This is a genomic window from Pantoea sp., assembly GCF_028283705.1.
Taxonomy (GTDB): Bacteria; Pseudomonadota; Gammaproteobacteria; order Enterobacterales; family Enterobacteriaceae; genus Pantoea.
Genome location: NZ_JAPWKD010000032.1, coordinates 1 through 55,274, shown reverse-complemented (window position 1 = coordinate 55,274; position 55,274 = coordinate 1). Strand labels below are relative to the sequence as shown.

Genomic DNA, 55,274 nt, shown 5'->3' with positions numbered 1-55,274 from the left:
CCCCTTTTTTTATGCGTCACGCTGGCGCATTACCCCTTCCTGCACCGTGGTTGCCACCAGCCGGCCATCCTGAGTAAAGAACTCTCCGCGCACAAAGCCACGCGCACCCGAAGCCGAGGTGCTGACAACGCTATACAGCAGCCATTCCGACAGATCAAACGGGCGGTGGAACCACATCGAGTGGTCGATAGTCGCTACCTGCATATCGGGCTCGAGAAAACCTTTGCCGTGCGGCTGAAGGGCGACAGGCAGGAAATTGAGGTCTGATGCATAGCCGAGCAGGTATTGATGAATCCGGCGATCCTGCGGCAACTGCCCGTTGGCGCGAACCCATACCTGACGTACCGGCTCATCGACGCGCCCTTTTAGCGGGTTGTGGATTTGTACCGGCCGGATATCCAGTGGCCGTTCGGCAAGAAATTTTTCCCGCAGCTTGCCAGGCAGATGTGCTGCCAGCTTATGTGCCAGATCCTGTTCCGATGGTAGATTATCCGGCGGCGGCACCTGCGGCATGACATTTTGATGCTCAAAACCGCTTTCCGGAGCCTGAAATGAGGCCGTCATATAGAAGATAGGTTGTCCGTTTTGCACCGCACTGACGCGGCGCGCGCTAAAGCTCTTACCATCACGCAGGGTTTCGACATCATAGATGATGGCTTTCTGGCTATCGCCCGGGCGCAGGAAGTAGCTGTGAAACGAATGGATGATACGTGCTTCCGGCACTGTCTGTTTCGCCGCATACAGGGCCTGACCAACCACCTGGCCACCAAACACCTGTCGCAGGCCGAGGTCTTCGCTCTGGCCGCGAAATAATCCCTCTTCCAGTTTTTCCAGATTCAACAAATTAAGCAGGTTGTGCAGGGCCTGGCTCATAACGGATTCCTCAGTGATACCGGTCGGGCAAGTGTGAAAGATCCGACCAGTTGTCGTCAATCTTTTTGCCGTGGTTTCAGCGATCTAAGACCAGTCTCAGGCGCAACGCGGATTTTTGTGCCAGAATTAATGACATTCGGCGGTTGAAAAGCTGCACATTATTTTTACCACCGATAATCATAGTGTTCATAAGGAGACGACATCGATGAAACTCTGGCAAATCATTAGCGGTATGACGCTGGCCGTGGCGGTTGCAGGGTGCGCGGACCACAGCAAGCCGGTAGCAACACCGACCTTAGGTGCAAGCGTCGCAGGGCAGCAATCAACCATTGCGCAGCCGAATGTGAGTGGGACCATTTATATTCGCCAGCGCATTGCATTGCCACCCGATGCAGTCCTGACGGTAACGCTGTCGGATGCTTCGATATCCGATGCGCCATCCCGAGTGCTGGCGCAGCATGTGGTACGCACCGAGGGCAAACAGGCACCGTTCCAGTTTGTGCTGCCGTTTAATCCGGCTGACATCCAGCCGAACGCCCGTATTCTGTTAAGCGCGGCGATTGCCATTGATGGCAGACTGGCGTTTATCACCGATACCGTGAAACCTGTGATTAATCAGGGGGGCACGAAGGCGGAACTGCTGTTGGTACCGACCACCAATATGGCGATGCCGACGCAGCCGGGAGCCGCGACTACGGTACCATCGACCTCACCGACGCAGATAACGCCATCTTCTTCGGTACCTGCGCCAACCAGTATGTAACATCGAAAGCGGCTTTAAGGATAAAGCCGCTCATTCAATCCTGATCCCAGCGATAACGCGCCAGTTCGATTTCCCCGGCGTCACTGACTTCAATGCCTTCGGCTTCCAGCGCGTCACGCTGACGAAACAAATCATCACCCTGGAGTGAAATACGACCATGACGGTTAAGAACGCGATGCCAGGGGAGCTGGCTACCAGGCGGCAAGCGTTTCAATACGCCGCCCACCTGACGTGCCGCACGCGGCGAACCTGCTAAGCGGGCGACATCGCCATATGTCATCACTTTCCCTGGCGGGATGGCGGCGATAATCTGCCATACGCGCTGTGGAAAGCTATCGTGCTCGCTCATTGAGGCAACTCTGAGTCATTGTAAAGGCCAGACTTTAGCATGAGTGTGGTGAATGAAGCAGCATCCGGTGGCTTGGCTGTTCAAGAAACCAACGGTCATCCGGGGTTTGCTTGCAATTGCCAGGGGCTTACCTGATAATGCCTGCGCTCTCGTAATGAGGGCTTGTCAATGGGGGCCCTGTTGGTTCTCCCGCAATGCTAACTTGTGAACTCGGTCAGGTCCGGAAGGAAGCAGCCGCAGCAGGCGACGCGTGTGCCGGGATGTAGCTGGCAGGGCCTCCACCATTCAGCCTTCCGAAAAAATCCCCATAATTCAACCCAATAGCGCAATGCTGGCACTCCTTTGCCAGTGGCATGGTCAATCCCTGAAATTCGGTTGCTATGGCAGGCCGTAGATGAGAAGGGGAAAACTTAGCGGACAAACTTCCAGACAGAACCGGGCACTTTATCGTAGAGCTTATTCATCGTCAGCTCTGCAAGGCGGTGATCGGCAGCAGAATAGAATACCGCTAACTCGTCATCGGACAATTCATACTTGTTTTTCTCAATCACCCGCTCAAGGGTGTCGATTGAGCGACAGCGGCGCAGTCGCATCAAATAATCGGTTTTGGTTAAGGCTTGGTTGCTCATAAATAAGTCGTTCTCACTCTGATGCTAAAAGGAATGGCTGGGTTGCTGTAGAAAAGCGCACTCTTCGGCAAACAGGTTAAATAGGCGTCGGGCTGAACGTTGCCAACGTTGAAGATCCTGAGTATTGATTCCGTAGCTGCTAAACAACATAAAGGTATCGTCAAGATATTCATCGATTTGCGTTATCAGTGCTTCATCTTCAACATGCTTAATTTTGTAATTCATCGTGAAAGACGCGATATGCTCAATCAAATCGTTGAGCTGTAAATTGCTTTCCGAAGTTGGATCATTAACCCAGCCATGATGACTGTCAGTTAATGTTGCCATACTTTCGTCAAACAGGTTCTCACACAGGAATTTAAGCTGGGCAATATCATGCCGTTTCGGTGAGTATTCGTCCATCTTTTTCCCCTCCATAGCTAGCACAGTTACCGCAGCGCGGCGAGATTAGGAAAAGCTACCTGGAAGCGATCACGAATAAAATGAATTCAGCGACTCCTTAAAGATAATCCACAATCATTAGTTTTGCTCACCTCCATTACCAAATATTACAATTCATCGGCAGGAGAAGGGCGTGTATTGTCGATCACTTCAAACACCAGCGCACCGGGGACGATATGAAACAGAACATCTTCCTGGCGTGTAAAGGTTTCATTTAAATCCTGACAGGGACTAAATAAATTCCACATGAAATCGTAAAGCATTTTAAATCGATTATTAGGACCGGGCGTAATGGATATAATGCGAAAACTCTCGGGAACTAATCGCGCATTTTGTGAATACCATTGCAAATCACCCGCAAGTGCTTCCGCTATTTTGAGAATATTCCCCTGAATTATTGCCTGCAACTTAGTGCAGTCATCCTCACCTTCAGCAATATCACAATGAATAATGGCCTGCATCGTTAATCCGGTAAAAAAGAGGATGTTTATATCATTGGGGTTTCATGCGGATATTGCAAGCATGCCTTAAGCAGAAATAGCTATTGTTGTGATGGATTCCAGTACCTGTTGAGGAAGAAAAGGATGCAAACCGCACCGTAACCCCTTTGATCGGCGGTGCTGGTTAACTTTTGAAACACTTTCCTGCGCGGCAGCCTGGGGCATAATCTGATAGTGTATTTGTTATGTTATAACATTTTGGTTGTGTCGTATGAATCATAGTGGATTACTTCTGTCTCTGGGCGGACGCTTGCTGGTCGCCCTGTTGCTGGTGGCGCTGCTGGGGATGGCGATTGTCTGGGGTATGCAGAAATGATGCGGTTTCACCATCTGCAAGCCGGTTATCAGGGACAAACCGTTACGCCGACAATTAATGGCGAGTTGCCCGCAGGGAGTATGACGGCGCTGATTGGCGCAAACGGCAGCGGCAAATCCACCTTACTGAAAACTATCGCCGGTTTGCTGACCCCGATTGCAGGACGTTGCGATCTTGCGGTTTCCCGTAAAGAACTCGGCTGGCTGCCACAACGCACCGAGCTGGAGACGCGTTTTCCGATCACCGCTTATGAGCTGGTGGCGATGGGATGCTGGCCGCGTTGTGGTTGGTTCGGTGCGATTAACCGTGCTTTACGCAAAGAAATTGATGCGGCGCTGGATGCAGTACAGATGCGAGATTTTGCCGATGCCCAGCCTGCCACATTGTCCGGCGGCCAGTTACAGCGGGTACTGTTTGCGCGCCTGATGCTGCAACGCAGCAAGCTGTGGCTGCTGGATGAACCTTTTAATGGTATCGACAGCCAGACGGTGACCTTGCTGATGTCAATCCTCGAACAGCAGCAGCAGTCGGGCACCACGTTACTGGTGGTGCTGCACGATCGCCCGCTGGTGGCTCGTTATTTTCAGGATGTGCTGTCGCTGGATGAACCCGAATCCGCCCATGCGCCATTGCTGCGGAGGGTGGCATCGTGACCCTGCTGCAACCTTTTATTGAGTTCGGCTTTATGCGCCGCGCGTTGGTGGCCTGTGTTGCGCTGGCGCTCAGTGCAACGCCGCTGGGCGTTTTCCTGTCGCTGCGCCGTATGAGCCTGATCGGTGACGCGCTTTCTCACGCAGTGCTGCCAGGTGCGGCTATCGGTTATCTCATTTCCGGGCTATCGCTGGTGGCGATGGGGATCGGCGGTTTGATCGCTGGTCTGGCGGTGGCGTTGCTCTCCGGCGCGGTCAGTCGCTATACCCCGTTGAAAGAAGACGCCAGCTTTGCCGGTTTCTATCTTGGCTCTCTGGCGCTTGGTGTCACCCTGGTTTCCCTGCGTGGTTCCAGTGTCGATCTGCTGCATGTGCTGTTTGGATCGCTGCTGGCAGTGGATAACGCCGCCATCATGCTGGTGGGGGGCATCGCCGCGTTCACCCTGCTGATGCTGGCTCTTATCTATCGCCCATTAGTCATCGATGCTTTTGACCCCGATTTCCTGCGCGCGCAGGGCAAATGGAGTGCGCCGCTGGTACACGGCATTTTTCTCACCCTGGTGGTACTCAACCTGGTGGCGGGATTCCAGGTGCTGGGCACACTGATGTCCGTGGGATTAATGATGCTGCCTGCCGCCAGCGCCCGTTTCTGGAGCCGTCATCTCGCCTGCATGCTGGCGATTGCCATGTTGCTGGCAGTCATTGCCGCGCTGATCGGCCTGATTTTATCGTGGCACTACTCGCTGCCAGCCGGACCCGCAGTGGTGCTGAGTGCCGCCGGACTCTTTCTGCTTTCTATTTTGACAGGACCATGTGGCGGTTTACTGCGCCGCCGATAACGAAACCAATAAGGGGATATGTATGAAGAAGTTACCGATTAGCCTGGCGTTGGGTGCCATGTTGATCAGCCCGCTGGCGCTGGCGAAAACAGTGGATGCGGTGGCGAGTTTTACCGTGCTGGCGGACATCGTTAAACAGGTTGGTGGCGATCACGTCAACGTGAAATCGTTGGTAGGGCCGAATGGTGACCCACACACCTTCGAACCGACGCCGCAGGACAGCCAGGCACTGGCGCAGGCGGATGTGGTGTTTGTCAGCGGTCTGGGCCTGGAAGGCTGGATGGATCGTCTGGTCAGCGCATCGGGCTATAAAGGTTCGCTGGTGGTGGCTTCACAAGGCATCAATACGCGTGAGATGGTGGATGATGGTAAAACCATCACCGATCCGCATGCGTGGAACAGCATGGCAAACGGCGTGATTTATGCCACCAACGTCATGAATGCTTTGATCAAGGCGGATCCGGAAGATGCCGCAGCGATTCGCAAGCAGGGTGAGAACTATATCCAGCAATTACAAAAACTGGATAGCTGGGCGAAAACGTCGTTTGCTGCCGTGCCGCAGAGCAAACGTAAGGTGCTGACCAGCCATGATGCATTTGGTTATTTTGGTCAGCGCTATGGCGTGTCCTTCCTGGCACCGGTGGGCTTCTCCACTGAAGCGGAAGCCAGTGCGAGTGATGTGGCATCGATCATCAAACAGCTCAAGTCTGAGCACATCACTACTTACTTTATGGAGAACCAGACTGACCCACGTTTGGTGAAACAGATTGCCAGCGCGACGGGCGCGAAACCGGGGGGCGAGCTGTATCCGGAAGCCCTGTCGGAAGCCAATGGTCCGGCTGCCAGCTATGAAGCGGCGTTCAAACATAACGTCAATGTCATGCTGAAAAGTATGAAGTAATAAAAAAGGCCGGGGATTAACCCGGCCAATTATCACGACACATCCTAACGTTTCTTCTTCCTTCCCTGTACCGCTTTAAAGCGCGGATTGGTTTTGCAGATCACATAGATACGACCTTTACGACGCACGACTTTGCAATCTTTGTGACGGGTCTTCGCTGACCGCAATGAACTCAATACCTGCATGATATTCTCCGTTATGCCTTACTGCGGCCCAGGAAACGGCCAAAACGCTGGTTGAAGCGTGCAGCGCTGCCTTCTTTGGCAAAGTCTTTCTGCTTACCGGTGTAATACACATGCGATTTCGAAGAGACATCAAGCGTGACGTAGGGCAGCACTTCACCTTCGAACTCGATGGTGCGTTCGGTTTTGATGGTGGAACCCACTTTGAAATATTCGTTCGCCGTGGTGTCGTGGAACACCACCGGACGGTAATGAGGATGGATATCAGGTTTCATAATTTCTCGCCTTATGTAATGTTATAATATAACAATAGTATGAACCTGAGCGCGTAACAATGCAACCGCAGAGGATGCAGGGATTTTGTGGCGGGGGCAGGGGGCATAAAAAAGGCCGCATCAGCGGCCTTTTAAGGAAGAGTCAATCTTAGTGGTTGACAGGATGGCCCTGTTCCAGCTCGCTCTTATTCTTGCTGAAACGACGGCGTACCACGACGAAGAACACCGGTACGAAGAAGATTGCCAGCGCAGTAGCGGTTACCATCCCGCCCATTACGCCAGTACCTACTGCGTTCTGTGCACCCGAACCGGCACCGGTACTGATTGCCAGCGGCAGTACGCCAAGGATGAAGGCCAGTGAGGTCATCAGAATTGGACGCAGACGCATACGGGATGCCTCCAGTGTTGATTCCACCAACCCTTTACCTTCTTTCTCCATCAGATCTTTGGCGAACTCAACGATCAGGATGGCGTTCTTCGCCGACAGACCTATGGTGGTCAGCAGGCCTACCACGAAGTAGACGTCGTTGCTCAGGCCGCGCACGGTGGTGAACAGCAGGGCACCGACGACGCCGAGCGGCACCACCAGCATAACGGAGAACGGAATCGACCAGCTCTCATACAAGGCTGCCAGACACAGGAACACCACGATCAGCGAGATAGCGTACAGTGCCGGAGCCTGGTTGCCGGACAGACGTTCCTGGTAGGACATACCCGTCCAGTCGTAGCCGATACCGGCAGGCAGTTTCGACGCCAGCTGCTCCATCAGGTCCATCGCATCACCCGAACTTTTGCCTGGTGCTGCCTGGCCGAGGATTTCCATCGATGGCAGACCGTTGTAACGCTCCAGACGCGGCGAACCATATTGCCACTTCGCACTGGAGAAGGCCCCGAACGACACCATCTCACCGGCGCTGTTGCGCACATACCATTTGCTGACGTCATCCGGCAGCATACGGGCATTCGCCTGGCCCATCACGTACACCTTCTTCACACGACCACGGTCGATGAAGTCGTTGACGTAAGAACCACCCCAGGCGGCACCCAGTGAGGTGTTGATGTCAGACAGCGACACACCCAGTGCTGAGGCTTTTTCCTGATCGATAATCAGTTTAAACTGTGGCGTATCTTCCAGACCGTTAGGACGCACACCCACCAGGGTATCCGGGTGCTGTGCAATCATGCCGAACAACTGGTTACGCGCTTCAGTCAGTTTTTCATGACCCAGGTTCCCCTGGTCGATCAGCTCAAAGTCAAAGCCGGTGGCGTTACCCAGTTCGATAATCGCTGGCAGGTTGAACGGAATAACCATCGCATCTTTGATGGCACCGAGCGCACGCATGGCACGGCCTGCCAACGCTGGCACTTTCAGGTCTGCGCTGCCACGCTCATCCCACGGCTTAAGGCTGACGAAGGCGATACCGGTGTTCTGTCCACGTCCGGCAAAACCGAAGCCGTTAACGGTAAATACCGAGTTCACACTGTCTTTCTCTTTGGTCAGGAAGTAATCCGTCACCTGATCCAATACTTTCTGGGTGCGTTCCTGCGTCGCACCGGCCGGCAATTGGGCCTGGGCCAGCAGCAGCCCCTGGTCCTCTTCCGGCAGGAACGAGGTGGGTAAGCGCAGGAACAGGTAGGCCATGCCGATCACGATAAGCAGGTAAAGCACCAGATAACGGCCGGTACTGCGCACGATATGGCCGACGCTATCAACGTAGTGATGGGTGCTCTTATCAAACATACGGTTAAACCAGCCAAAGAAGCCGGTGGTTTTGCCGTGGCTGCCTTTCTCAACCGGTTTCAGCATGGTAGAGCACAGTGCTGGCGTCAGAATCAACGCCACCAGCACCGACAACGCCATAGCGGAAACGATGGTGATGGAGAACTGGCGATAGATAACCCCGGTCGATCCGCCGAAGAAGGCCATCGGGATAAATACCGCCGAGAGCACCAGCGCGATACCGACCAGTGCGCCCTGAATCTGCTCCATCGAACGTTTGGTGGCCTCTTTCGGCGGCAGACCTTCTTCTGCCATCACACGCTCAACGTTCTCTACCACCACGATGGCGTCATCCACCAACAGGCCGATAGCAAGCACCATCCCGAACATGGTGAGCGTGTTTATCGAGTAGCCACAAGCGGCAATGATTGCAAAAGTCCCCAGCAGCACCACCGGTACGGCAATGGTCGGGATCAGCGTGGCACGGAAGTTCTGCAGGAACAGATACATCACCAGGAACACCAGCACGATCGCTTCGAACAGGGTTTTCACCACTTCGAAGATGGAGATTTTAACGAACGGTGTGGTGTCATATGGATACACCACTTTCATTCCCGATGGGAAGAAAGGTTGCAGTTTCGCTAATTCGGCTTTTACCGCAGCGGCGGTGTCCAGGGCGTTAGCACCGGTTGCCAGCTTGATACCGATACCAGAGGCCGGTTTGCCGTTATAACGTGCGATGATGTCGTAGTTTTCACCACCCAATTCGATCTTCGCGACGTCACGCAGGCGCACCTGGGAACCGTCGGTGTTCACCTTCAGCAGGATATTGCCGAACTCTTCGGTCGAGGTCAGACGGGTCTGCGCTATGATCGAAGCATTTAATTGCTGGCCCGGAACCGGTGGCGTACCACCTAACTGACCGGCTGCCACCTGGGTGTTCTGCGTGCCAAGCGCGCTGATCACATCCACCGGAGTCAGCTGGAAGTTATTGAGTTTGTGCGGGTCCAGCCAGATACGCATTGCATACTGCGCACCAAACACCTGAGTATCACCAACACCCGGGGTACGGCTGATGGGATCTTTGATATTCGAGGCGACGTAGTCCGAGATATCGTTCTGCGTCATGTTCGGATCGTCACTGACAAAACCGGCCACCATCAGGAAGCTGCTGGAGGATTTTTTAACCTGAATCCCCTGTTGCTGTACTTCCTGTGGCAGCAGCGGCATTGCCAGCTGCAATTTATTCTGTACCTGAACCTGCGCGATATCCGCATCGGTCCCGGACTGAAAGGTAATGGTCAGGGTGAGGGTACCGGACGAGTCACTGCTCGAGGACATATACATCAGCCCGTCGATACCATTCATATTTTGCTCGATGACCTGGGTCACCGAATCCTGCAGCGTTTTCGCATCAGCACCGGGGTAGGTAGCCTGGATCTCAATCGCCGGCGGAGCAACATTGGGGTATTGCTCGATCGGCAGACTGATAATCGATAGCGCACCTGCCAGCATGATGATGATGGCGATTACCCACGCAAAAATGGGGCGATCGATAAAAAACTTAGCCATGTATTAACGGCTCCTGTTTATGAAGACGATTTCTGAGACTGCGCCTGAGATTCGGGTGCTGCTTTGGTATCGTCTGACACTTCTTGTGGTGTTACCTGCGCACCCGGTTTGGCACGTTGCAGGCCGACGGTGATCACGCGATCGCCCGCTTTCAGCCCTTCAGTGACCAGCCACTTATCGCCAATGGCCTGGCTGGCTGTCAGGTTACGCATTTCAACTTTATTGTCGGCACCGACCACCATGGCTGTGGCCTGACCGGTTGGTGTACGCGTTACCGCCTGCTGAGGAACCAGCAGTGCTGACGGGTTAGTCCCTTCATCCAGACGCGCACGGACAAACATACCTGGCAGCAGGCGATGGTCCGGGTTCGGGAAGACGGCACGCAGAGTGATAGAGCCAGTGGTTTCATCAACTGTCACATCAGAGAATTCCAGGGTGCCGGTTTGCGCGTAGGTGCTGCCGTTTTGCATCAGCAGGGCGACATTGGCTTTGCCATCGTTCTGCTTCAGCTGACCGGATTCCAGCTCTGCGCGCAAACGCAGGAAGTCTTCACTGGATTGGGTCACGTCGACATACATCGGATCGAGTTGCTGCACGGTGGCAAGTGCGGTGGTTTGCGCATTGGACACCAATGCCCCTTCCGTCACGGAAGATTTACCAATACGACCGCTGATAGGTGAGGTCACTTTGGTATAGGCGAGGTTAATACGCGCGCTTTCCACATTTGCCTGTGCGGCCTGAACGGCAGCGGCATTCTGTGCGGCGGTAGCAACGGCGGTGTCATAATCCTGCTGGCTGATGTACTTCGTCCCCAGCAGCGGTTTATAACGTTTTACCGTCAAATCGGCGATACGGGCATTGGCCTGGGCCTCAGCCAGCGCGCCTTTGGCGTTATCATAGGTGGCCTGATACGTTGCCGGATCGATCTGGTACAAGGAAACCCCGGCCTTCACGTCACTGCCTTCGACAAAATTACGCTTCAGAATGATTCCCGAGACCTGAGGACGAACTTCCGCGACCCGGAAAGCCGAGGTACGACCTGGCAGTTCTGTAGAGATGGTCAGTGGCTCGTTTTTTAACGTCACAACACCCACTTCTGGGGGCTGCTGCTGGGCGGCTTGTTGGGATTTATTATCATCACATCCTGTTAACACAAAGCTGCCTGAAAGCATCAGGACGGCCGCCAGAGGGGCTAATCCTCTGTTTTTATTCATAAATAAACCTCGAATGTCCGATATCAAATGATCAATGGATCACAAACCGATAAACCCATTGCTGCGTTAAAACACGGGTCGTGCTATGGTACATACATTCACAAATGTATGTAAACTTGCCAGTTTGTAAAAAAAGTCCTCTATGGCACGAAAAACCAAAGCGCAAGCGCTTGAAACACGTAATCAAATTCTCGATGCCGCGTTAGCACACTTCTCTGAACACGGTGTTGCTGCTACTTCACTGACGGATATCGCAACGGCTGCCGGCGTCACGCGGGGAGCCATCTACTGGCATTTCAAGAATAAAGCCGATCTGTTACATGAAATCTGGCTACAGTGTGACGCTGGGCTTGACGATGTGGAACTTGAGTATCAAACAAAATACCCCGGCGATCCACTCTCTGTTGTACGTTCCATGTTGATCTATATCCTTGACGCCACTGCAAAGGATCCACAAAGACGCGCATTGATGGAGATCATTTTTCATAAATGTGAATTTGTGGGCGAAATGGCGACCCTGCAGAAGATGCAGCAAAGCTTATTGTTGGAATGTTACGACAGAATAGAAGATGTACTGCGTTTATGCATTGATGCGGGCCAGTTACCCGCCAGCCTCAATACCCGGCAGGCGGCATTGATTATGCGCGCCAATATCAATGGCCTGATGGAAAGCTGGTTATTCAACCCGGAAAGCTTTGATCTGGCGGCAGAAGCACCGTGTCTGGTGGATGCATTGCTTGATATGCTGCGCTTCAGCCCCACGCTGGCGGGGCTGCGTTAAACGTTATTCGCGCCGTTCTCTGCCGCGCTTTTCTGTTCATAATCGCGCTGGACAATCACCAGCGCCGCCAGCACCGTGGCGGTTGGGATGCGGTTCTCTTCCAGCAGCTGAATTAAATCCACCGCCAGTTTGATCTCGTCTGATGCAGTTTCCAGTGACATCTTTGCTCCTAAATACGTAATTTTGCCACCACCAGCAACATCAGCAAGGCACCCGCCAGCGCCATGCCAGCGGTGGCCAGGCTCAGGGTCACCATATCACCGGCGTTAAAATAACTCGCGATATAACCGCCGATCAGTGCACCGATCACCGTCAGTACCAGCGTAACGAAAAATCCGCCGGGCCGTCCGGGAAAAATCACCCGTTTTATCCAGCCGACAGCAATACCTGTCAGAATCCAGGTGATAAAGGCCATGCGTAACTCCTTCTGTCAGAAGAGAAGAGTATAGAAGAAAGGGCGATGGGCTTACCGTGCGGAAAATTGCAGTTCCAGCTTGTGTATCGCCTGACGGCAGCGGCCGAGGCGAACTTTTAGCTGCTCCACTTCGCGAATCAACTGCTGTTGGATGCTCAGCGTCTCGGCGCGTTGCAGATGCTGCTCGCGTTCGGCAATCATTGCCAGCAAACGGGTTTCATAGCCGCGATACTCTTCGCGTTTTTGCTGTCTGCTATCACCCCGCGGACGTTCACGCGCCACGCGCAGCTGCTGGCTCTGGCACTCGCGTTGCAGGGCGGCAATCTGATCCAACACCTTATCGGCCAGCCACTGGCGACGTGCCACATCGGTATCCACGGCGGTGAGCTGCGCGATATTGTGTTCCAGCTCCCGTAAATAATCGGCCAGTCGCGTTCCCTTGCAGTGAAATAACTGGGCGTCAAAGCGTGGCTGGCGGCAGCTGCCGTCCGGCTGCTGAGCAATTTGCTGACGCAGCAGATCGAGGGTGGATAGCAGGCGTTGCTGGGGTTGCGGTAGGGGCATCACTCTTTTCCCGACTGTGTTAACGTAGCGCGGTATCGATTTTATCAGGCATCGGGCATGCAACGCATTTTATTACTGACGCTTGGCTGGCTGGCGATCGTGCTGGGTACGCTGGGGATTGTATTACCTTTATTACCAACAACGCCATTCGTGCTGCTGGCGGCCTGGTGTTTTGCCCGTTCGTCACCGCGCTTTCATCACTGGCTGCTATGGCGCTCACCTTTTGGCCGTTACCTGCGGCACTGGCAGCAGCATCGTGCCATGCCGCCCGGTGCAAAAGGACGGGCCATGTTGCTGATTATTCTTACCTTTGCTGTGTCTATCTGGCTGGTTCACCTGCTGTGGGTGCGTATCATGCTGGGCGTGATGTTGTGCATTTTGCTGCTGTTTATGTGGCGCATTCCGGTGGTGGCAGAAAGTACAGACGAACGCGAAACGGATTGACAGGGTTGCATTTAGGCGGCCATTTGCTTAGATTTGGGCCTCTTCGTGCGTGGCTTCCCTCTGTGAACTGACTTCGCTTAACCCGGTCCCTGGGTAATGGCGCTATGGGAGCTGCGCGAAATAGAGATTTCATCAGGCGTAACACTATGACCGCAACTGCCCAGCAGCTTGAACTCATCAAAAACAGCATCAAAAGCATTCCTGACTACCCTAAGCCGGGCATTCTGTTCCGTGACGTCACCAGTTTGATGGAAGATCCGCAGGCGTATGCCGCGTCGATCGCCATCCTGGTTGAGCGTTATCGTGACAAAGGCATCACCAAGGTGGTGGGGACGGAAGCGCGTGGTTTCCTGTTTGGTGCGCCAGTCGCACTGGGTTTGGGTGTGGGTTTTGTCCCAGTACGTAAGCCGGGCAAACTGCCGCGTGCCACTTACAGCGAAAGCTATGAACTGGAGTACGGCACCGATACGCTGGAGCTGCATCAGGATGCTATCCAGCCGGGTGATGTGGTGCTGGTGGTGGATGATCTGCTGGCAACCGGCGGCACTATCGAAGCCACCGTGAAACTGATTCGCCGCGCGGGCGGTGAAGTCAAAGACGCCGCCTTCATTATTAATCTGTTTGATCTGAGTGGCGAAGCGCGTCTGCAAGCGATGGGCCTCGACTGCTTCAGCCTGGTCAATTTCCCCGGCCACTAAAGCCAGCGCGCTCCGCTTTCGCGCGGGGCGCGACTTCCGCAAAGTAATAGGCATATCCTGTTGTGGCTGTTAGACTACTGCCAAAATAAACAGGGTTTGCAAAGCAGCATTTTTCCCCTTTTGACATACGGCGGACTGCGGTTCTTCAGCCGTGCCGCTGTGCCAACTCAACCAAATCCAGTGATCGAATCCACATGAGCTATCAGGTACTTGCGCGAAAATGGCGTCCCCAGGCTTTTGCTGACGTAGTCGGTCAGGAACATGTGCTGACTGCGCTGGCCAACGGGTTGTCACTGGGACGAATCCATCATGCTTATCTCTTTTCCGGCACCCGTGGCGTGGGTAAAACCTCGATTGCGCGTTTGCTGGCCAAGGGCCTCAATTGCGAAACTGGCATCACCTCGACGCCCTGCGGCGTGTGTGATAACTGCCGGGAAATTGAGCAGGGACGTTTTGTCGATCTGATTGAGATCGATGCCGCCTCACGAACCAAAGTCGAAGACACGCGTGATCTGCTCGATAACGTGCAGTACGCACCGGCGCGCGGACGCTTCAAGGTTTATCTGATTGATGAAGTGCACATGCTGTCGCGCCACAGCTTCAACGCGTTGTTAAAAACGCTGGAGGAGCCACCGGCGCACGTTAAATTCCTGCTGGCAACTACCGATCCACAAAAACTGCCGGTCACCATTTTGTCGCGCTGTTTGCAGTTCCATCTCAAAGCTCTGGATGTGGAACAGATTCGTCAGCAGCTGGAGCATATTCTGCAACAGGAGCAGATCGCCGCAGAACCGCGAGCACTGCAACTGCTGGCGCGTGCAGCCGAGGGGAGCATGCGTGATGCCCTCAGTCTGACCGACCAGGCGATTGCCATGGGGCAGGGCAGCGTGACACGCGATAGTGTGGCGCAGATGCTCGGTACGCTGGATGATGAGCAGCCGCTGGCGTTAATCGAAGCGCTAAGCGACGGTAACGGCGAACAGGTGATGGCGCTGCTGAATCAGGCGGCGTCACGCGGTGTCGAATGGGAAGCGCTGCTGGTGGAGATGTTACGCCTGCTGCATCGTGTTGCGATGGTGCAGTTACTTCCCAGCTCCCTCAGTGATGATGAGTTCAGCCAGGCGCAGCGCCTGCGTGAACTGGCGCGCGTGCTGCCACCTGCGGACGTGCAGCTGTATTACCAGACGCTGCTGATGGGGCGTAAAGATTTGCCGCTGGCACCGGATCGACGCATGGGCGTGGAGATGACTTTGCTGCGTGCGCTGGCGTTCCACCCGCAGGCGGCGATTGCCGAACCGGTGGCGCGCCCGGTATTAACCCCCCAGGCGGTTCCGGATCAGACCCCGGTCCCGACCCCGGTTGTGGCGGCTCAACCACAAATGGCACCGCCACAGACTGAAGCGCCGCCGATTCCTGCCGATTATCCTGATATGCCCCCTGCGCCGGAAAACCTGCCGGATGCGACCAGCCAGTTATTGCAGGCGCGTACCCAGCTGCTGCGTCAGGGAGCCAGCAAAGCAAAAAAGAGTGAGCCGGCAGCGCGTTCCGCGCGGCCGGCTAATGCGGCGCTGGAACGTCTGGCTAACGTCACGGAACGAGTACAGCAACGCAGCGAGCCGGCGGTAAAAGCGGCGGCGAAGCCGGAAGCGTATCGGTGGAAGGCGCAAACGCCGACTGAGGAAGTGATCGCTGCCCCGGTTGCGACGCCAAAAGCCTTGCGTTCGGCACTGGAGCATGAGAAAACGCCTGAGCTGGCGCTGCGTCTGGCGGAAGAAGCGCAGCAGCGCGATGCCTGGGCGGCTGAAATCGCAGCACTGACGCTGCCGAAGCTGGTGCAGCAACTGGCGCTGAACGCGTGGAAAGAGCAGGGTGATAACAGCGTCTGCCTGCATTTGCGCAGCAGCCAGCGTCATTTGAATTCAGGTTCTGCGCGCCAGGTGTTAGCGGAAGCGCTCAGCACGGCGGCCGGTCAGACAGTTGAACTGACCATTGTTGAAGACGATAATTCCACGGTAATGACGCCACTGGAATGGCGTCAGGCCATTTATGAAGAGAAACTGGCGCAGGCGCGTCAGTCGATCATTAGCGATACCCACATTCAGACGTTGCGTCGTTTTTTTGATGCCGACCTGGATGAAGAGAGTATTCGACCCGTATGAACACGCTGCCGCGCGATGAGCGCGCGACGCAGCCCCAGCAGAGAGAGAAAACTATGTTTGGAAAAGGCGGATTGGGCAACCTAATGAAACAGGCCCAGCAGATGCAGGACAAAATGGCCAAAGTTCAGGAAGAGATCGCCGCGCTGGAAGTGACCGGCGAATCAGGTGCTGGCCTGGTCAAAGTCACCATCAACGGCGCGCATAACTGCCGTCGCGTAGAAGTCGATCCCAGCCTGCTGGAAGATGACAAAGATATGCTGGAAGATCTGATCGCTGCGGCATTCAACGACGCAGCACGCCGCATCGATGAAACCCAGAAAGAGAAAATGGCTTCCGTATCTGCCGGTATGCAGCTGCCGCCAGGCTTCAAGATGCCGTTCTGATGCAAACCAGTCCACTGCTTGAATCTTTGATGGAGTCGCTGCGTTGCCTGCCGGGCGTTGGTCCGAAGTCGGCGCAGCGTATGGCGTTTCATTTGTTGCAGCGCGATCGCAGCGGTGGCATGCGTCTGGCGCAGGCACTGACCCGCGCCATGTCGGAAATCGGCCACTGTGCCGATTGCCGCACCTTCACCGAGCAGGAAATCTGCACCATCTGCGCCAATCCGCGCCGTCAGCAAAACGGTCAGATTTGCGTGGTGGAGAGTCCGGCGGATATCCACGCCATTGAGCAAACCGGCCAGTTTGCCGGACGCTACTTTGTGCTGATGGGGCATCTGTCGCCGCTGGATGGCATTGGTCCGCACGATATCGGGCTGGATCGCCTTGAGCAGCGTCTGGAGCAGGAAAGTTTGCAGGAAGTGATCCTCGCCACCAATCCAACGGTAGAAGGGGAGGCGACGGCAAACTATATCGCCGAGCTGTGTAATCAGTATGGCGTTGATGCCAGCCGCATTGCGCACGGTGTGCCGGTGGGGGGCGAGCTGGAGATGGTCGATGGTACCACTCTGTCGCACTCGTTAGCCGGACGTCATAAGATTAAATTCTGAACACTTGCTGGTGTCGTCACTGACACCGGCTTGAAATTCTCCGCACCATCCCCATCTCTTCCTCAACGTTCGATCAACCCGATTCAGTTGAGGTAGCAATGACCATGAAAGGACAAGAGACGCGTGGCTTCCAGTCAGAGGTAAAACAACTTCTGCACCTGATGATCCATTCCCTCTATTCAAACAAAGAGATTTTCCTGCGTGAACTGATCTCCAACGCCTCTGATGCGGCTGACAAACTGCGCTTCCGCGCGCTGTCGGCACCGGATCTGTATGAAGGCGATGGCGAGCTGCGTGTGCGGATCTCGGTCGACAAGGAAAATCGTACGCTGACGCTGAGCGACAACGGCATCGGCATGCGTCGTGATGAGGTGATTGAGAACCTCGGTACCATCGCGAAATCAGGCACCAAAGCGTTTCTGGAATCGATGGGTTCTGACTCGGCAAAAGACAGCCAGTTGATCGGCCAGTTTGGTGTCGGTTTCTACTCCGCGTTTATCGTTGCCGATAAAGTCACTGTACGCACCCGTGCCGCCGGTGCCAGCGCAGATGAAGGTGTGTTCTGGGAATCTGCTGGCGAAGGTGAATATACCCTCGCAGAAATCGAAAAAGCCGATCGTGGCACCGAAATCACCCTGCATATGCGTGAAGGCGAGGATGAGTTCCTTGATGCCTGGCGCGTGCGCAGCATCATCAGCAAATATTCCGATCACATCGCGCTGCCGGTAGAAATCGAAAGCAAAGATGAAGAAAGCGACGCGACCAGCTGGGAAAAGATCAACAAAGCCCAGGCGCTGTGGACGCGTAACAAAGCGGAAATCAGCGATGAAGAATACAACGAATTCTACAAACATATCGCCCATGACTTCAGCGATCCGGCGATCTGGAGTCACAACCGGGTGGAAGGCAAGCAGGAGTACACCAGCCTGCTGTATATCCCGGCGCGTGCGCCGTTCGACATGTGGAACCGTGACCACAAACATGGCCTGAAACTTTATGTGCAGCGCGTGTTTATCATGGATGATGCTGAGCAGTTTATGCCGAACTATCTGCGTTTCGTGCGTGGTCTGATCGACTCCAACGACCTGCCGCTCAACGTGTCGCGCGAAATCCTGCAGGACAGCCGTGTGACGCAAAGCCTGCGTGGTGCGCTGACCAAACGCAGCCTGCAAATGCTGGAAAAACTGGCGAAAGATGACGCGGAAAAATACCAGCAGTTCTGGAAAGAGTTCGGGCTGGTGCTGAAAGAAGGTCCGGCGGAAGATAACGCCAACCAGCAGCAGATTGCTAAGCTGCTGCGTTTTGCCACCACACAAAGCGAAGGGGCGGAACAAACCATTTCGCTGGACGATTACCTGAGCCGTATGGTGGAAGGTCAGGATAAGATTTACTACATCACCGCCGATAGCTACGCCGCGGCGAAGAGCAGCCCGCATCTGGAGCTGTTCCGCAAAAAAGGTATCGAGGTTCTGCTGTTGTCCGATCGTATCGACGAATGGATGATGAGTTACCTTACCGAGTTCGACGGCAAATCCTTCCAGTCCGTGAGCAAAGCGGATGAATCGCTGAGCAAGCTGGCTGATGAAGAAACCGAAGAACAGAAGGAAGCGGAAAAAGCGCTGGAGCCGTTCGTTGACCGCGTGAAAACCCTGTTGGGCGAGCGTGTCAAAGAAGTGCGTTTAACCCATCGTCTGACCGATACTCCGGCGATTGTCACCACTGACGCCAACGAAATGAGCACCCAGATGGCGAAACTGTTCGCTGCTGCGGGCCAGGAAGTGCCGGATGTGAAGTATATCTTCGAACTGAACCCGGATCATACGCTGGTGAAACGCGTGGCAGATACCCAGGATGAAAGCCGCTTTGGCGAATGGGTGGAGCTGCTGCTGGATCAGGCGCTGTTGGCCGAACGCGGTACGCTGGACGATCCGAACCAGTTTATCCGTCGTATGAACCAGCTGCTGACAGCTTAATCATACGACATCCCAAAGGAGCGCATTTATGCGCTCCTTTTTTAATGCAGCGCCTCATCCCTTAACCAATCGCGAAACAACGTAATCTCCGCATCATGCTGCCGCGAGGCTTTGGTCATCATCCAGGTGGCACGATCTACGCGCACAAAGCCGAGCGGAGCGATCAGCGTGCCGTCGTTTAACTCCTGACGGACCAGCAGGCGCGGTGCCATGATCACCCCCAGCCCATTTCTTGCCGCCTGGATACCCAGCGTAAGATTGTCGAAATGTTTACCCACCCAAAAATTCCCCCGGGTGCCGCTGGTTTTCGACCATTCAGCCCAGGCATGCAGCCGCGTGTCGGCATGCAGCAGCGGAAGCGTGGCCAGGTCCTGTTCATTCTGGAAACGCGCAGCAAACTGCGGAGCGCAGAGCGGGCCGATGTAATCATCGCTGATCAGCGTGGCATCAATATCGTCATCGGGTGACTGTTCATAGCTGAGAATCAGCACATCGGTGTGTTCACTGCGCAGCAGATCGATCTCCACCAGTTGCTGAAACTGGATTTCGATGTCGGGATAGCGCAGATAAAAGCTGCTGATACGCGGGATCAGCCATTGGGAAAGAAAACTGGGGGCGCAGGAGACGCTGAGGTGGTGGCGCATGCCGGTACGAATACTTTCGCAGGTGGTGGACAGTTCGCTAAAGGCTTTCTGGCAACTGACCAGCAAGCGCTCACCATGTGAGGTTAATTTGACGCGTCCATTGGTGCGAACAAACAGCGGCTTGCCCATCCAGCTTTCCAGCTGGCGAATCTGATGGCTGATGGCGCTGTGAGTCACATGCAGGCGTTCAGCGGCGACGCTAAAACTGCTGTGGAGGGCCGCCTGGTGAAAATAATGCAGTGCACGTAACGAAGGTAGCCCGGTCATACTCATCCCCTGTGTAAAAACCTAACAGGGATTGTCAGTTTATATCATTTCAAAGTCCAGCCGCATTGGCCTAACCTTTCCCCCTGATTCTGGCGGGTTGACTGGCAGGCGTCTCTGTGTTTACGCCGGTGATTTTCGCCATGGACCTGAGCATCACCCGCCATCCCACACAGCAAAAAAATAAGAGAATAATCACGCGATGGCTCGACAGAATGCTTCTGCCAGGGCGGCGGCGCGCGATCGGCTTCGCGGCTTGCTTTCCCGTCACTACCGGCTTGAACAGTACGATCTGTTCTTCGTCCCTTCATTACATATTGCGCGGGTGCTGCTCTCGCAGCTGTTCTTACGTCAGGAACAGGCACGCAATCAGTCACGTTACGCCTCGCAATATCGCGCCAGTGAATTAAGCGTGTTACCTGCGGTGCCGGTCATGGCGGGAAATATCGCGCTGGTTGAACATGTGGATCTGTTCTATGGCCGTGTGCGCCCGCTGGATGAATGCCAAAGCCAGGGGGTGACGGATGCGTCAGAGTCTTTTGCCTCGCAGTTGCACCGTCGTCTGATCAGTGATGCGCGACTGTTTGTGGCACGACTGGATCGCCACGCTGAGTTGAGTGCAGATCTGGTGCTGATTGCGCTGCGTACCCAGGATTTCAGCACGCTGGTGCGCAGCGAGTTGCGGTTGTTCGAACAGGGTCTGGCCCTCGGTGATGCACCGGAGCAGGCGTTGGCGCAGATGGCGACAGCGGAGTGGCGGCCCTATAATATCGCCAGTGTTGACACAATCACGCTTGAAGCGCCATTTTCACTGCAATCACTCCAGCAGCCCGGTCTGCCGTTTGCAATTTTGCCGACAGTACCCGGCAAGCCGCCACCGGAGCCGCATCCCGATTTGCAGCTGTGGCCTGCGCAGAAGCGCATGATGTTACGCGCTAATGTGCGCGGTAGTGCAACCAAAAGTCAGAATATGACCAGCAAACTGGCGAAACGTCTGCGCGAGCTGCTGAATAGCGGTCGCGATTCTGAAAAAGTGGAAAAATCCCGCATCGGGCTGGTATCCGCAACAAAAGGCAGTAAAGTAGGACATTAGGCGTAACCGCGCCCCCTTTCCTTGTGGTGCGCGGGGCATAATGGTATGGTCTTCGCCTTCTCAGATTGATCAATGCGATTCGCAAGGGGAATTACGCAATGCGTATTATTCTGCTCGGGGCACCGGGCGCAGGTAAGGGCACTCAGGCTCAATTCATCATGGAGAAATACGGTATTCCGCAAATCTCCACGGGCGACATGCTGCGTGCGGCAGTGAAAGCAGGCACCGAGCTGGGCCAGCAGGCGAAAGCCATTATGGATGCCGGCAAACTGGTGACCGACGAGCTGGTAATTGCGCTGGTTAAAGAGCGTATTACCCAGGAAGACTGCAAAAACGGTTTCCTGCTTGATGGCTTCCCGCGCACCATTCCGCAGGCTGATGCGATGAAAGAGGCGGGTATCAACGTCGATTTCGTGCTTGAGTTTGCCGTGCCGGATGAACTGATTGTGGATCGCATTGTTGGCCGTCGCGTGCATGCGCCGTCTGGTCGTGTTTATCACATCCAATACAATCCACCGAAAGTGGCAGGTAAAGATGATGTGACCGGCGAAGAGCTGACCACGCGTAAAGATGACCAGGAAGAAACCGTGCGTAAACGTCTGGTGGAATACCATCAGCTGACCGCGCCGCTGATTGCTTACTACAGCAAAGAAGCAGAAGCCGGTAACACGCAATACCACAAAATCGACGGCACCCGCCAGGTTGCTGAAGTGAGTGCACAGCTGGCAACCATCCTCGGTTAAGCCATCTCAGGGCCGGTTTACCGGCCCTTTTGCAGCAATTGCTTTCCCCTCAGGCTTTTTCCGCTACAATTTCTCCCGATTTTGACCCATTCGTTTTGACAGCAAGGAAATACAATGAGGCAAGAAAAGCCCGGGGTTTTACTGGTCAATTTAGGCACACCAGAGGCACCCACTACACCCGCAGTTAAACGTTATCTGAAGCAATTCCTTGGTGACCCGCGAGTGGTTGATACACCGCGCTGGCTGTGGTGGCCGATTCTTAACTTCATCATTTTGCCATTCCGATCGCCGCGTGTGTCCAAACTGTATGCGTCGGTATGGATGGATGAAGGTTCACCGTTGATGGTGTTCAGCCAGCGGCAACGCGCTGCGTTGGCGCAGCAGCTGGATATGCCGGTCGAGCTGGGAATGAGCTACGGCCAGCCGAGTCTCGATGGCGCGCTTCAGCGCCTGCTGGCACAGGGCGTGACCAAATTGATCGTGCTGCCTCTCTATCCACAATTCTCCTGCTCAACGGTGGCGGCTGTGTGGGATGGGCTGGCGACCAGCTTCAAACCGCTGCGTTCACTGCCAGAAGTGGCATTTATCCGTGATTATGCCGAGCATCCGGCGTATATCGCCGCCCTGAAAGCGTCAGTCGAGCGTTCGTTTGCACAGCATGGCGAGCCGGATCTGCTGGTCCTTTCTTATCATGGCATCCCGCAGCGCTTTGCTGACGAAGGCGATGATTATCCGCAGCGCTGTAAAGACACCACCGATGCACTGGCGGCTGCGCTGGGGATCGCCCCGCATAAAATTATGATGACCTTCCAGTCGCGCTTTGGCCGGGAGCCGTGGCTGACACCTTATACCGATGAAACCATGCAGGGTTTACCTGCGAAAGGCATCAAACATGTACAGGTGATGAGTCCGGGCTTTGCCGCCGACTGTCTCGAAACGCTGGAGGAGATTAGCGAGCAGAATCGTGAGTTTTTCCTGCACGCCGGCGGTGAAAAATTTGAGTACATCCCTGCGCTCAACGCTGACGATGAACACATCGAAATGATGGTACAGCTGGTCAACGCACGTCGTTAAGGGAGCGGCAGAGAATGTGCTATCATTCTCTGCCTGATTTTCCACACGGCATCCCCCATGAAATTTCCCGGCAAACGTAAATCCAAACACTACTTCCCCGTTAGCGCGCGCGATCCGCTGCTGCAGGTTTCGCAACAGGTTCAGGAGGAGGGGAGCTGGGTGGTCGGTATTGACCAGACGCTGGTGGATATCGAAGCGAAAGTTGATGATGACTTCCTGCAACGCTACGGCCTCAGCGCCGGTCATTCGCTGGTGATTGATGACGCAACGGCCGAAGCGCTCTACAACGAGCTGTTGCGTGACCAGTTGATTAGCCATCAGTTTGCCGGAGGCACCATTGGCAATACGCTGCATAACTACTCAGTGCTGGCCGATGATCGTTCGGTGCTGCTGGGGGTGATGTGCAGCAACATCCAGATTGGCAGCTATGCCTATCGCTACTTGTGCAACACTTCCAGCCGTATGGACCTCAATTATTTGCAGGGAGTCGATGGCGCGATTGGCCGTTGCTTTACCCTGATTAGTGAGCAGGGCGAGCGTACGTTTGCCATCAGCCCGGGGTTGATGAACCAGTTGCAGGTCGCCAGCATCCCGGAAGAAGTGATCGCGGGCGCGTCCGCGCTGGTGCTCACCTCCTATCTGGTGCGTTGCCAGCCGGGTGAACCGATGCCTGAAGCGACGTTGCGCGCGATTGATTACGCCAAAAAACATAATGTGCCGGTGGTCCTCACGCTGGGCACTAAATACGTCATTCAGGATGATCCGCAGTTCTGGCGTGATTTTCTGCGCGATCATGTCTCCATTGTGGCGATGAATGAAGAAGAAGCTCTGGCGCTGACCGGTGAAACGGACCCGCTGCTGGCAGCCAATATGGCGCTGGACTGGGTCGATCTGGTGTTATGTACGGCGGGGCCGACCGGACTCTATATGGCGGGCTTTACCGAACAGGAATACAAACGCAAAACCAACCATCCATTGCTGCCGGGGGCGATTGCGGAATTTAACCAGTTTGAGTTCAGCCGTGCGATGCGTCAGCAGGATTGTCAGCAGCCATTGCGTATCTTCTCGCATATCGCCCCGTATATGGGGGGGCCGGAGAAGATTATGAACACCAACGGCGCAGGTGATGCAGCTCTTGCGGCGCTGCTGCATGACATCACCGCCAACAACTTTCATCGTCAGAAAGTGCCGAACTCCAGCAAGCATGCGCGGGAGTATCTGACCTATTCGTCACTGGCGCAGGTGTGTAAATATGCCAACCGTGTGAGTTATCAGGTGCTGAACCAGCATTCACCGCGTCTGACGCGTGGCCTGCCGGAGCGCGAGGATAGCCTGGAAGAGTCGTACTGGGATCGATAAGCAGTAGCGGCGCGATTTATCGCGCCGCTACGCAGATCATACGAATGAATTAAATTGGGCACTCACGTACTATCGGGTTTTGCGCGATCGCTTCTTCCAGCATATGCAGCATGCTGTTAGCGATCTCGCGTTCACCCATCACCACGCGATTGGCACCACGCTCAAGAATATATTCCACCTCGTCGTCATAATGGGCGCGGGCGATAATCTCAATATTGTCACGTTTTTCGCGGGCGGCAGTAACAATCTCACCGGCTTCATAGCCATTGGGGATGGTCAGCAACAGCCAGCGGGCGCAATCAAGCCGGGCCAGTTCCATGGTATCGCTGCGGGCGGCATTGCCCAGTACCGCTTTGATCCCTTGATCGCGCAGGGCTTCCACGCGCGCTCGTGAGTTTTCCACCACTACCAGCGGGACATCGGCCTCCATCAGTTTCTGCCCCAGCAGGCTGCCGACACGGCCATAACCAACAATCACCGCATGATCGCAGATATCCACCGGAATTTGTTTTTCTTCTTCAATGGCTTCCTCCAGTGTCTGCTCTGCCATGGTCTCGGTTTTTTCGAGATAGCGCTCCAGCAGGGTGAACAGAATCGGGTTGAGCATAATCGAGAGAATAGCGGCGGCCAGCACCAGATTGCGTCCCTCCTGGCTCAGCAATCCCAGCGAAATGCCCAAACCGGCCAGAATAAAGGCGAATTCGCCAATCTGCGCCAGGCTGACGGAGATCGTCATGGCAGTACGGCGTGAGTGGCCCAGTAGCGTCACCAGCAGCCAGGCGGCTACGGATTTACCCACCACGATGATCACCAGCGCACCCAGCACCGCTAGCGGTTGCTCGATCAGGATCATCGGGTCGAACAGCATACCCACGGAGACGAAGAACAGTACGGCAAAGGCATCGCGCAACGGCAATGTATCGTGCGCCGCACGGTGGCTGAGTTCCGATTCATTCAGTACCATCCCGGCGAAGAACGCGCCGAGGGCAAAGGAGACATCAAAAAACTCAACCGCACCAAACGCGATGCCCAGCGCCAGCGCCAGCACCGCAAGGGTGAACAACTCGCGTGAACCGGTGGCCGCACTTTTTGCCAGAATCCACGGTACCACACGACGGCCCACCACCATCATCAGCACCATAAAGGCGACCACTTTACCGATGGTCAGTAACAAATCCCACGCCAGTAGCGTCGGGCTGGCATTGCCTTGTTCCAGCATGCCAGCGATAGCCGGGAGCAGTACCAGCGTCAGGACCATCACCAGGTCTTCCACAATCAGCCAGCCGATAGCGATTTGCCCGCGCTGGCTGTCAATCAGTTGACGCTCCTCCAGCGCACGCAGCAACACCACGGTACTGGCGGTGGAGAGACACAGGCCAAATACCAGACCGGTCATCACTGACCAGCCCAGTGCCCACGACAGCCCCATTCCCAGCAGCGTTGCCACGGCGATTTGCGCCACAGCGCCAGGAATGGCGACAGACTTTACCGACATCAAATCCTTCAGCGAAAAATGCAGCCCCACACCAAACATCAGTAGAATGACGCCTAATTCAGCCAGTTCGGGGGCCAGATTGGTATCGGCGACGAAGCCGGGCGTGAAGGGACCCGCGAGGACGCCAGCCAGTAAATAACCGACCAGTGGGGAAATGCGCAGGCGATTAGCCAGCATACCAAGGAGAAAGGCGAGGACCAGTGCCCCGACAATGGTGGTGATCAACGGTGTGGTGTGATGCATGCCTGTCTCCTTGTGAGCAAATGTATCCGCTTGTAACAACCTAGTTTACTGCACAATGGCTAACGGAGTTTATACATTTGCGCAGAATATGTAGAAAACTGACAAAAAAGCCGCCGAAGCGTCATTTTCATCAGTTATCCCCCTCTATCGGCAGGATTTATGCTGAATAGAGGGGGAAGGGAAAAATAATTCCCCCCGGAAACAGGCTCAGGCGTGACGATTATCAGGCAGGAAAGCAGTCAAAAGGCCAATAAGTGGCAGCCAGGCACAGATTTGGTATACCCATTCGATGCTGGTGTGGTCTGCAACCACGCCCAGTACCGCGGCGCCCAGTCCACCCATACCGAAGGCAAAACCGAAAAACAGCCCGGAAACCATACCGATACGTCCCGGTAACAGCTCCTGTGCATAAACCAGAATGGCGGAAAATGCCGAAGCGAGAATCAGGCCGATAATCACGCTGAGTATACTGGTCCACATTAATGTGGCATGTGGCAATAACAGCGTGAAGGGGGCAACGCCCAGAATTGAACCCCAGATAACATATTTACGGCCAATCTTATCGCCAATTGGCCCGCCAATAATGGTGCCAGCCGCCACTGCGCCCAAAAAGGCAAACAGATGAAACTGCGATGCTTGCACCGAGAGGCCGAATCTCTGCATTAAATAGAAGGTGTAGTAGCTACTCAGGCTGGTGAGATAGAAATACTTGGAAAAAATCAGCAGCAACAAAATGCTGATTGCCAGCGCCACTTTTTTGCGTGGCAGCGGGTTCGCTGGCGTGATGGTGGTTTTGGCTTTAGCGGCGCGCTGCTGATGGCTGTACCAGCGGCTGACCTGCAACAGCACGATAATGCCCAGCAGCGCTGCCAGCACAAACCAGCCGAGGTGGCCTTTGCCATAGGGGGCGACAATCATCGCCGCCAGCAATGGGCCGAGGGCGCTACCAAAGTTGCCACCGACCTGGAACAGCGATTGCGCCAGGCCGTGACGTCCGCCCGATGCCATACGCGCCACGCGCGATGATTCCGGATGAAAGACCGATGATCCGCTACCCACCAGCGCGGCCGCCAGCAGAACCTGGACATAATCGCTGGCAAAGGTCAGCAGCACCAGACCACATAGCGTAAAGCCCATCCCGACCGGGAGTGACCAGGGTTTGGGGTATTTGTCAGTGTAATAACCCACCAACGGTTGCAACAGAGAGGCGGTCACCTGAAAAGTCAGGGTGATCAGGCCAATCTGCACAAAGTTAAGGCTGAAGTCTTTTTGCAACAGCGGGTAAATCGCCAGCAGCAGTGACTGCAACATATCATTCAGCAGATGGGCGAGGCTGATAGCCCCTAAAATGCCAAATGCAGTACGCGCCGGAGCGCGTGTCGGGGAAGTGAGGGTATGATCGCTTGCCATAAAATTCCTGAAATGTGCCAATTTTCGTTATCAAGTTGTTACTTCTCACATGACTCTATAAGCCTTTCATCTTGAGTTAAAGTGCGATCTGTGCGACACAGAAGGGCGATAAAGCACATAAAGTCCACTGGTTAGTGGAAACACGCAGAATAAGGAGATCGGCTTTGTTGTTACTTCCACGCAGAACGCATTGGCTGGCGTTGATCATCTTACTGTTGCCAATGCTGGCACAGGCCTGGCAAACCGATCGCACCTATCGTCTGACTATCCTGCATACCAACGATCAGCACGGCCATTACTGGCCCAACGCGCAGGGTGAGTATGGCCTTGCGGCGCAGAAAACCCTGATGGATTATCAGCGCTACGATGCGCAGTCCAAAGGGAACGGCGTGTTGATTCTGTCGGGTGGCGACGTGAATACCGGTGTGCCGGAGTCTGATTTGCTGGATGCGGAACCCGATATCCGCGGCATGAATCTGGTGGGCTATGATGCGATGGCGCTGGGGAATCATGAGTTTGATAAGCCGCTCAGCGTGTTACAAAAGCAGCAAAAGTGGGCCAAATTCCCTTTCCTTTCCGCCAATATCTACGACAAAAGCACCGGTAAGCGGCTATTCAAGCCGTGGGCGGTCTTCAACCGTATGGGACTGAAAGTGGCGGTGATCGGCCTGACCACCACCGATACGCTGCGCATCGCCAATCCCGCCAGCGTGGCGGGTCTGGAGATTCGCGATCCGGTCACGGAAACCGAAAAGGCGGTGGCGGAACTGCGTGCCAGCGTAAAACCGGATGTGATTATTGCGCTGACCCATATGGGTCACTATGACGATGGCAGGCACGGCAGCAATGCGCCGGGGGATGTGGAGCTGGCACGCAGCCTGCCGCCCGGTACCATCAACCTGATTGTCGGCGGCCACTCGCATGATGCGGTCTGTATGGAAAAAGAGAATGTCAGCGTCAAAAATTATCAGCCAGGCCAGCCCTGTCAGCCGGATCGCCAGAATGGTGTGTGGATTGTGCAGGCGAAAGAGTGGGGTAAATATGTCGGGCGCGGCGATTTTACTTTCCGTAACGGCGAGCTGTCGCTGGAGAACTACCAGCTGATCCCGGTTAACCTGAAGCACAAAGTGAAGAATTTCGACGGCAGCGAGTCGTGGCTGACCTGGCAGGAAGAGATTCCGCAGAACCCGGCGATGATGAAATTGCTGACCTCGTTCAAGAAACGTGCCGAAGCAAAACTGGATGTGAAGGTTGGCAGCAGCGATGGTGTTTTTGTTGGCGATCGTGACCAGGTGCGTTTTGTGCAAACCAATCTGGGGCAGCTGATTTTACGCGCCCAGATGGCGGCGACCAAAGCGGACTTTGCGGTGATGAGCGGCGGCGGCATTCGCACCTCGCTGGCGCAGGGAGCGATCAGCTGGCGCGATTTATTGCAGGTGCAGCCGTTCAACAATCAGGTGGTTTCCGTGACGCTGACTGGCCGGGAATTGTTGGCTTATCTGGCAAAGGTCGCCAACATCACAACCGATGCGGGCGGCTTTGCGCAGTTTGCCCATATCAGCCTGGTGGCCGATGGCAGCAGTGTCAGTGAGGTGAAAATCAACGGTGTCCCGCTGGATATGGATAAAACCTATCGCATGGCGACCAACAGTTTTAACGCCACCGGCGGTGATGGTTATCCGCGCATCGACAGCCATGCGGGCTATAGCAACACCGGGTTGCGTGATGCTGATGTCTTGCGTGACTGGGTCAGCCATCATTCACCGCTGAAGGTGAGTGATTACGCGCCAGGTGATGACATCGTTCACCTGACGGAAGCACAGAAGCAGCAACGGGATAAAGCGCAGGAGACACCGCAGGAGAAACCAAAGAAGCGCAGCTATCCGCAAACGGTGCTGGCGTGGATTCTGCCCCATGCGGTGGAGAAATAAATCTCAGGCCTGACATGACTTACGCGTCAGCCAGCGCTGGCGCAACTTATCCCATAACCAGTTATACGCCACGGTATAAGGCAGGAAGAACAGGAAAAACGCCACTTCCAGCATAAAGGCTTCCAGCAGGGAAATACTGAGCATCCAGGCGGCGATCGGCAAGCCAATCACGATAAAGCCGCCTTCAAAGCCCAGCGCGTGCAGAATACGCAGCAGCGGACCCCGATGCACTTTACCTGGCGGGCAAAGGCGGTCAAAACCGGTGTTGTAAATCATGTTCCACAGCATGGCGACGGTCGACAGCATAATCGCCAGCGATCCCATCTGAAACAGCGGCTTCTCCATCGCCCAGGCTGCCAGGGGTGCTACAGTCAAAATCGCCAGAATTTCAAAGCATGCGGCGTGATAAAAACGCTCTTTTAATGAACGGGTACGCATAAAAACCTCCTGATTTGTTACGCGGCGCATTTTCTCACTTGCTGATGCTAAGATAAAATGAACACCTATCGATAAAAGCGATGGATAATGATGAAATACTCCCCGGAATCCCTTGAGGCTTTTGTACAGACTGTGGCCAGCGGCTCTTTTTCTGCGGCCGCGCGTGCGCTGGGCAAAAGCCAGTCCACCATTAGTAGTGCGGTGGCGAATCTGGAAGATGATTTAGGTTTTATGCTGTTTGATCGCCAGGGGCGTCAGCCGGTCATAACCGAGCAGGGCCAGCGTGCGCTGGCGCAGGTGCAGCAAATTCTGGCGGCCAGCCAGCGATTGGATGAATTGGCGGTGCGTCTGGCACAGGGCGTGGAGCCACGCCTCAGCCTGGCGATTTCTGACTTCTGGCAGGCGGATCATCATGAAAATCTGCTGACCCGTTTTGAGGCGCGTTATCCGGATATCGAATTTGAATGCATGATTGCGGAAGACGCCGATGTGCTGGATCTGCTGCAGGCCGGGCGGGTACATCTGGGCGTGGTGCGCGCCCAGCCGGCGCTGCCCGCAGATATTGCGGTGACACGGTTGCAGGTGGGGGCGCAGATGGCGATTTATCTGCATCAGGATCACCCGCTGGCGCAACAGGCACAGGTCAATGAGGGGCAATTGGGCGATTTGCGCCAGCTGCGGCTCAATACCTGGGTGGAAACGCGCGAACCGATGCCCGCTGGCCGGGTGTGGTCTGCGCCTTCCTATCTGTTATTGCTGGAGATGGCTGAACAGGGGTTTGGCTGGAGCGTGCTGCCGCGCTGGCTGGTACAGCAGTTTGGTCATCAGGTATTGCAGGAGTTGCCGGTGCCGGGATGGCCGCAGCATATTGCGGTGGAAGCGGTCTGGTCGCGGCGCAATCCGCCCGGACCTGCCGGGCGTTGGATGATCGATCAACTCTGCGCTCAGCAGCCTGCTTAATCACGGCGGGCTACATCCGCCAGCGGCGCATCCAGCAGACGCGACAGATCCTGCGCCGCCAGTTCAATATCCAGCCCACGTTTCCCACCGGAAATAAAAATGGTGGCGAACTCTGCGGCCTGTTGATCTATCACCGTAGGCAGACGTTTTTTCTGCCCCAGCGGGCTAATCCCACCCACCAGATAACCGGTTACGCGCTGCGCCAGCAGCGGATCGGCCATGTCGGCTTTTTTCGCCCCCAGTGCTTTGGCGACCTTCTTTAAATCCAGCTGGGTGGAAACCGGGGTGACGGCCACTGCCAGCTGTTTGGCATCACCGTTTAGTGCTACCAGCAGCGTTTTGAATACCTGACGTGCATCCAGATTCAGCTTACGCACTGCCTCGTCACCAAAATTGGTTTCATGGCTGTCATGTTCGTAAGGATGCAAAGTAAAGCTGACTTTTTGTTTTTCCAGCAGTTTTACGGCGGGAGTCATTTTTTTAATCCTTGCTAAGAAAAATCTTAAACTTATTGTGGCGAATAATGCTGGCGAAATTCTGAACTTTGCGCGAGAATTGGCCCGCGCCAGCCAGTAATGGCTGTGTGATAACCAAAATCATAAACAAATTCTTCTTTGACGGGCCAATAATAATATTGGCCTTCTTTTTTAGCGCGCCTTCAGCAGTCCCGGCAAATTATCATCCCCGTAAAGATGGAGCGCACCGACCGCCACCACATAACGCCCCGGCGGCAGTGCCAGCATCAATTCCCGCCAGTGCTGGTTGCGATTACGCATCAAAGTGTCATTCAGTTCATTGCTAAAGGTGGTGGGTAACGCTACCGGTTGCCGTTTCGGCGGGGCATCAAGCCACCAGCTGATCATGGTTTGCAGCAAACGGGCGTTGGTGTGCCAGTGCTCCAGCGTATCCAGCAGCAGCGGCAGGCCATCGTCTGGCAGTGATTTCAGCAGGGCGATTTGCGTGTCAGGGCCTTCCAGCTCAATCACCGGCTTATTGACGTTTTTGGCAGCCTGCAACAACTGGTAATCAATGCCATATTGTGGTCGCAATCCGAGGCGCTGCGCCTGTTGCGCCTGCAACATCAAGGCAATTTGCCAAAGGGGTAGATGATCAAACATCGCTATCGACAACGTCAGCTCGTCACATAAGCTGTTCAGCCTGCTAAAGGTGGCGCTATCCAGACGCTCCGCCAGCGACGGCAGCTCATCACTGTCGGCGAACGGTGAGCCACCCTGGGTGATATCGGCTTCAACGATCAATGCATCAGCTTTTGCTAACTGCCGCAGCAAACGGGCGGGCAGCGGCTGCATATCGCGTGTGCCCATATGAATGCTGCCGACCAGATGTAACCGGCGATCGCCAAGCTGAATATCCATCGCAGGCCAGGGGTAGCTGGCCGGAAACAGTCGCGCTATTAGCTGTGTTACGCATTGCCACAGGCTGCGTCTCATTCCCTGTCCTTTTTAAGTCAAAAATCCATGCTAGCGATTTCGACGCACAAAAAACAGCGCAGGGCTTGCTATTAGCGCACCGGCGGCTTAAAGCGCAGCAGACGATTCGCGTTACTCACCACGGTAATGGAGGAGAGCGCCATCGCTGCACCGGCCACAATCGGGCTAAGCAGCATCCCGGTAAAGGGATAGAGCACACCTGCTGCAATCGGAATACCTAAGCTGTTGTAAACAAATGCACCCAGCAGGTTTTGTCGCATATTACGCAGTGTGGCGCGGGAAATGGCCAGCGCATCAGCGACACAATGCAGGTCGTTGCGCATCAGCGCCATGGCGGCGGTTTCAACAGCGACATCGCTGCCGCCACTCATAGCAATCCCCACGTCTGCCTGCGCCAGTGCCGGAGCGTCGTTAATCCCATCGCCCACCATCACCACTTTGCGCCCCTGCTGTTGCAACTGCGCAATGGCCTGCGCTTTGCCTTCAGGCAGTACGCCCGCAATAACCTGGTCAATGCCGGCTTCGGCAGCAATAGCCCGCGCGGTTTTTTCATGATCGCCGGTCAGCATGATCAACTGATATCCCTGTTGATGCAGGCGTTGCAGCGCGTCGCGGCTCTCCGGACGCAGGCTGTCACGCAAGGCGATCAGTCCCAGCAGTTGGCGCTCATCCGCCAGCATTACCGGGGTGGCACCCTGCGCTGCCAGCCGCTCGATATCATCACGAGCGACCGCACAATCAACCTGCTGCGCTTCCATCAACGCAAGGTTGCCTAGCAATAACGTTCTGCCTGCGACTTTAGCGCTGACGCCCTTGCCGCGTATTGTACGAAATTGCTCAATGTCAGCGGCAGGCAGCGCTGGTGTAGCCGCAATGATCGCTTTTGCCAGTGGATGGCTGGAGCTTTGCTCCAGCTGTGCCGCCGCCTGCAGCACCTGCTGACGATCCCAGTCGGCATACAACAGCACATCGCTGACCTGAGGTGAGCCCTGCGTCAGGGTGCCGGTTTTATCAAACACCAGCGTGTCTACTTCGCTGGCACGCTGTAGCGCATCAGCATCCCGTACCAGCACACCCAGCTCTGCGGCACGACCCACCCCGGCAATTACCGACATCGGCGTTGCCAGCCCGAGGGCGCAAGGGCAGGCGATAATCAATACGGTGGTGACAATCACCAGCGTGTAAGCCAGCTGCGGTTGCGGGCCAGCCAGATACCAAATCAATCCACTAAGCAGGGCAATTGCCACCACTACGGGCACAAATACCGCGGAGATACGGTCAGCAAGACGTCCGATATCGGGTTTACTGCTCTGTGCCTGGCGCACCAGATTGATGATGCGTGCCAGGGTGGTGTGGCTGCCGGTAGCTCGCGCGGTAAAACGCAGCGTGCCATCCTGTACCAGCGTACCGGCGTAAACTTTGTCTCCGGGCTGTTTGCTTTGCGGTACGGCTTCGCCCGTCAGCATGGCTTCATCGCACCAGGCTTCGCCACTGGCTACTTCGCCATCGACCGGCACGCGGTCACCGGTTACCAGTTTAATCAGCATGCCGGGCTGAACTTCACTCAGCGGCAGCAGGGTTTCACCCTGATCGCTGATAACGCGAGCCTGGGCCGGGGTTAAATCCAGCAAACGTTCCAGCGCCTGGGAAGCCCGTTGCCGTGCTCGCTGCTCAAGCGCATGGCCCAGATTGATCAGACCAATGATCATCACGCTGGCTTCAAAATAGAGATGACGCGCCTGCATCGGGAAAAATTCGGGCCACAGCGCCACGCTCATAGAATAGAGCCAGGCGGCACCGGTACCCAGCGCAACCAGTGTATCCATGGTTGCCGTGCCGTGGCGCAGGCTGCGCCAGGCGCTGCGATAGAAGTGGCCACCCGCTATCACCATCACCAGTAACGTTATGACCCCCAGTGTGCGCCATAAGGTGATGTTGCTGGCGTTGAGCATCATATTGTCGCCCAGCATGCCCCAGATCATCATCGGGACGCCGAGCAACAATGCCAGTGCCGATTGCCAGCCAAAACGGCGCATCGCCTGACGGGCGCTGACCTGCTGGCGTTCACGGCGGGTTTGTTCATCTTCGATAATTTCTGCGGAATAACCGGCCTGATCAACCGCACCTATCAGGTCTGCGGGTTGTGCATCACCGAGTACCAGCGCGCTGCGCTCGCCAAGGTTAACGCGTGCCTGATTGACGCCAGGCACTTTTTGTAGTGCCTGCTCAACACGGCTGACACAACTGGCACAGCTCATACCACCAATTAATAAGTGATGGACAGGCTGGGTTTCATCTGCCGGGGGCGAATAGGACTCCGTTGCCAGCGCCTCCGGCTGCGGCTCTGATGCTGCCAACGGTTCAAACTTTGGGCTGTCTTTCAACGCTGCGTGATACCCCGCCTGTTCTACGGTGGCGATCAGATCGCTGGCGCTGGCGGCACCCGTGACGCGTGCTTCCTGCTGAGTCACTTCAGCCTGTTCAACATCGCCGCGCTGTTCCAGCGCCTCTTTGACCCGTTTGACGCAGTGGCCGCAGGATAAGCCATCCAGCGCCAGCAACTGTGTATGTGACATGTTTAACTCCTTATGCGTTCAGGTTTGACTGCATGCAGACTTTGCATTAGTTATAAAGCCTAAACCTTCCATTCAGGGGAAGGTCAAGGGGAGCAAATGAACATTAGCGATGTCGCCAAAAAAACCGGGCTGACCAGTAAAGCGATTCGTTTCTACGAAGAAAAGGGCGTCGTGACGCCGCCGCTGCGTAGTGAAAATGGTTATCGCAGTTACAATCCACACCATATTGATGAACTTAACCTGTTACGCCAGGCACGGCAGGTGGGGTTCACCCTTGAAGAGTGCCGCGAACTGGTGACGCTATTCAATGATCCCGCGCGTCATAGCGCTGATGTGAAGGCGCGAACGTTGCAAAAAGCGGATGAGATTGCTGCCCATATCGAGGAATTACATGCGATGCGTGCACGTTTGCTGGCGCTGGCCGAAGCCTGTCCGGGTGATGATGGCGCTGAATGCCCCATCATCAATCACCTGGCGGGATGCTGCCATCAGGGGGCAGGAAAGCGCGGCTGAATCCGTAGCGTGATGCCGACCACACCCGTGACCACCACCTGAGTACCGGCAGGTAGATCGTTTTCTGCCTGCACGCGCCAGCTGCTGTCGCCGATGCGTATATGGCCGGTGCCATCTTTCAGGGTATTTTCCAGCGTAAAGTGCTGCCCGATGAGCTGTGTACCGCGCTGATTGAGAACGTTTGGTTGCTGAGACGCTTCACGGTAGCGCATCCAGCGATACCAGAAGTACACGCATAGCAGGGTTAACACCGCAAACAGCACGCCCTGGCTGGTCCATGAGAAGGGGAAAAACCACTCAATGATGCCGACCAGTACCGCCGCCAGCCCGCTCCATAACAGATAGCCGCTGGTGCCGAGCATCTCCGCAGCCAGCAACAGGCCGCCGAGTGTCAGCCAGAACCAATGCGGATGCGCAATCAGCTCCATCAGGATCACGGTTTGCGCTCCCTGCCACTCTCTTTCAGCAGCTCGCTAATGCCGGCCACCGAGCCGAGCAGGCTGCTGGCATCCAGCGGCATCATCACGACCTTGCTGTTGCTGGCTTCACCGATTTTTTGCAGAGCATCGGTATATTTTTGTGCCACAAAGTAGTTCACCGCCTGAATATCCCCGGCGGCGATCGCTTCGGATACCATACGTGTTGCAGTGGCTTCTGCCTGCGCTTGACGCTCACGTGCTTCGGCATGCAGGAACGCGGCTGTTCGTTCTCCCTCGGCTTTCAGGATCTGTGACTGTTTTTCCCCTTCAGCGCGCAGAATCGCTGCCTGACGCACCCCTTCTGCCGTCAGGATGTCGGCACGTTTGGTTCGTTCGGCTTTCATCTGCGCGTTCATGGCGGCAATCAGTTCCTGTGGTGGACGCACATCACGAATTTCGATACGGGTGATTTTCACTCCCCAGGGGTTGGTCGCTTCATCGACAATGTGCAGCAAACGGGTATTGATGTTATCGCGCTGCGACAGCATTTCATCCAGCTCCATGCCACCGAGAACGGTGCGGATGTTTGTCATGGTGAGATTGAGTATGGCCAGCTCAAGGTTGCTGACTTCATACGCCGTGCGAGCGGCATCGATTACCTGAAGAAAGCAGACCGCATCGATAGTAACGTTGGCATTGTCTTTGGAGATCACTTCCTGGGAGGGGATATCGAGTACACGTTCCATCATATTGACCTTGCGGCCAATGCGATCCATGAACGGCACGACTAATGTCAGACCGGGTTGCAGGGTACGGGTATAACGCCCAAAGCGTTCCACCGTCCACTGATACCCCTGTGGCACAATTTTTACTCCGGCCCATACGGTAACCAGCGCGAGTACGATGATTACCGGCATCACAGTCAACATATAACCTCCTGGTTGTCAGATGAGGGAGCTGAGTCTCTTCGGCTCCCTTTTAACGCTAGTACAGCAGCGAATAGAGCTGGCGGCGATAGCGTGCAGCCAGTGCATCACCCGTTCCCAGCGCGGCCAGAATTTCCTGCAACATCTTACGTACCTGGCCGTCACCGGCGTTGAGATCGCTTTTCAGAAAGCTATACAGAAGCTCAAGCGCTTCTTCATTACGGCCCACCTGATGCAGCTGTAAAGAAAGTTTAGCAGCCAGGTCGGCGTTCGCGGGGTCCTTTGCCAGCTGTTCCTGCAGATGCTGAATTTCCGGGGTATCGGCGGCCTGTTTCAGTAATTCAATTTGTGCCACCAGGCTTTGATAACGAGTGTCCTGATCCTGCAACGGCACCACATTCAGCACCGCTTCCGCTTCATCGCTACGGTTCAGGGTGATCAGCACTTCTGCCAGCAGAAAGCCAATTTCACTGGCCTGATTGCTTAACTGCCAGGCGTCTTTCAGCAGCGGCAATGCCTCCAGCGGTTTACCTTCATCCAGCAGGGCCATCGCCTGCTGTGCTTTCAATTCTTCTTCGCGCGGCAGGACTTTTTGCAGCAGGGCGCGAATAGCTTCTTCAGGCTGCGGTCCCTGGAAACCATCCACCGGCTGACCATTCTGGAACAGATACACCGTCGGGATTGAGCGCAGACCAAATTGTGACGCCACCATCTGCTCTTTATCGCAATCCAGTTTCGCCAGAATAAACTGACCGGCATACTCCTGGGCCAGATGCTCCAGTACCGGCGTCAGTTGCTGGCAGTGCTGGCTGCGATCCGACCAGAAATAAAACAGCACCGGCAGCTGCATGGATTGTTCCAGCGTCTGATGCAGGTTGGATTCGTTGATGTCGATGATTAAAGCGTGTGACATGAATGCGTCTCTTTGCTGAAAGTGTGTTGAGAATATGGGGGCAAGCTGCCCGGCTTCAAGTTCAAATCAGGGTTGCAGGCTATTTGCTGCGCAAAATGCGATCCAGCATCCAGCCTGGCAAGATGCGTTTTAACAGGCTCATACTCCAGGCCACTAGCGTCACCGGATAGCGCAAGCGCGGGTGCTGACTTTCCAGCGCATGACGTAGCTTCGGTAAAATCGCCTCGGGCGGCAGGGTAAAGCGTGCGGCAATACCGGGATTGCGCACCGGTTTATCGCTCTCGCCCTGATGAACGTTATCGGTGAAGCGGGTATGAATCGGTCCTGGTTCAATCAGGCTGACACGGACGCCGGACTGACGCAACTCCATCCGCAGCGCATCACTCCAGGCTTCCAGCGCATATTTACTGGCGGCGTAAGCGCCGCGTCCGGGGGTGGAAATCAGCCCCAGCACTGAGCTGGTGTTGATGATACGACCATTGCTGCTGGCTTTCAGCGCGGGCAGCAGACGCATCGTCAGCTGATGGGTGCCGAAAAAGTTGGTGGAGAATTGCTGTTCCAATTGCTGACGTGACAGGCTTTCGAGGGGGCCGTAAATGCCAAAGCCACCGTTGTTGAATAAACCGTGCAGACGATTTTCTGTCAGCGCAATAACCTGGTCGGCGGCGGCATCGACGCTGGTTGGATCGTCAAGATCCAGTGCAATCCCGATAAATCCCAGCGCATGCATACGCTCAACGTCTTCTGCCCGGCGACAGGCAGCAATCACGCGATACCCGCGTGACAACAGATCATTTGCAGCCACCAGGCCAATGCCGCTGGAGCAGCCGGTGATAAGAATCGATTTTTGCATAACTTTACCTGTTAAAAATCACGCGCCTGCGTTAATCATGCTTTACTAGCGGGGCCAGTGCTTTCGCCATCACGCCGGCGATAAAGGGCTGTGCATCCGGGTTCGGATGTATGCCATCCTGCTGCATCCACTCCGGTTTCAGGTAGACCTGTTCCATAAAGAAAGGCACCAGAGGAATGTCGTACTGCTGTGCCAGCTGCGGATAAATTGCGCTAAACGCCTCCGTATAACGACGTCCATAATTTGCCGGTAAACGAATCTGCATTAGCAGCGGCTGGGCATTGGCTGCTTTTACCTCGTTGATAATTTTGCTCAGATCCTGGGCGATATTTTGTGGTGGGAAGCCGCGCAGACCATCGTTACCGCCCAATTCGATTAACACCCAGCGTGGTTGGTGCTGTTTTAATAACGCCGGTAAACGCGCCAGCCCCTGTCCGGCGGTATCGCCGCTGATACTGGCGTTGATAATTCTGGGCTGCTGCTGCCATTGTTTATCCAGCAGGCTCGGCCAGGCGACGGTGGCGGACATCCGGTAACCAGCGCTGAGGCTATCGCCCAGCACCAGCAGGGTATCAGCTGCGGCAAGACGTGACACCAGCAGAAGCAATAACAACAGGAAGGGATAATGCCAGCGGAAAACATTGTTGAAGTTCATCATCTTACTAAGTCCGTCGGTCAGGGAGAGCATCAGCTGACCATCCTTACCGGAGTTGAGCTGGTTGTCAAACCAGCCGAGACCATCGCGCTGATTGGTGAGTCTGGCTCGGGCAAATCGACGCTGCTGGGCATCCTCGCCGGGCTGGATGATGGCAGCAGCGGCGAAGTCCATCTGCTCGGCGAACCCCTGCATACCATGGATGAGGAGCAGCGAGCTGCGCTGCGCGCCAGGGAAGTCGGCTTTGTTTTTCAATCTTTTATGCTGGTGCCAACGTTAAATGCGCTGGAGAACGTGCAACTGCCTGCGCTGTTGCGTGGCGTGAGCGATCGGGAAAGCCGCGCTCAGGCGGTGGATTTGCTGACCCAGCTTGGGCTGAAAGCGCGTTTGCATCATCTTCCCGCACAACTTTCTGGCGGAGAACAACAGCGTGTGGCGCTGGCGCGTGCCTTTAACGGACGGCCAGGTTTGCTATTTGCCGATGAACCGACTGGCAATCTCGATCGTCAGACCGGTGACCGCATTGCTGATCTGTTGTTTTCCCTGAACAGGGATTTCGCCACGACACTGATCCTGGTTACGCACGATGAACAGCTAGCGGCACGTTGCGATCGTCGCCTGCGGCTGCGCGACGGTAAATTGTGGGAGGAGTCATGATCTGGCGCTGGTTCTGGCGCGAGTGGCGTTCGCCCTCGCTGTTGATCGTTTGGCTGGCGTTGACGCTGGCTGTGGCCTGTGTGCTGGCGCTGGGTTCGATCAGCGACCGCATGGAAAAAGGCTTAAGCCAGCAAAGCCGTGATTTTATGGCGGGCGATCGTACGCTGCGCAGCAGTTCCCCGGCCCCGGAAGCCTGGCTGGCAAAAGCGCGCGAGGAGGGCTTATCAGTCAGCCGGCAGCTCAGTTTTATGACCATGACCTTTGCGCAGCAAACGCCGCAGCTGGCGGATGTGAAGGCGGTCGATGATGCGTATCCGATGTTCGGTACCTTGCAAACAGATCCCCCTGGCCTGCGGCCGGTTGCCGGAACGGTGCTGGTGGCCCCGCGCTTGCTGGCCTTGCTCAACCTGAAAACCGGCGATCAGATTGATGTGGGTGACACTACGCTGCGTATTGCCGGGGAGGTGATTCAGGAGCCGGATGCCGGTTTCAATCCCTTCCAGACCGCCCCGCGCCTGTTAATGAACCTGGCCGATGTGGAGAAAACCGGTGCTATTCAGCCGGGTAGCCGTCTGAGCTGGCGTTACAAATTTTCCGGCGATCCGGCCCCATTGGCACGCTATGACAGCTGGATTCAGCCGCAACTGAAGCCCGATCAGCGCTGGATCAGCGTTGAAAACTCAGAAGATGCATTAGGACGATCGATGCAGCGGGCGCAGCAATTTTTGCTACTTTCGGCGTTACTGACGTTGCTACTGGCGATCGCCGCCGTCGCGGTGGCGATGAGCCACTATTGTCGCAGCCGCTATGATTTGGTGGCGGTGCTGAAAACCCTCGGTGCGACGCGGCGGGTGCTGCAACGCTTAATCATCGGCCAGTGGCTGGCAGTGCTGCTGCTGGCAGCACTGGCGGGGAGCGTGCTGGGGCAGGGAATTGAGGTCATCCTGCTGGTGATGCTGAAACCGGTCCTGCCTGGCGCGCTGCCGGCCGCCAGTTTCTGGCCCTGGCTGTGGGCGCTGGGGGCAATGTTTGTGATTTCGCTGCTGGTGGGCCTGCGACCTTATCGTTTATTAATGGCAACCCTTCCGCTACGCGTATTGCGGCGGGATGCCGTGGCGAATGTCTGGCCGCTGCGTTTCTATCTGCCGGTGATGGCACTGGTGGTGATTGGTCTGCTGGCGCTGCTGATGGGCGGCAGCAAAATGTTGTGGGCACTGCTGGTGGGCGTAGTGATGCTGGCAATATTGCTGGCGGTACTTGGCTGGGGCGCGCTGCTGTTGTTGCGGCGTCTGGTGGTGCGCAATCTGGCGATGCGATTGGCGATTAATCGTCTGCTGCGCCAGCCTGCCATGACCCTCAGCCAACTGGCGGCTTTTTCGCTCTCCTTTATGCTACTGGCACTATTGCTGGTGATGCGCGGTGACCTGCTGGATCGCTGGCAACAGCAATTGCCACCGGATAGCCCCAACTATTTTCTGCTGAATATGACGCAGGAACAGGTGCCGCAGGTACGTGATTTCCTCAATTCGCATCACATCAAAGCAGAAACTTTCTATCCGATTATTCGCGCTCGTCTGACGCAGCTGAACGGGAAGGATGCTGATCCGAATATGGATAACGCGCTGAATCGCGAGCTGAATCTGACGTGGCAGGCAGAACGACCAGATCATAACCCACTGGTGGCGGGAACATGGCCGCCGCGTGCCGGGGAGGTTTCAGTAGAAACTGAGCTGGCGGATCGGCTGGGAGTGAAACTGGGCGATACCTTAACCTTCAGCGGCGATACCCAGCAGTTCAGCGCCAAAATTACCAGCCTGCGTAAAGTTGACTGGGAAAGCATGCGACCAAACTTCTTCTTCATTTTCCCGCCGGGTGCGCTGGATGATCAGCCGCAGACGTGGCTGACCAGCTTCCGTATGGACAGCAATCCGGCCTTACTGGCGCAACTGAATCGCAGCTTCCCCACCCTGAGCCTGCTGGATATTGGCAGCATACTGCGCCAGATTGGTCAGGTGCTGGCGCAGGTCAGCCAGGCACTGGAAATTATGGTGGTGCTGGTGACGATTTGCGGCGTGTTACTGTTGCTGGCGCAGATTCAGGTTGGTATGCGTCAGCGGCGTCAGGAGCTGGTGGTTTATCGCACGCTGGGGGCGAGCAAGCGGCTGCTGCGTGGGACGTTATGGTGCGAGTTCGCGCTGCTTGGCGTGGTGTCAGGTGTGGCAGCGGCGCTGGGAGCGGAAGCGGCCCTATGGGGATTACAGCGTAAAATCTTTGATTTTCCGTGGGAACCAGACTGGAGCCTGTGGCTGGCGTTACCGATCTGCGGAGCAGTTTTGTTGTCGTTGTGCGGCGGCTGGTTGGGTGTGCGCTTGCTGAAGGGGAAAGCGTTGTTCAGAAGGTTTGAGGCGGCGTGATAAATCGCACCGCGTTACAGAACGGTCGCCATTGATGGCGACCGTTTTCGTTACAGTTTCTCCACCGCCCAGGCGATACCACTGGCGTACTCAGGCGGTAGCAAAGGCACCAGCGCGTTCAGAGCCGCAGCCAGGCGGGCCTGGTCGCTGTCAGTGATATTCAGGTGACCCACTTTACGTCCCGGACGTACTTCTTTTTCGTACCAATGCAGATGCACCAGCGGCTGATGCAGCCACGCCAGATTCACATCAGTACCGATCAGGTTGACCATCACGGAAGGCGCATACACCACCGGCTGTGGCAGCGGTAAGCCCAGTACGGCACGTAAATGCAGCTCGAACTGGCTGATGGACGCGCCATTCTGTGTCCAGTGCCCGCTGTTGTGCACGCGCGGAGCCAGCTCGTTGATCAACAGGCCTTGTGGTGTGATGAAACATTCCATCGCCATCACGCCCACGTAGTTCAGCTCATGCATGATGGCGCTAAGCATGGCTTCGGCCTGTTGTTGCTGCGCGGCATCCGCCTGCGGGAAGGCCACGCTGGTACGCAGAATGCCGTCCTGATGCAGGTTATGGGTCAGCGGGTAGAAAACGGTGCTGCCGTCCTGACCGCGCGCGCCCACCAGTGAAACTTCACCGCTGAAGTTGATGCCCTGCTCAACGATACATTCGCCATAGCATTCATCCGGCAGGCTGTCGGTTTCATTGGCGCGCAGACGCCACTGGCCACGCCCGTCATAACCACCGGTACGGCGTTTGACAATGGCAAGTTCGCCCAGTGAACTGAACACCTGCGGCCACTCGCTTTTATCCGCCAGCAACTGCCACGGCGCGGTGGCAAGGTTGAGCTGATCGAGCAGCTGTTTTTGCGTCAGGCGATCGGCCAGACGCGGGAAAATATCGCGATTCACAAACGCCGGATGGCTTGCCAGTTCACGCGTCAGCGCAGTTTCCGGCCAGCGTTCAATTTCGGCGGTGATAACGCTTTGTGCAATCGGCAGGGCAGAGGGTTCCGCATCCAGCCCTACCGGGTAGACAGCGATACCCAGCGGTTCACCTGCCTGACGCAGCATCCGGCCTAACTGACCATTTCCCAGTACGCAAACCGGCTTCATGCATCCCCCCGCGGGTCCGGGTTGTTCAGCACTTCATCAGTCTGGGTCTGACGCCAGATTGCCAGGCGAGTTGCCAGCGCGCTGTCGTGAATCGCCAGAATCTGTGCGGCCAGCAATGCGGCGTTCGCGGCACCGGCTTTACCAATTGCCAGCGTGCCTACCGGAATACCACGCGGCATTTGCACGATGGAGTAAAGGCTATCGACCCCGCTCAGCGCGGCGCTTTGTACCGGTACACCCAGCACCGGCACCAGCGTTTTGGCTGCCAGCATGCCCGGCAGATGTGCGGCACCGCCAGCACCGGCGATAATCACCTGAAAACCATTCTGGGCGGCGTTTTCGGCAAAGCTGAACAGTTTGTCCGGCGTACGGTGAGCAGAAACCACTTCAACGTGGAAGGGGACATCCAGGCTGTTAAGAATTTCCTCGGCGAACTGCATGGTAGCCCAGTCACTTTTGGAACCCATGACGATGGCGATACGGGCCGGGGCGGCGTTGGATGACATGCGGTCAACTCCTGTGAATATACAAACGAACCTGGCCGGGCGGGCAGGTGAAGAAGGGCACAGAGAATAGCATGAGATGGCAGCAAGGAAAACGGTTGCGTGGCCGGAAAACGGGCAAGATTGCCCGTTTGTCAGAACGGAAATTCGATAAGCCTGACGCCATCAGCATCGACCTGAACCATCGATCCCTGCTGATGCCAGGCACCGAGCACCACGCGTTGCGCGTTTTCACCCTGCAAAACAAACTCATGGATAGCCGGGCGATGGGTATGGCCGTGAATCAATAGCCGCACCTGCTGGCACGTCATGGCCTCGATAACCGCCTGTTGATTGACATCCATGATGCTCAGTGACTTATGCTGATTGGCCTGTTTGCTGTCGGCACGCATTCTGGCGGCAATCCGCATCCGCAAACGTAATGGTAAGGCGAGAAACAATTTTTGCAGCCAGCGCTGATGCACTTTAGCGCGAAAACGCTGGTAGCCTTCATCGTCAGTGCAAAGGGTATCGCCGTGCATAATCAGCAGACGCTGACCATATAGAGTTAACACCTGTTCTTCCGGTAGCAACGTCATGCCGCAGGTAGCAGCAAAACGCTGGCCGAGCAGGAAATCGCGATTGCCGTGAATAAAATACTTCGGCACCGGCAACGCCTTGAGCGCAGCGGCAATTTGCTGATGCAGCGGATTGGGATCGTCATCGCCGATCCAGGCTTCAAACAGGTCACCGAGGATATAAAGCGCATCGCACAGATGCGCTTCACGCTGCAAAAAATGCAGAAAACCGGCAGTAATTGCCGGTTCGTCCTGACACAGATGAAGATCTGCGATAAACAGCGTGCGCGACATTACTCGCTAACGGTCACTTTCTGGATGATCACGTCATCTTTCGGCACATCCTGGTGCATGCCGCTGCGGCCGGTAGCAACCGCTTTGATTTTTTCGACTACGTCCATACCTTCAACCACTTCAGCAAACACGCAGTAACCCCAGCCCTGCAGGCTTTCGTCACGGAAGTTCAGGAAGTCGTTGTCGGCTACGTTGATGAAGAACTGCGCAGTGGCAGAGTGCGGGGCCTGAGTTCGTGCCATCGCCAGGGTGCCACGGGTGTTTTTCAGACCGTTATTGGCTTCGTTACGGATTTCTTCTTTGGTGGCTTTCTGTTTCATGCCAGGCTCAAAACCGCCGCCCTGAATCATAAAGCCATTGATGACACGGTGGAAAATGGTGTTGTCGTAGAAACCATCACGGCAGTAATCCAGGAAGTTCTTTACGGTTGCCGGCGCTTTATCATCGAAAGTTTTAATTACGATATCGCCATGGTTCGTCTGGAAAGTGACCATCATTCTCGTCCTGTAAAGGTTGTCGTCGGTGCCAATAGCCGCGCATGCAAAGCAGCGGGCCTTTTTGTAGACGCTCCTTATATCACAAATTGTGATGACACGTCAGCAAGGTGGCGGCTGTTGCTATGCTGGCGTCGCGCTGGCGTAAAAAATACGGCACAATACGCAGCTAGCCTGAATAGGCCTTCTTCGCACACGTTTATACGGAACCTTTCAATGTTAAAGATTTATAACACCCTGAGTCGACAGAAAGAGGAATTCAAACCCATCCATGCTGGCGAAATCGGCATGTACGTGTGCGGCATCACGGTGTACGACCTCTGTCATATCGGCCACGGGCGTACCTTCGTTGCGTTTGATGTGGTGGCGCGCTACCTGCGCTATGTCGGTTATACGCTGAAGTATGTGCGTAACATCACCGATATTGACGACAAAATTATCAAACGTGCCAACGAAAACGGCGAAAGCATCGAAACCCTGACCAATCGTATGATCGGTGAAATGCATAAAGATTTCGCCGCGCTGGGTATCCTGCCGCCGAATCTGGAGCCACGCGCCACACGTCATATCGACGAAATTATCGAGCTGGTTGGCCTGCTGATTGAGCGTGGTCACGCTTATGTGGCAGATAACGGCGACGTGATGTTTGATGTCCTCAGCGACAAAGATTACGGTGCGCTGTCACGCCAGGATCTGGAGCAATTGCAGGCCGGTGCGCGCGTGGAAGTGGCTGAAGTGAAACGCAATCCGATGGATTTCGTGCTGTGGAAGATGTCCAAAGCGGACGAACCGGCATGGAGTTCACCGTGGGGCAATGGTCGCCCGGGCTGGCATATTGAATGTTCGGCGATGAACTGCAAACAACTCGGCACCCATTTCGATATTCACGGCGGCGGTTCCGATCTGATGTTCCCGCATCATGAAAACGAAGTGGCGCAGTCCACCTGTGCGCATGACGGTCCGTACGTTAACTACTGGATGCACTCCGGTATGGTGATGGTTGACCGCGAGAAGATGTCAAAATCCCTCGGCAACTTCTTTACCGTGCGCGATGTGCTGCAGCACTACGATGCGGAAACCGTGCGTTACTTCCTGATGTCGGGCCACTATCGCAGCCAGCTGAACTATGGCGAAGATAACCTCAATCAGGCGCGTGCGGCGCTGGAGCGCCTCTACACCGCGCTGCGTCACACTGATGCTGCTGCGGTGGCGGCGGGTGGTGAAGAGTTTGAAACACGCTTCCGTACTGCAATGGATGATGATTTCAACACGCCGGAAGCTTACTCGGTACTGTTCGATATGGCGCGAGAAGTGAACCGTCTGAAAACGGAAGATAAAGCGGCTGCCGATGCGCTGGCGGCGAAACTGCGTCAGCTGGCGGATGTGCTGGGCATTCTGCAACAGGATCCGGAGCAGTTCCTGCAAAGCGGTGCGCAGGCGAACGATGATGAAGTGGCGGAGATTGAAGCGCTGATTCAGATGCGTAACGATGCGCGTAAAGCGAAAGACTGGGCGCAGGCCGATGTGGCGCGCGATAAGTTGAATGCGTTGGGGATCGTGCTGGAAGATGGTCCGCAGGGCACGACATGGCGTCGTAAATAAGAAAAAGGGCGAACTTCGGTTCGCCCTTTTTGTTTATGCCACAACAGTAATGCGTTGACCGGCAAATTCCACCGTTTGACCGGCGAAAATCTTACAACGTTTACGGGTTTCCACTGCGCCATCGACGAGCACTTCACCTTCGCCGATGACCGCTTTAGCCTGAGCGCCGCTCTCCACCCAGCCTTCGAGTTTCAGTAGATCGCACAGATCAACATGCGGGTGTTTACCCAGAGAAAAACTTGCCATTATGCGTTCTCTTCATCGTGATATTCTTCGCACGCCTGCAGCGTGTTTTGGATCAGGGTGGCAACCGTCATCGGGCCAACACCGCCCGGCACCGGCGTGATATAAGAAGCGCGTTCGGAAGCAGTGGCGTAATCCACATCACCTACGACTTTACCGCTTTCGAGACGGTTAATACCCACATCGATCACGATCGCGCCCGGTTTAATCCAGTCACCCGGGATAAAGTTTGGTTTACCCACCGCGACGATCAACAGGTCAGCATGCTCAATATGGTGACGCAGATCTTTAGTGAAGCGATGGGTGACGGTGGTGGTGCAACCCGCCAGCAGCAGCTCCATGCTCATCGGACGCCCAACAATATTCGATGCACCAACCACCACGGCATTCAGGCCGTAGGTATCGATGTTATAGCGCTCCAGCAGCGTTACGATACCGCGCGGGGTGCAGGGGCGCAGTTTCGGTGCGCGCTGACACAGGCGACCGACGTTATACGGATGGAAGCCATCGACGTCTTTGTCCGGCACGATGCGTTCCAGCACTTTGACGTTATCGATGCCTGCCGGCAGCGGCAACTGCACCAGAATGCCATCGATCTCGTGATCGTTGTTCAGGGCATCGATTAAATCCAGCAGCTCGGCTTCGCTGGTGGTGGCAGGCAAATCGTATGAACGGGATATGAAGCCCACTTCTTCACAGGCGCGACGTTTGCTGGCGACATAGATCTGTGAAGCAGGGTTTTCACCCACCAGAACGACTGCCAGTCCCGGGGCGCGTTTTCCGGCTGCCAGACGCTGCTGTACTTTTTCCGCAACCTCAAGGCGCACCTGCTGCGCAATCGTTTTACCGTCAATAATTTTTGCTGCCATCAGAGAGGAAATCCACTGTGTTATGTTGAAACGGGGAAAGGCGCCTATTCTGTCAGAAGCGCGCCGCGCTGTCAGGCACAGAATGATCCTGAGGTCTGCTTTTGTCACTTCAGATCGTCAGCGTTAACCCGTATCATGCCTGGCGATTAATTTAGTGGAATGCATATGATCTGGCTAATTCTTGCGACTTTAGTGGTGGTGTTTGTAGTGGGTTTCCGCCTGCTGACGGCCGGTTCTCGCCATGCGGCGCAGGCGCTGAGCAAGCGACTGCAATTGCCCCCGGTGCATGTGGAATCGATGTTGTCGCTGATGGGCAAAGAGGCGGCGAAAGAGTTTACCGACTACATCACCGGCGACAATGAAAGCCATTTGCAAAATGCTGCGGCGGTGCTGCTGATCTGGCAGGTGTTTATCGTCGATAGCGGGGATGCGAATATGCAGCGCTGGCATCAGATTCTGACGCGCGCGCATTTTTCTCCGGTCATCACGCAACAGCAACTGTTGCTGGCGATGGGTTTTCTGCGCGAGCTGGAACCAGACAGGCAGGAGATGAACGCCCTGCGTGAACGTTTCAACGGCAGTTTTGCCCAGGGAATCGAGCTGGAAGGTGAGGCGAAAGGAGAGACGAATCTGATTTCACTGAGTGAATATCGCAATCGTCACTGAGGGGAGATTGGCTGGCGGGTGCAAAAACGCGCAACCCATAATTCGGCACCATCGTACTCACATCGCAAAAAAATGCCCCCGTCTGTCATCCGGCGGGGGCATTTTTATTGCTGACACAGATGATTATTTGCGGTTTTTACGCATGAAATCATCCATGAAGTTGGTCAGTTTTTCAGCCGCAGGCAGGGACAGTGCATTATAGATAGAGGCACGGATACCTCCGATGGCGCGATGGCCTGCCAGGCCTGAGAAGCCTGCTTCATGACTTTCAGCCAGGAATTTTTTCACCAGCATTTCATCAGGAAGTTTAAACGCCACGTTCATTTGTGAGCGGTCTTCGACGCTGCTCCAGCCATTGTAGAAACCATCACTGTTATCCAGCATGGCGTACAGCAACTCAGCTTTATGGCGGTTGGTTTGCGCCATATTTTCCAGACCACCAACATCATTAAGTAACCAGCGGGTAACCAGCAGTACAACGTAAATTGCAAACACCGGCGGTGTGTTGAGATTGGAATGGGATTCCACCTGACGGCGGTAGTTCAGGAAAGAGGGCAACTCCTCAGAAGAGGCTTTTACCACGGTGTCATGTACCAGCACGATGGTGACGCCTGCCGGGCCGATGTTTTTCTGGGCATGGGCGTAAATCACCGAGAATTTATTGGCATCGCAAGGTTTTGACAGGAAATCAGAAGACATATCGCACACACGCGGAACATCATCGCGGCCCAGGATGCGCTGGAATTGCAGCCCTTCAACCGTTTCGTTCGAGACGTAATGCAGATAAGGCGCGTCCGGTGAAAAATCGAGTTCATCATCAGCAGGCAGGCGGTTAAATCCGCAAGATTCCCCGCTCCAGAGCACTTTAACCGGGCCTTCGCGGCGAGCTTCAGTGACAACTTTACTGCTCCAGTAACCGGTATCAAGATATTCAGCGGCGTGTTTCTGACCGCGAAGCAGCGTCATCGGTACCATAGAGAACTGCTGCGTGGCACCGCCTTGCAGGAACAGAATGTGGAAATCTTTCGACAGTCCCAGCAGGGTGCGAATGTTGTTTTCAGTTTCTTCAACAACTGCAGCAAACCAGTCAGAACGATGGCTGATACCGAGGATGGACAGGCCAACTTCTGGCACTTCTTTAATTGCAGCTTCAACCTGTGCGAGAACCGTTTCCGGTAATGCCCCAGGGCCACCGGAGAAATTCAGGGCGTTACGTGAAATCATGTTTATTTTTGTCCTTTTAACGCATCATCAGATGTGTCGGTGTGCGCAAAGGCACGGGATAACAGCAAATCGCGGCATGCTGTTTTAACTTTGTTCATGTGGATTTGTTTATGCGGGAACATCTCTTCCAGATCCATTGCATGGACGACCATTGCCGGGTCAATTTCAAACACCAGCAGTGTGCCTTCCGGTGTTTCACTGCAATCAATTCCCAGATAATCGAGCTGCGTGGTGTCATAAATAGCTTTCAGCGCCTGCTGGTGACGGTCTGCAAAATCCTGGAAGTGATCCAGAAAAGCCGCTTCTTCTTCACGTTTTTTCGGATCTTCGTACATGGACGCGTTGACGTAATGCACCATCCAGTGTGATGAAATTGCCATGTGGCAGGCATAAGGCACACCGTCGATCAGCGAAATACGGTACTTGCGGAACTGACCATCTTCATTGCTGTAATCAATAAAACGAGACAGGAAATAGTCTTCAACCTTAACGCGTGTCAAATATCCGGCCAGTTCGTCCTGGCTGGTAATTTTCTCCAGACCATGACCGCCATGTGACCCTGCCGGGCGGAGGATAACCGGGAAGTCACTGTCGGGCAGGGCATCGCGCAGTGTCATTTGTCCGGCGGCGACTGCGGCCAGTGTCGAAAATGTCACCGGATGTGCCTGCGCGATGGTTAAACCTGGTTTGTTCTGTAACACCCTGCTGGCTGTATGGCGCTCAGAACTCGGAATATGTTGTGGTGCATTGATCACCGGTACCGGCCACTGATTCGTGATGCTTTCAAGCTGTTGCAGCAGGAACAGATTTTCGTTGGTGGCACTGATGCCAATCATCAGTAGATCGTGTTCAGGGATCGGGGATTCAAACGGGGCTTCTGGCGTAATGTAGTAATAAATTAGCTCGATATCGCTGTTTTCCAGCAGGCAGTCGAGGGGCACATTGGCGGAAAGCGTGCCGGGAACCATCAGCATCAGTAAACGCAGCCTGGCTGGTTGTTGCGCAGCCCTGAGGGTGTAAACCTGTTGCATCGCCAGGGCTTGATTCTGAATTGTCAGCCCCAGGTCAGTGCATTGAAGGCACTGCATGACGGTGGAAAGATTCATCCACAATACCGCGTCATCAGGATTTTGCTCAGCGCGCTTGACCAGTTCCTGTGCGATCTGAGTACATTCATCGCCCGCAATACTCATGCGTAAAAACGGTGCCAGCCCAAGGAAATGTGTCGCGTCAAAAGCCCTGGGCGTTGAGTTCTGGTCCGGAGAGATGGGGGATAGTGTTTGCAAAGAAGTCGTCTCTTTTGGCCGTATGGTGCATCGAATACTGCATCGGTTTCTGTCCGTAGGATAACGAATCAGAGGGGGCTCCAATCGCCAGAAAATCGCTAAATTATTCGTCGACTAATACTGATTAAGGGCCTTTTATCTGGCTTAAACAGGTTGGATGTATCTAAACGTAAAAATTAATGTTGGTATGCTTCTGTCTGATAAAAAAGAAAAAGGCAGCCACCCATTACCAGACATAACTGCCTCTTCTGCCGGCCATCATCACATTTGGCATTGTTATCGCGATGCGGCACAGACGCTCAGTAAATGGCTGCAACTGCTTTTAATCCATATGGAATCGAACTGGAAGGTGAGGCGAAAGAAGAGACGAATCTGATCTCACTGAGCGAATATCGCAATAGTCATTGAGGGGTGATTGGTTATATGATCATCACTCTGCACTTAGCGGGTGCAAAAACGTTGACGCGACAACGTGCCAACGTATAATTCGACGCAACCGCATATGCGCCCTTAGCTCAGCTGGATAGAGCACCGGCCTTCTAAGCCGTAGGTCACAGGTTCGAATCCTGTAGGGCGTGCCATCTCCTCTTCTTGTTATCTCTTTTTTCATCTGTGAATTCCCTCTAACTCCTTGCCAATGCTGCATTCCTGGTCTTTTGATTTCTATTCAGTTCCGCTAAAAACTTTACTTTTATGGGGGCATCATTGGGGGCACTGGCCTGTTCAATGGAGTGAGATGCCCCCAAATGAAGCTCAACGTCCGTCAAATCGAGACTGCCAAGCCGAAAGACAAAGCCTACAAACTGGCTGACGGCGGCGGTCTGTACCTCGAAATCTTCCCCACTGGTGGTAAAAGCTGGCGGCTTAAATACCGCTTTGCAGGAAAAGAAAAGCGCGTGGTGTTTGGTCTCTATCCTGCGGTGACGCTGGCGCAGGCACGCGGAAAGCGCGAAGACGCGAAAAGGATACTGGCGGCGGGTGGTGATCCCGGTGCGGCCAAGCAGGAGGCGAAGCAGGCTAAAATCCTCGCGGTGAATAACAACTTTGAAGCGATGGCGCGGGAGTGGCATGAGACAAAGCGAGCTAACTGGTCGCAAGGCTATGCTGACGACATCCTGGAATACCTGCGCAAAGATATTTTTCCCCATATCGGTAAAACGCCGGTCACTGAAATCACACCCATGTTGATGCTGGCGGTGCTGCGCAAAATGGAACAACGCGGCGTGCTGGATAAGCTGAAGAAAACCCGCCAGGCGTGTCGGCAGATTTTCACCCACGCCATCGTAACGGGCAGGGCGCATATTAACCCCGTGACCGATCTGGCGGCGGTGCTGAAACCTCCGAAGCAAAAGCATTTCCCTTATCTGCTGAATAACGAGTTGGGTGCGTTTATGCGCGCGCTGTGCGGTTATAGCGGCAGTAAGATGACTCAGTACGCCACGCGGTTGCTGATGCTGACAGGGACGCGAACTATTGAGTTACGCGCTGCGGAGTGGCGTGAGTTTGATTTAAGTAAAGGACTCTGGGAAATCCCCGAAGGACGCATGAAGATGCGGCGTAAGCATTCGGTGCCGCTGTCGCGCCAGGCTGTTGAGTTGCTGGAGGAGATCCAGCAACTCACCGGGCGCGGGAAGTATGTGTTTCCAGGCAGGAGCAATGCCGGTAAACCGATGAGCGAAGCCACGATTAATCAGGTGATCAAACGGGTTGGGTACGATGGGAAGGCTACTGGGCATGGGTTCAGGCATACCATGAGTACCGTTTTGCATGAGCAAGGATATAACTCGGCGTGGATTGAAGTGCAGCTTGCGCATGTGGACAGGAATTCGATACGTGGGACGTACAACCATGCGCAGTATCTGGATGGAAGGAGGGAGATGTTGCAGTGGTATGCGGATTATTTGGATGGGTTGCGGGATGGAGGGTAATTAGAGGGGAGATGGGTATGGTAACTCTATATTTTTCTGAAGGTTTTATGCATGTTCGGGTTGAGGGAATAGAGCGGTTGGCGATTCCGTTGGAGAACTTTCCCCGTTTGAGTCACATGCCCTAAAAGTAGACATTTGCTTAAGGCAATTGTTTGAAGATGATTGTGTCAATTAGAACTAACTTATTTTTTGTTACTGAACTTGAAAAATAGCGTAAGTTGGCCCCAGTTCGAATTTTGTTCACAACAAATGCGGGAGGTTGATATGAGTCTTCAAAACAAATTTAAGAATTTTCATGATGCTATCAAGCTGGGCAGACAGGACTTAGAGTACACCACTGCTCGCTTAAAGGATGACAGCATTACTGCGGAGATTAAAAAACGTTTCAAAGAGGATGGATATCCAGTCATCGAAGATTTCATCCAAGGTTCGCTGGCTACAAGCACGGGAATTCGAGAAAAAGGTCAAGATTTTGATATTGATCGTGCGATCGTCATTGAAGAAGGTCTCGCACCAGAGAACCCGATTACACCTAAGTTGGCGGTTCTTGAAGTGCTCGAAGATCGGGGATTTAAAAATGCCAAAATCAAAAAACCTTGTGTCACTGCCGACTACAAAGCTGACGATCTTCATATCGACATCCCCGTCTATCGCAAGTACGAAAATGGTCAGTATGAGCTTGCTATAGGTAAGAGACATTCCGATGAGGAAAATAGACAATGGGCACTGTCGTCGCCTCGTGAACTGATTAACTGGGTAAACAAATATGACAGTGATGAGGTATATGGTTCTAAAACATGACCAGTACCGCCGTATTGTTCGCTACCTTAAGAGATGGAGAAACTTCATATTTAGTGGTGATGTCTCCCGTAAAATTTTCTCAATTGGGATTGCTGTTATGGTTAAGGAGTCATTTGAACCTTCAATCAATGATGAAGGCTTTCCAGATGACCTTTCTGCATTACGAACTACAATCAACCAAATGCTTAACTATCGTGGCTATTTCTCTCTAGTTGATGTGGATAAATACAGTGTGACAGTATTTTTGCCAGTGAGTCCCTCTAGGGATATTTTCCATAACACTAGTATTGCAACAGGGACTCAGTTCCGAAACAAACTTAAAGCGCTGCTTAAAACACTTGATAACGTTGCAGATGAAGATCAAGAGTCCAAACAATGTGAGTTGCTGCGTGGAGTATTTGGCGATGAATTTTCGAGAATGTGCCTCTTCATCATCTGCATCCTTCCGCAACCGTAAAAACGGTTTTTTGCTTCCGCTGGGGCCGTGGGGACATCGCAAGGCGCATGAACTATTCAGTTGTTATGGCTCACTTAAAAAAGTGCGGATATAATGTATCCGCTTTTACTTCCGAATTAGTGAACGAAAAAACTCGTTCACAGTTCAACTGGAGATTAATCACTTCACAGTTACTCTGCTGCATATTGCAGTTCCTGAACTATCTCAAATGCCTGGTTTTCTCTTGGTGAATCCTGTCAACACTGCCAGAGGCTTGCGCATACAACAACCCATTAGGAAAGGCATTTTGCGAGCATCTGTGTAAGTAGAGCATGATGCTGTGTCCGTAAACTACGAATGTCCTGAGTTGGCTTTTGAAGAGTCACTTAAAAGACACTATTTCATTACTGAATCAGGCTTTATCAGATAACGAATGGAATACCTCGGAATTGCTAAGAGAGTTTGAAGCTGGATGGTTGAGCATAGTTGAGCCTGCTACAACCCCTTTTCTCTGTTTTTCTGAGAGTGGAAAAGCGGAAAGATTATGTGTATTAAAACCACGAAAGAAAAACAATACCAAGTTAGGTTCATATTTTTTAGGATATGAAGAAGAATGTATTCCAAATAATATTTTTCGCCAATTAATCAGCTTATAAAAGATCGAGAAGCGGCGAGGGGATACGGGTTTGTTATACCACTGAGCGTGACTGCACCAGCCCCTTGGCAGAAGGAGGATCTTGCAGATTGGTATCTTTCTCTATTGGCCTAATTTACCAGTTGATGTTCCAGACTAGGTTGATTCAAAATTTCTCTCAGCAACGTTCCCATGAGTTTTGGCTCATTTTAAATGCTCTGACTCCTTCTGGTACAACATGGTTTGGTATTTATTTTTCCCTAAGAGAAATTCCGTAAAAGGTCGAAAAAAATTTACCCTTTAAGGATTCTCATTTAGTCGATTGGATATTAGAGCCGATTTCAG

The 55,274-nt window shown here is 54.5% G+C and carries 58 protein-coding genes, 1 tRNA gene, 1 other RNA gene and 1 other annotated feature; of the genes, 28 read left to right on the top strand and 32 right to left on the bottom strand.

Annotated features, from left to right (window positions below; genetic code table 11):
• Positions 1-9: 9 nt before the first annotated feature.
• Entirely contained in the window at positions 10-873 is an 864-nt protein-coding gene (gene tesB / locus PW844_RS23255) for an acyl-CoA thioesterase II (protein WP_299456863.1), read from the bottom strand.
• A 205-nt stretch (positions 874-1,078) separates the two neighbouring features.
• Here tesB and PW844_RS23250 point away from each other — a divergent pair, with 205 nt between their 5' ends.
• Positions 1,079-1,636 (top strand): YbaY family lipoprotein, encoded by a 558-nt coding sequence (locus tag PW844_RS23250; RefSeq protein ID WP_299456861.1) that lies wholly within the window; start codon positions 1,079-1,081, stop codon positions 1,634-1,636.
• A 34-nt stretch (positions 1,637-1,670) separates the two neighbouring features.
• On the opposite strand, the gene PW844_RS23245 is transcribed toward PW844_RS23250, so the two are convergent.
• Complete coding sequence (locus PW844_RS23245) at positions 1,671-1,985, bottom strand: MGMT family protein (RefSeq protein ID WP_299456858.1); 315 nt, start codon at positions 1,983-1,985, stop codon at positions 1,671-1,673.
• A gap of 178 nt (positions 1,986-2,163) precedes the next feature.
• On the opposite strand from PW844_RS23245, the gene ffs reads away from it, so the two are divergent.
• Positions 2,164-2,260, top strand: an RNA gene (ffs, locus tag PW844_RS23240) — signal recognition particle sRNA small type.
• A gap of 135 nt (positions 2,261-2,395) precedes the next feature.
• Here ffs and PW844_RS23235 read toward each other — a convergent pair.
• The 3 genes from PW844_RS23235 to PW844_RS23225 form a co-directional block, all read right to left on the bottom strand.
• The gene (locus PW844_RS23235) at positions 2,396-2,614 is read right to left on the bottom strand and encodes an HHA domain-containing protein (RefSeq protein ID WP_013508151.1); all 219 of its coding nucleotides are present in this window, start codon (positions 2,612-2,614) and stop codon (positions 2,396-2,398) included.
• A 24-nt stretch (positions 2,615-2,638) separates the two neighbouring features.
• On the bottom strand, positions 2,639-3,016 hold the full coding sequence (tomB, locus tag PW844_RS23230; protein ID WP_021185827.1) for an Hha toxicity modulator TomB: 378 nt from the start codon (positions 3,014-3,016) through the stop codon (positions 2,639-2,641).
• A gap of 146 nt (positions 3,017-3,162) precedes the next feature.
• On the bottom strand, positions 3,163-3,516 hold the full coding sequence (locus PW844_RS23225) for a hypothetical protein (protein ID WP_299456853.1): 354 nt from the start codon (positions 3,514-3,516) through the stop codon (positions 3,163-3,165).
• A 351-nt stretch (positions 3,517-3,867) separates the two neighbouring features.
• Between PW844_RS23225 and PW844_RS23220 the strand changes: the two genes are divergently transcribed.
• Genes PW844_RS23220 through PW844_RS23210 form a run of 3 tightly spaced genes read left to right on the top strand, consistent with a single transcriptional unit; the run spans position 3,868 to position 6,261 of the window.
• On the top strand, positions 3,868-4,524 hold the full coding sequence (locus tag PW844_RS23220) for an ABC transporter ATP-binding protein (protein WP_299456851.1): 657 nt from the start codon (positions 3,868-3,870) through the stop codon (positions 4,522-4,524).
• On the top strand, positions 4,521-5,360 hold the full coding sequence (locus tag PW844_RS23215; protein ID WP_084873195.1) for a metal ABC transporter permease: 840 nt from the start codon (positions 4,521-4,523) through the stop codon (positions 5,358-5,360). The genes PW844_RS23220 and PW844_RS23215 overlap by 4 nt, the downstream gene beginning before the upstream one ends.
• A 22-nt stretch (positions 5,361-5,382) precedes the next feature.
• A complete protein-coding gene (locus PW844_RS23210) occupies positions 5,383-6,261 on the top strand; it encodes a metal ABC transporter substrate-binding protein (RefSeq protein WP_299456846.1) in 879 nt (292 codons plus the stop codon).
• Between the two features lie 44 nt (positions 6,262-6,305).
• Here the strand turns inward: PW844_RS23210 and ykgO are convergent, their stop codons facing one another.
• The 4 genes from ykgO to PW844_RS23190 all read right to left on the bottom strand — a co-directional run bounded on the left by ykgO (position 6,306) and on the right by PW844_RS23190 (position 11,224).
• Positions 6,306-6,446, bottom strand: coding sequence for a type B 50S ribosomal protein L36 (gene ykgO, locus PW844_RS23205; protein ID WP_008103894.1), 141 nt, complete (start codon positions 6,444-6,446; stop codon positions 6,306-6,308).
• 11 nt (positions 6,447-6,457) lie between these two features.
• Positions 6,458-6,718, bottom strand: a complete 261-nt coding sequence (locus PW844_RS23200; RefSeq protein ID WP_084873200.1) for a type B 50S ribosomal protein L31 — start codon at positions 6,716-6,718, stop codon at positions 6,458-6,460.
• Positions 6,719-6,866: 148 nt separating this feature from the next.
• Entirely contained in the window at positions 6,867-10,010 is a 3,144-nt protein-coding gene (locus PW844_RS23195) for an efflux RND transporter permease subunit (RefSeq protein ID WP_299456841.1), read from the bottom strand.
• A gap of 17 nt (positions 10,011-10,027) precedes the next feature.
• Positions 10,028-11,224: an efflux RND transporter periplasmic adaptor subunit gene (locus tag PW844_RS23190; RefSeq protein ID WP_084873206.1), complete on the bottom strand. Its 1,197-nt coding sequence runs from the start codon at positions 11,222-11,224 to the stop codon at positions 10,028-10,030.
• A gap of 142 nt (positions 11,225-11,366) precedes the next feature.
• Between PW844_RS23190 and acrR the strand changes: the two genes are divergently transcribed.
• Entirely contained in the window at positions 11,367-12,005 is a 639-nt protein-coding gene (acrR, locus tag PW844_RS23185; RefSeq protein WP_299456834.1) for a multidrug efflux transporter transcriptional repressor AcrR, read from the top strand.
• Here the strand turns inward: acrR and rsmS are convergent.
• From rsmS to priC, 3 genes are read right to left on the bottom strand one after another with little or no spacing between them, the layout of a single operon-like run.
• On the bottom strand, positions 12,002-12,166 hold the full coding sequence (gene rsmS, locus PW844_RS23180) for a pleiotropic regulatory protein RsmS (protein WP_299456832.1): 165 nt from the start codon (positions 12,164-12,166) through the stop codon (positions 12,002-12,004). The two genes, acrR and rsmS, sit on opposite strands and share 4 nt — an antisense overlap.
• Positions 12,167-12,174: 8 nt before the next feature.
• Positions 12,175-12,420: a hypothetical protein gene (locus PW844_RS23175; protein ID WP_299456830.1), complete on the bottom strand. Its 246-nt coding sequence runs from the start codon at positions 12,418-12,420 to the stop codon at positions 12,175-12,177.
• 51 nt (positions 12,421-12,471) lie between these two features.
• Positions 12,472-12,984: a primosomal replication protein gene (gene priC / locus PW844_RS23170; RefSeq protein ID WP_299456828.1), complete on the bottom strand. Its 513-nt coding sequence runs from the start codon at positions 12,982-12,984 to the stop codon at positions 12,472-12,474.
• A 57-nt stretch (positions 12,985-13,041) separates the two neighbouring features.
• On the opposite strand from priC, the gene PW844_RS23165 reads away from it, so the two are divergent.
• The 6 genes from PW844_RS23165 (at position 13,042) to htpG (ending at position 19,246) form a co-directional block, all read left to right on the top strand.
• Complete coding sequence (locus PW844_RS23165) at positions 13,042-13,428, top strand: DUF454 family protein (protein ID WP_084873217.1); 387 nt, start codon at positions 13,042-13,044, stop codon at positions 13,426-13,428.
• Between the two features lie 146 nt (positions 13,429-13,574).
• Positions 13,575-14,126, top strand: coding sequence for an adenine phosphoribosyltransferase (gene apt / locus PW844_RS23160; protein ID WP_299456824.1), 552 nt, complete (start codon positions 13,575-13,577; stop codon positions 14,124-14,126).
• 194 nt (positions 14,127-14,320) lie between these two features.
• A complete protein-coding gene (dnaX, locus tag PW844_RS23155; protein ID WP_299456822.1) occupies positions 14,321-16,285 on the top strand; it encodes a DNA polymerase III subunit gamma/tau in 1,965 nt (654 codons plus the stop codon).
• Positions 15,627-15,688 (top strand) — a sequence feature (DnaX frameshifting element). It overlaps the preceding gene by 62 nt.
• Before the next feature lie 53 nt (positions 16,286-16,338).
• Positions 16,339-16,668, top strand: coding sequence for a YbaB/EbfC family nucleoid-associated protein (locus PW844_RS23150; protein ID WP_021182290.1), 330 nt, complete (start codon positions 16,339-16,341; stop codon positions 16,666-16,668).
• The gene (gene recR, locus PW844_RS23145) at positions 16,668-17,273 is read left to right on the top strand and encodes a recombination mediator RecR (protein ID WP_084873223.1); all 606 of its coding nucleotides are present in this window, start codon (positions 16,668-16,670) and stop codon (positions 17,271-17,273) included. The genes PW844_RS23150 and recR overlap by 1 nt, the downstream gene beginning before the upstream one ends.
• A 98-nt stretch (positions 17,274-17,371) precedes the next feature.
• The gene (htpG, locus tag PW844_RS23140) at positions 17,372-19,246 is read left to right on the top strand and encodes a molecular chaperone HtpG (protein WP_299456818.1); all 1,875 of its coding nucleotides are present in this window, start codon (positions 17,372-17,374) and stop codon (positions 19,244-19,246) included.
• A 41-nt stretch (positions 19,247-19,287) separates the two neighbouring features.
• Here htpG and PW844_RS23135 read toward each other — a convergent pair whose 3' ends face one another.
• Positions 19,288-20,157 (bottom strand): LysR substrate-binding domain-containing protein, encoded by an 870-nt coding sequence (locus PW844_RS23135; protein WP_299456816.1) that lies wholly within the window; start codon positions 20,155-20,157, stop codon positions 19,288-19,290.
• A 199-nt stretch (positions 20,158-20,356) separates the two neighbouring features.
• Here PW844_RS23135 and PW844_RS23130 point away from each other — a divergent pair, with 199 nt between their 5' ends.
• The 4 genes from PW844_RS23130 to PW844_RS23115 all read left to right on the top strand — a co-directional run bounded on the left by PW844_RS23130 (position 20,357) and on the right by PW844_RS23115 (position 24,423).
• Positions 20,357-21,247 carry a DUF6024 family protein gene (locus tag PW844_RS23130; RefSeq protein ID WP_299456814.1) on the top strand — a complete coding sequence of 297 codons (891 nt, stop codon included), beginning with the start codon at positions 20,357-20,359 and terminating at the stop codon, positions 21,245-21,247.
• Between the two features lie 98 nt (positions 21,248-21,345).
• Entirely contained in the window at positions 21,346-21,990 is a 645-nt protein-coding gene (gene adk, locus PW844_RS23125) for an adenylate kinase (RefSeq protein ID WP_299456812.1), read from the top strand.
• Between the two features lie 114 nt (positions 21,991-22,104).
• Positions 22,105-23,064 (top strand): ferrochelatase, encoded by a 960-nt coding sequence (gene hemH, locus PW844_RS23120; protein ID WP_299456810.1) that lies wholly within the window; start codon positions 22,105-22,107, stop codon positions 23,062-23,064.
• Positions 23,065-23,121: 57 nt separating this feature from the next.
• Positions 23,122-24,423 (top strand): inosine/guanosine kinase, encoded by a 1,302-nt coding sequence (locus tag PW844_RS23115; protein WP_299456808.1) that lies wholly within the window; start codon positions 23,122-23,124, stop codon positions 24,421-24,423.
• A gap of 49 nt (positions 24,424-24,472) precedes the next feature.
• On the opposite strand, the gene ybaL is transcribed toward PW844_RS23115, so the two are convergent.
• Positions 24,473-26,161, bottom strand: coding sequence for a YbaL family putative K(+) efflux transporter (gene ybaL, locus PW844_RS23110; RefSeq protein WP_299456804.1), 1,689 nt, complete (start codon positions 26,159-26,161; stop codon positions 24,473-24,475).
• 207 nt (positions 26,162-26,368) lie between these two features.
• Positions 26,369-27,571 (bottom strand): MFS transporter, encoded by a 1,203-nt coding sequence (locus tag PW844_RS23105; RefSeq protein ID WP_299456803.1) that lies wholly within the window; start codon positions 27,569-27,571, stop codon positions 26,369-26,371.
• A 164-nt stretch (positions 27,572-27,735) separates the two neighbouring features.
• Here PW844_RS23105 and ushA point away from each other — a divergent pair, with 164 nt between their 5' ends.
• Positions 27,736-29,502 carry a bifunctional UDP-sugar hydrolase/5'-nucleotidase UshA gene (ushA, locus tag PW844_RS23100; RefSeq protein WP_299456802.1) on the top strand — a complete coding sequence of 589 codons (1,767 nt, stop codon included), beginning with the start codon at positions 27,736-27,738 and terminating at the stop codon, positions 29,500-29,502.
• A 3-nt stretch (positions 29,503-29,505) separates the two neighbouring features.
• Here the strand turns inward: ushA and PW844_RS23095 are convergent, their stop codons facing one another.
• Positions 29,506-29,940 (bottom strand): multidrug/biocide efflux PACE transporter, encoded by a 435-nt coding sequence (locus PW844_RS23095; protein ID WP_084873244.1) that lies wholly within the window; start codon positions 29,938-29,940, stop codon positions 29,506-29,508.
• Positions 29,941-30,030: 90 nt separating this feature from the next.
• Here PW844_RS23095 and PW844_RS23090 point away from each other — a divergent pair, with 90 nt between their 5' ends.
• A complete protein-coding gene (locus PW844_RS23090) occupies positions 30,031-30,900 on the top strand; it encodes a LysR family transcriptional regulator (protein WP_299458288.1) in 870 nt (289 codons plus the stop codon).
• On the opposite strand, the gene ybaK is transcribed toward PW844_RS23090, so the two are convergent.
• The 3 genes from ybaK to copA form a co-directional block, all read right to left on the bottom strand.
• Positions 30,897-31,376: a Cys-tRNA(Pro)/Cys-tRNA(Cys) deacylase YbaK gene (gene ybaK / locus PW844_RS23085; protein WP_208714235.1), complete on the bottom strand. Its 480-nt coding sequence runs from the start codon at positions 31,374-31,376 to the stop codon at positions 30,897-30,899. The two genes, PW844_RS23090 and ybaK, sit on opposite strands and share 4 nt — an antisense overlap.
• A gap of 171 nt (positions 31,377-31,547) precedes the next feature.
• On the bottom strand, positions 31,548-32,351 hold the full coding sequence (locus PW844_RS23080; protein WP_299456798.1) for a TraB/GumN family protein: 804 nt from the start codon (positions 32,349-32,351) through the stop codon (positions 31,548-31,550).
• Between the two features lie 71 nt (positions 32,352-32,422).
• Positions 32,423-34,927, bottom strand: coding sequence for a copper-exporting P-type ATPase CopA (gene copA, locus PW844_RS23075; RefSeq protein ID WP_299456796.1), 2,505 nt, complete (start codon positions 34,925-34,927; stop codon positions 32,423-32,425).
• A gap of 96 nt (positions 34,928-35,023) precedes the next feature.
• On the opposite strand from copA, the gene cueR reads away from it, so the two are divergent.
• A complete protein-coding gene (gene cueR, locus PW844_RS23070; protein ID WP_084873257.1) occupies positions 35,024-35,440 on the top strand; it encodes a Cu(I)-responsive transcriptional regulator in 417 nt (138 codons plus the stop codon).
• Here the strand turns inward: cueR and PW844_RS23065 are convergent.
• From PW844_RS23065 to tesA, 5 genes are all read right to left on the bottom strand, one after another.
• Complete coding sequence (locus tag PW844_RS23065; RefSeq protein ID WP_299458286.1) at positions 35,416-35,874, bottom strand: NfeD family protein; 459 nt, start codon at positions 35,872-35,874, stop codon at positions 35,416-35,418. The genes cueR and PW844_RS23065 overlap by 25 nt on opposite strands.
• Entirely contained in the window at positions 35,874-36,788 is a 915-nt protein-coding gene (locus PW844_RS23060; RefSeq protein WP_299456793.1) for an SPFH domain-containing protein, read from the bottom strand. The genes PW844_RS23065 and PW844_RS23060 overlap by 1 nt, the downstream gene beginning before the upstream one ends.
• 55 nt (positions 36,789-36,843) lie before the next feature.
• A complete protein-coding gene (locus PW844_RS23055; protein ID WP_299456791.1) occupies positions 36,844-37,698 on the bottom strand; it encodes a co-chaperone YbbN in 855 nt (284 codons plus the stop codon).
• 79 nt (positions 37,699-37,777) lie between these two features.
• Positions 37,778-38,551: an SDR family oxidoreductase gene (locus PW844_RS23050; protein WP_299456789.1), complete on the bottom strand. Its 774-nt coding sequence runs from the start codon at positions 38,549-38,551 to the stop codon at positions 37,778-37,780.
• 31 nt (positions 38,552-38,582) lie between these two features.
• Positions 38,583-39,209, bottom strand: a complete 627-nt coding sequence (gene tesA, locus PW844_RS23045) for a multifunctional acyl-CoA thioesterase I/protease I/lysophospholipase L1 (RefSeq protein WP_299456787.1) — start codon at positions 39,207-39,209, stop codon at positions 38,583-38,585.
• On the opposite strand from tesA, the gene ybbA reads away from it, so the two are divergent.
• Together ybbA and ybbP are read left to right on the top strand one after the other, a co-directional pair.
• Entirely contained in the window at positions 39,177-39,863 is a 687-nt protein-coding gene (gene ybbA / locus PW844_RS23040; protein WP_299456785.1) for a putative ABC transporter ATP-binding protein YbbA, read from the top strand. The genes tesA and ybbA overlap by 33 nt on opposite strands.
• Positions 39,860-42,277 carry a putative ABC transporter permease subunit YbbP gene (gene ybbP / locus PW844_RS23035; RefSeq protein ID WP_299456783.1) on the top strand — a complete coding sequence of 806 codons (2,418 nt, stop codon included), beginning with the start codon at positions 39,860-39,862 and terminating at the stop codon, positions 42,275-42,277. The genes ybbA and ybbP overlap by 4 nt, the downstream gene beginning before the upstream one ends.
• 50 nt (positions 42,278-42,327) lie before the next feature.
• Here the strand turns inward: ybbP and purK are convergent, their stop codons facing one another.
• From purK to ppiB, 4 genes are all read right to left on the bottom strand, one after another.
• A complete protein-coding gene (gene purK, locus PW844_RS23030; RefSeq protein ID WP_299456781.1) occupies positions 42,328-43,392 on the bottom strand; it encodes a 5-(carboxyamino)imidazole ribonucleotide synthase in 1,065 nt (354 codons plus the stop codon).
• On the bottom strand, positions 43,389-43,898 hold the full coding sequence (gene purE, locus PW844_RS23025) for a 5-(carboxyamino)imidazole ribonucleotide mutase (RefSeq protein WP_299456779.1): 510 nt from the start codon (positions 43,896-43,898) through the stop codon (positions 43,389-43,391). The genes purK and purE overlap by 4 nt, the downstream gene beginning before the upstream one ends.
• 131 nt (positions 43,899-44,029) lie before the next feature.
• The gene (locus PW844_RS23020; RefSeq protein WP_299456777.1) at positions 44,030-44,746 is read right to left on the bottom strand and encodes a UDP-2,3-diacylglucosamine diphosphatase; all 717 of its coding nucleotides are present in this window, start codon (positions 44,744-44,746) and stop codon (positions 44,030-44,032) included.
• Positions 44,746-45,240 (bottom strand): peptidylprolyl isomerase B, encoded by a 495-nt coding sequence (ppiB, locus tag PW844_RS23015; protein ID WP_084873276.1) that lies wholly within the window; start codon positions 45,238-45,240, stop codon positions 44,746-44,748. The genes PW844_RS23020 and ppiB overlap by 1 nt, the downstream gene beginning before the upstream one ends.
• 216 nt (positions 45,241-45,456) lie before the next feature.
• Here ppiB and cysS point away from each other — a divergent pair, with 216 nt between their 5' ends.
• Positions 45,457-46,842 (top strand): cysteine--tRNA ligase, encoded by a 1,386-nt coding sequence (gene cysS, locus PW844_RS23010; RefSeq protein ID WP_299456775.1) that lies wholly within the window; start codon positions 45,457-45,459, stop codon positions 46,840-46,842.
• A gap of 33 nt (positions 46,843-46,875) precedes the next feature.
• Here cysS and ybcJ read toward each other — a convergent pair whose 3' ends face one another.
• Together ybcJ and folD are read right to left on the bottom strand one after the other, a co-directional pair.
• Complete coding sequence (gene ybcJ, locus PW844_RS23005) at positions 46,876-47,088, bottom strand: ribosome-associated protein YbcJ (RefSeq protein WP_084873280.1); 213 nt, start codon at positions 47,086-47,088, stop codon at positions 46,876-46,878.
• Complete coding sequence (folD, locus tag PW844_RS23000; RefSeq protein ID WP_299456773.1) at positions 47,088-47,954, bottom strand: bifunctional methylenetetrahydrofolate dehydrogenase/methenyltetrahydrofolate cyclohydrolase FolD; 867 nt, start codon at positions 47,952-47,954, stop codon at positions 47,088-47,090. The genes ybcJ and folD overlap by 1 nt, the downstream gene beginning before the upstream one ends.
• 165 nt (positions 47,955-48,119) lie before the next feature.
• On the opposite strand from folD, the gene PW844_RS22995 reads away from it, so the two are divergent.
• Complete coding sequence (locus PW844_RS22995) at positions 48,120-48,620, top strand: DUF1198 family protein (protein WP_299456771.1); 501 nt, start codon at positions 48,120-48,122, stop codon at positions 48,618-48,620.
• A 123-nt stretch (positions 48,621-48,743) separates the two neighbouring features.
• Here the strand turns inward: PW844_RS22995 and PW844_RS22990 are convergent, their stop codons facing one another.
• On the bottom strand, positions 48,744-49,844 hold the full coding sequence (locus tag PW844_RS22990; protein WP_299456769.1) for a phosphoserine transaminase: 1,101 nt from the start codon (positions 49,842-49,844) through the stop codon (positions 48,744-48,746).
• 2 nt (positions 49,845-49,846) lie between these two features.
• Complete coding sequence (locus PW844_RS22985; RefSeq protein ID WP_299456767.1) at positions 49,847-51,130, bottom strand: hypothetical protein; 1,284 nt, start codon at positions 51,128-51,130, stop codon at positions 49,847-49,849.
• A gap of 504 nt (positions 51,131-51,634) precedes the next feature.
• Here PW844_RS22985 and PW844_RS22980 point away from each other — a divergent pair.
• From PW844_RS22980 to PW844_RS22960, 5 genes are all read left to right on the top strand, one after another.
• A tRNA-Arg gene (locus PW844_RS22980) sits at positions 51,635-51,711 on the top strand.
• Positions 51,712-51,876: 165 nt separating this feature from the next.
• Entirely contained in the window at positions 51,877-53,058 is a 1,182-nt protein-coding gene (locus tag PW844_RS22975; protein WP_299456765.1) for a tyrosine-type recombinase/integrase, read from the top strand.
• A 264-nt stretch (positions 53,059-53,322) separates the two neighbouring features.
• Positions 53,323-53,859 (top strand): nucleotidyltransferase, encoded by a 537-nt coding sequence (locus PW844_RS22970; protein ID WP_299456763.1) that lies wholly within the window; start codon positions 53,323-53,325, stop codon positions 53,857-53,859.
• On the top strand, positions 53,843-54,316 hold the full coding sequence (locus PW844_RS22965) for a hypothetical protein (RefSeq protein WP_299456761.1): 474 nt from the start codon (positions 53,843-53,845) through the stop codon (positions 54,314-54,316). Before PW844_RS22970 ends, PW844_RS22965 begins: the two co-directional genes overlap by 17 nt.
• 353 nt (positions 54,317-54,669) lie before the next feature.
• Complete coding sequence (locus PW844_RS22960; RefSeq protein WP_299456759.1) at positions 54,670-54,951, top strand: hypothetical protein; 282 nt, start codon at positions 54,670-54,672, stop codon at positions 54,949-54,951.
• Positions 54,952-55,274: the final 323 nt, after the last annotated feature.

Excerpts from the sequence above, each read along its gene's own strand:
- tesB (WP_299456863.1), bottom strand. The coding sequence starts at position 873 with ATGAGCCAGGCCCTGCACAACCTGCTTAATTTGTTGAATCTGGAAAAA.
- PW844_RS23250 (WP_299456861.1), top strand. The coding sequence starts at position 1,079 with ATGAAACTCTGGCAAATCATTAGCGGTATGACGCTGGCCGTGGCGGTT.
- PW844_RS23245 (WP_299456858.1), bottom strand. The coding sequence starts at position 1,985 with ATGAGCGAGCACGATAGCTTTCCACAGCGCGTATGGCAGATTATCGCC.
- PW844_RS23235 (WP_013508151.1), bottom strand. The coding sequence starts at position 2,614 with ATGAGCAACCAAGCCTTAACCAAAACCGATTATTTGATGCGACTGCGC.
- tomB (WP_021185827.1), bottom strand. The coding sequence starts at position 3,016 with ATGGACGAATACTCACCGAAACGGCATGATATTGCCCAGCTTAAATTC.
- PW844_RS23225 (WP_299456853.1), bottom strand. The coding sequence starts at position 3,516 with ATGCAGGCCATTATTCATTGTGATATTGCTGAAGGTGAGGATGACTGC.
- PW844_RS23220 (WP_299456851.1), top strand. The coding sequence starts at position 3,868 with ATGATGCGGTTTCACCATCTGCAAGCCGGTTATCAGGGACAAACCGTT.
- PW844_RS23210 (WP_299456846.1), top strand. The coding sequence starts at position 5,383 with ATGAAGAAGTTACCGATTAGCCTGGCGTTGGGTGCCATGTTGATCAGC.
- ykgO (WP_008103894.1), bottom strand. The coding sequence starts at position 6,446 with ATGCAGGTATTGAGTTCATTGCGGTCAGCGAAGACCCGTCACAAAGAT.
- PW844_RS23200 (WP_084873200.1), bottom strand. The coding sequence starts at position 6,718 with ATGAAACCTGATATCCATCCTCATTACCGTCCGGTGGTGTTCCACGAC.
- PW844_RS23195 (WP_299456841.1), bottom strand. The coding sequence starts at position 10,010 with ATGGCTAAGTTTTTTATCGATCGCCCCATTTTTGCGTGGGTAATCGCC.
- PW844_RS23190 (WP_084873206.1), bottom strand. The coding sequence starts at position 11,224 with ATGAATAAAAACAGAGGATTAGCCCCTCTGGCGGCCGTCCTGATGCTT.
- acrR (WP_299456834.1), top strand. The coding sequence starts at position 11,367 with ATGGCACGAAAAACCAAAGCGCAAGCGCTTGAAACACGTAATCAAATT.
- rsmS (WP_299456832.1), bottom strand. The coding sequence starts at position 12,166 with ATGTCACTGGAAACTGCATCAGACGAGATCAAACTGGCGGTGGATTTA.
- PW844_RS23175 (WP_299456830.1), bottom strand. The coding sequence starts at position 12,420 with ATGGCCTTTATCACCTGGATTCTGACAGGTATTGCTGTCGGCTGGATA.
- priC (WP_299456828.1), bottom strand. The coding sequence starts at position 12,984 with ATGCCCCTACCGCAACCCCAGCAACGCCTGCTATCCACCCTCGATCTG.
- PW844_RS23165 (WP_084873217.1), top strand. The coding sequence starts at position 13,042 with ATGCAACGCATTTTATTACTGACGCTTGGCTGGCTGGCGATCGTGCTG.
- apt (WP_299456824.1), top strand. The coding sequence starts at position 13,575 with ATGACCGCAACTGCCCAGCAGCTTGAACTCATCAAAAACAGCATCAAA.
- dnaX (WP_299456822.1), top strand. The coding sequence starts at position 14,321 with ATGAGCTATCAGGTACTTGCGCGAAAATGGCGTCCCCAGGCTTTTGCT.
- PW844_RS23150 (WP_021182290.1), top strand. The coding sequence starts at position 16,339 with ATGTTTGGAAAAGGCGGATTGGGCAACCTAATGAAACAGGCCCAGCAG.
- recR (WP_084873223.1), top strand. The coding sequence starts at position 16,668 with ATGCAAACCAGTCCACTGCTTGAATCTTTGATGGAGTCGCTGCGTTGC.
- htpG (WP_299456818.1), top strand. The coding sequence starts at position 17,372 with ATGACCATGAAAGGACAAGAGACGCGTGGCTTCCAGTCAGAGGTAAAA.
- PW844_RS23135 (WP_299456816.1), bottom strand. The coding sequence starts at position 20,157 with ATGACCGGGCTACCTTCGTTACGTGCACTGCATTATTTTCACCAGGCG.
- PW844_RS23130 (WP_299456814.1), top strand. The coding sequence starts at position 20,357 with ATGGCTCGACAGAATGCTTCTGCCAGGGCGGCGGCGCGCGATCGGCTT.
- adk (WP_299456812.1), top strand. The coding sequence starts at position 21,346 with ATGCGTATTATTCTGCTCGGGGCACCGGGCGCAGGTAAGGGCACTCAG.
- hemH (WP_299456810.1), top strand. The coding sequence starts at position 22,105 with ATGAGGCAAGAAAAGCCCGGGGTTTTACTGGTCAATTTAGGCACACCA.
- PW844_RS23115 (WP_299456808.1), top strand. The coding sequence starts at position 23,122 with ATGAAATTTCCCGGCAAACGTAAATCCAAACACTACTTCCCCGTTAGC.
- ybaL (WP_299456804.1), bottom strand. The coding sequence starts at position 26,161 with ATGCATCACACCACACCGTTGATCACCACCATTGTCGGGGCACTGGTC.
- PW844_RS23105 (WP_299456803.1), bottom strand. The coding sequence starts at position 27,571 with ATGGCAAGCGATCATACCCTCACTTCCCCGACACGCGCTCCGGCGCGT.
- PW844_RS23095 (WP_084873244.1), bottom strand. The coding sequence starts at position 29,940 with ATGCGTACCCGTTCATTAAAAGAGCGTTTTTATCACGCCGCATGCTTT.
- PW844_RS23090 (WP_299458288.1), top strand. The coding sequence starts at position 30,031 with ATGAAATACTCCCCGGAATCCCTTGAGGCTTTTGTACAGACTGTGGCC.
- ybaK (WP_208714235.1), bottom strand. The coding sequence starts at position 31,376 with ATGACTCCCGCCGTAAAACTGCTGGAAAAACAAAAAGTCAGCTTTACT.
- PW844_RS23080 (WP_299456798.1), bottom strand. The coding sequence starts at position 32,351 with ATGAGACGCAGCCTGTGGCAATGCGTAACACAGCTAATAGCGCGACTG.
- copA (WP_299456796.1), bottom strand. The coding sequence starts at position 34,927 with ATGTCACATACACAGTTGCTGGCGCTGGATGGCTTATCCTGCGGCCAC.
- cueR (WP_084873257.1), top strand. The coding sequence starts at position 35,024 with ATGAACATTAGCGATGTCGCCAAAAAAACCGGGCTGACCAGTAAAGCG.
- PW844_RS23060 (WP_299456793.1), bottom strand. The coding sequence starts at position 36,788 with ATGTTGACTGTGATGCCGGTAATCATCGTACTCGCGCTGGTTACCGTA.
- PW844_RS23055 (WP_299456791.1), bottom strand. The coding sequence starts at position 37,698 with ATGTCACACGCTTTAATCATCGACATCAACGAATCCAACCTGCATCAG.
- PW844_RS23050 (WP_299456789.1), bottom strand. The coding sequence starts at position 38,551 with ATGCAAAAATCGATTCTTATCACCGGCTGCTCCAGCGGCATTGGCCTG.
- ybbA (WP_299456785.1), top strand. The coding sequence starts at position 39,177 with ATGCCAGCGGAAAACATTGTTGAAGTTCATCATCTTACTAAGTCCGTC.
- tesA (WP_299456787.1), bottom strand. The coding sequence starts at position 39,209 with ATGATGAACTTCAACAATGTTTTCCGCTGGCATTATCCCTTCCTGTTG.
- ybbP (WP_299456783.1), top strand. The coding sequence starts at position 39,860 with ATGATCTGGCGCTGGTTCTGGCGCGAGTGGCGTTCGCCCTCGCTGTTG.
- purK (WP_299456781.1), bottom strand. The coding sequence starts at position 43,392 with ATGAAGCCGGTTTGCGTACTGGGAAATGGTCAGTTAGGCCGGATGCTG.
- purE (WP_299456779.1), bottom strand. The coding sequence starts at position 43,898 with ATGTCATCCAACGCCGCCCCGGCCCGTATCGCCATCGTCATGGGTTCC.
- PW844_RS23020 (WP_299456777.1), bottom strand. The coding sequence starts at position 44,746 with ATGTCGCGCACGCTGTTTATCGCAGATCTTCATCTGTGTCAGGACGAA.
- ppiB (WP_084873276.1), bottom strand. The coding sequence starts at position 45,240 with ATGGTCACTTTCCAGACGAACCATGGCGATATCGTAATTAAAACTTTC.
- cysS (WP_299456775.1), top strand. The coding sequence starts at position 45,457 with ATGTTAAAGATTTATAACACCCTGAGTCGACAGAAAGAGGAATTCAAA.
- ybcJ (WP_084873280.1), bottom strand. The coding sequence starts at position 47,088 with ATGGCAAGTTTTTCTCTGGGTAAACACCCGCATGTTGATCTGTGCGAT.
- folD (WP_299456773.1), bottom strand. The coding sequence starts at position 47,954 with ATGGCAGCAAAAATTATTGACGGTAAAACGATTGCGCAGCAGGTGCGC.
- PW844_RS22995 (WP_299456771.1), top strand. The coding sequence starts at position 48,120 with ATGATCTGGCTAATTCTTGCGACTTTAGTGGTGGTGTTTGTAGTGGGT.
- PW844_RS22990 (WP_299456769.1), bottom strand. The coding sequence starts at position 49,844 with ATGATTTCACGTAACGCCCTGAATTTCTCCGGTGGCCCTGGGGCATTA.
- PW844_RS22975 (WP_299456765.1), top strand. The coding sequence starts at position 51,877 with ATGAAGCTCAACGTCCGTCAAATCGAGACTGCCAAGCCGAAAGACAAA.
- PW844_RS22970 (WP_299456763.1), top strand. The coding sequence starts at position 53,323 with ATGAGTCTTCAAAACAAATTTAAGAATTTTCATGATGCTATCAAGCTG.
- PW844_RS22965 (WP_299456761.1), top strand. The coding sequence starts at position 53,843 with ATGGTTCTAAAACATGACCAGTACCGCCGTATTGTTCGCTACCTTAAG.